The sequence below is a fragment of the Bifidobacterium sp. SO1 genome (genome assembly GCF_018555335.1).
Taxonomy (GTDB): Bacteria; Actinomycetota; Actinomycetes; order Actinomycetales; family Bifidobacteriaceae; genus Bifidobacterium; species Bifidobacterium simiiventris.
Map to the genome: position 1 here is coordinate 1 of NZ_JAFEJR010000018.1, position 57671 is coordinate 57671.

Sequence of the window (57671 nt, forward strand, 5' to 3'; positions counted from 1 at the left end):
CCGAGGAAGACCCTCGGATTCAGGAAACCATCCGAAGCCATCCTCGACCTGATCAACGAGGCATGATACGATCACACAACCAAATTAACCAGCAACACGGGTGTTGCAACCACCACTAGAATCCGCCATTAACCATCACCCCCCCCCCGCGTATGCCGGGACTAATGGAACAGGGTGCATAACCACGTCCGTCCATGCCACTGAAGATCCCGCAGTCAGTATTTACACCGGAGGCAACCTCACCATACAAGGTTTCGTAGAGTCGGAAGGTTCAATGGTGGTCGAGGGGAACGTGACCGGAGCCAGAAGCGCAATGGCGGGCAAAGTCATGTGGGGGATGGATTACAATCCACCGGCCAACGCGACCATGATGGCCGTCGGAGGAAACATCGCCACTCAGGATTCCGCATGGACAAGCGGAAACATTCGGGCGGGCGGCACCGTATCGAACAAAATGTTCATCGCCACCGAGGGGACGCTTAAAGCTCATCTTCAAAGCCGAGGAATCGATCCAAACGCCAAATCGGGCAACATGACGTATCTGGAATCCTATATGCGATACGCGTATCCGGAACAGAAAAACGCAAAGATTCTCCAGAAGCTCGGGAAAACCAATGCGTTGAAAGTAGACATGGACGGGGACGGAACATTGGAATCCGACTTCAACAACCATGTCATCAAAAGCCTTATCCCCTTGTCCGACAGATTGAACTCCATGTCCTCGACCGGATCAATCACCTTCGAGAAAGCATCCGACGTTCTGAACTACGGGTTCGAATCCATCAAAGACAGTCAATGGCTCACCATCACCAAAGAAGGACGCATCGTATTCACCGGCGATGGTAAAAAACACGTGCAGGTCTTCCGTTTGGATTTGAACAAGCTGGACGCGGCTCAAGCCAAATTGAAGAACCTGCAATGGTCGTTGGATTTCCGGAACATTCCCGACGGTCAGGCGATCGTAGTGAACGTCGAAGGGGAAACGGACTACAAGTGGAATCCCGGTTGGCGTGTCTGGGTGAACAAGGTGGATCACACGTCGAAGGTGAATGACAATGGTGTGGCCCTCAGCCGGTTCAAGGACATCGCCAGTCGGCTCATGTGGAATTTCCCGCACCTGACCAGACTGAATCTCGCGGCGGCTCACCTCGATGCCGTGAAAGGTGCCACTACAGGAGTGTATATGAACGGTAATTCAAAAATCAGCAATGCGGTTCTTTTCCCCGGCAGTATTCTCATTCCTCGAGGAGACCTTTATGATGTGGCGGACACCAACGGTCGTCTCCTCATCGGCAAGAACCTGACGTTGAACGTTTGGGAGCATCACAACATCGCTTGGACCGGATTCGACGAACCGCAATGCTTCGCCTTGCAAGGCAACACCAAAGCGTCACTACTCTGATTTACCGGTCGATGCTCCTCATTCGGAAACAGGTTCGTATCCTAAAAGAGTACGAGCATTATCCCAAATGAGGAGCCGACCTATGATCACAGCATCAACCAAAAGAAAACTGGCCGCATTGGCCGCTATAACCGCGTTAACCATCACCCCCCCCCAGCGCGTTAGCTGACACCGGAAACGGGTGCATCATCAACCGGGTCAACTCCGTCGAAGACCCGGCGGTCAGCGTCTATGTGGGCGGTAATCTCACCTATGAACGATTCTACGAGTCGGAAGGCTCATTCGTCATAGCAGGGAATGTGATCGACGCGGCTCACAGCATCGCCGGAAAAGTACTATGGGGATTAGGATACCTGCCACCAGCCAATGCGACCATGATGGCTGTAGGCGGCAATCTGCAAGTGCATTCGGGCAGTCCCACGTCGGCGGACAGTTACGCGTTTGTCGGAGGTAACACGCGTATCGGCGGATCGGATACGAGCGTCAACAAACTGTTCATCGCATCCGAGAAGAACTTCCGCAGCTATTTCAACAAAATCGGCCAAGGTTCCAACGAAGCATCAATCCAAAAGTACACGCAAGGATACGTGTACCCGGATCAGAAAAACGCGAAAATCCTCACCAACCTAGGCAAAACAAACGCGTTGAAAGTCGACGCGGACGGCGACGGGGTTCTCGAATCCGATTTCAACGATCACGTCAACAAAACATTGAAACCATTATCCACACGCCTCCGCAACCTCGCGAAAACCGGAACCATCACCTACGAGAAAGCGCCCGACGATCCCAGCTTCGAATCCATTACCGGAGTGCAAAAAGTCAGCATCGCCAACGAGGGACGTATCGTGTTCACCGGTGACGGACAGAACCATCGTCAAGTGTTCAACCTTGACCTCAACCAGTTGGATACGGCCAAAACCAGATTGAAAGTCAACGGCTGGTCATTGGACTTCCGTAACATTCCTGACAGTCAAGCCATCATCGTCAACGCCACTGGGAAAACCGACTACACGTGGAACACCGGTTGGCGGGTTTGGGTGAATGGGAAGGACTATTCCACCGGAGTCGGTACCAGTCCGAAAAACGCCGCGTTCAAAGACATCGCCAGTCGTCTCCTCTGGAATTATCCGGACGCCACTCAGTTAACACTGGATCTCGCATATTTCGACTCATACACCGGGTCTTGGCGTGATTTCACCGACGCGCATCATTCCATGGCGGTCATGTTCCCCGGCAGTATTCTCCTACCAAACGGCAGCATGTACGATCTAGCCGACACCAACGGCAGGCTACTCATCGGCAAGAATCTGAGATTCAACATTTGGGAACACCATAACGCTCCATGGATCGGCCTGCCGGACACGCCGCAATGCTTCTCTGTCAAGGGGACGACGACCGCGACTCTCAGCTAGTTTGTTGATTCGCGGCATCCAGTGATCTCCGATCGGCTTATGCTCAGATCAAAGCATAAAAAACGTCGATCGGAGATTCGCATGTTCGCCAACAAGAAGCCACTGATCAGCATGAGCATCTGCGCTCTGCTCATCGCCACAACGATCACCCCCCCCCCGTGGCGTTAGCGGATAATGGGAACGGGTGCATCGTCAAAGGATTCCAACAGATCGAAGACCCAGCGATCAGTATCTACGTGGGACGGAATTTCACCATCACCGGAAACTCGTTCGAATCCGAAGGATCCGTCATCGTAGACGGAAACCTCTACGACCAACGCATCACCGACCGACATGAGAACGGGTCGATCGCAGGAAAAGTCATGTGGGGTATGGGCTTCTATCCACCGGCTAACGCCACTATGCTGGCCGTAGGCGGCACCGCATACAATTCCACCAACTTCCCCACCTATGTTGGTGGTAACAGTCGCATCGGGGGTAAAGCCAAACGACTGCGCATCACCACCGTGCAGAATCTTAAAGAAGACGGGCGTGGAGCCAACTACACGGGCTACTATCCGTATCCGGATCAGAAGAACGCTAAAATATTGGATCAGCTCGGCAAAGCCAACGCGTTGAAAACCGATTCGGATGGTGACGGTACGCTCGACATGGATTACAACGATTATCTGACGAAAACGTTGAAACCATTATCGTCCAGTCTGAATGCAATGGCCGCCACCGGAACAACATCCTTCGAAAAAGCCCCGGACGCTTTAAACCTAGGACATCGAGTCGAAGCGAACATCAACGATGGCACTCGAGTCAGCATCAAAGACGAAGGTCGAATCATCTTCACGGGAGACGGGCAGCAACACCGGCAAATCTTCCAGTTGAACGCCAATGATCTCACCACTCAAGCCAGCAAACTCGCCACGAACAAAGCCTGGAGCTTGGATTTCCGTAACATTCCAGACGGTCAAGCAATAGTCGTTAACGTCACCGGGAAAAACAGTATCGACTGGATCCCCGGATGGCGCGTCTGGGTCAACGGCTTTAACTATTCCACATGGGTTAACGCGACCGGGGATTCTCTCTCAAACTACCGGTCGATCGCCAGCCGAATCCTCTGGAATTTCCCCACCGTCACCGACCTGAAACTCTCCGGCGCACCAGCCTACGAATACCGCGACTACAAACCGAACGCTCAAATCCAGAAAAACGTGAACAGCAACGGCGTACTTTTCCCAGGTACGATCCTGCTGCCGAACGGAAGTCTCACTGATATTGCAGATACGAACGGAAGACTGTTGATCGGCAAGGATCTGATATTCGACATTTGGGAACATCACAACGCGCCTTGGATCGGTTTCGACGAACCACAGTGTTTCACTGTTTCCGGGAAGACAAGCGCGACGCTTGTTTAATCGGATTCGGTTTTCTCAAATCAGCCGGTCTGATCCCGTTGCTCGCGTTTAGATTAATGCTTGTAGCGGGATCATTCCTTTCCGGATCGGAGTAAAACCATGATAAACAGTAGAAGAAAAACCCTAAGCATGCTGACAGCTCTAGTGGTCAGTTTAGGCGCATTAACGCTCACCCCCCCCCGAAGCATTAGCTGAAACAAGCAACGGGTGCATCGTCCAAGGCATAAACGACATACCCGATCCCAGCACCAGCGTTTACGTTGGCGGCAACCTACACTGGCAACAGCTTTGGGAAAACGAGGGAAGCGTCGTTGTCGACGGCAACATGGAAGTCGCCACTTTCAACCATTGGACATTCCTCGCTGGAAAAGTCATGTGGGGCATGGGTTTCCAACCACCAGCCAACGCGGATATGGTCAACGTTGGAGGCGACGTATACGACAACAATACGAACATCACCGGAGTTGGTGGCAACACTCGAATCGGAGGCGCGTATCATGCGCCCGCCAACAACGGCAGTCAAATGTTCATCACTACTCAAGAGAATTTGCAAAAAACCGGTGCCTCCGACCGACTCGTCAACACCTACCCGTATCCGGATCAGCAGAACGCGACCATCAAAACCAATCTCGGAAAAACCGCAGCGTTGAAGGTCGATACGACAGGCAACAACGACATCATCGACTTCAACGATTACACGAGAAAAACACTCATTCCCCTCAGCGACAAACTGGCAGCATTAAAGAACACGGGAACCGTCTCCTATACGAAAGCGCCCGACGTGACCGACTATTCCCATCGGGACATCGGTATCAACCCATATACGAATTACCAGCCGGACGGAAACGGTGGACTCAACATCGAAAACGAAGGGAAAATCGTCTTCACCGGCGACGGACAACAAAACAAACAAGTGTTCACCGTTGACCTGACCAAAGCCGAATCCGCTGCAGCCTCCTTGAAAACAAACGGCTCTTGGAGTCTCGATTTCGAGAACATTCCAGACGGGCAACCGATCATCATCAACGTGACAGGCAAATCGGATGTCACGTGGATTCCCGGTTGGAGAATCTGGGTCAATGGAGTCAACTATTCCACGTACATCAACGATTTCGGCCAGTCGTGGAGTCGATACCGTTCAATAGCCAGCCGAATCATGTGGAATTATGCGAACGTTTCGAAGCTCATGATCACAGGCGCGTCTGATGCAGGGAAAATGGATCTGGATACGGGGACTAAGCTTCGTGGAGCTGGAAGCAATAATGGTCTGGTCCAGTTTCCCGGTAGCATTCTGATTCCTCGAGGCGAGCTGGGTACTCAGGCTACGACCAATGGTCGTTTGCTGATCGGCAAGGATCTGACTTTGAATACGTTGGAGCATCATAATGCGCCGTGGATTGGTTTTGATGAGCCACAGTGTTTTGCCGTGTCTGGAAGGACTGAGGCGACGTTGGGTTAAATTTTGAGGCGGTCGGGATTTCCTGGACTCCAACATGTGTGTTATAGTGTGAGCGTCCACATAAAAGATTGGTGTCACCCCCAAACACTCCAACAGGCGAACAACAACGCCAACAAAAACAAAACGGGGGAATATAATGCCAACAACACACAAGGAGAAAAGGAAAACATGAACAAGAAGACCACTCTGAGCATCGTCGCGACGACTGCGACGATCGCCACTCTTGCGGCCCCGCAGGCTGCGATGGCTGATGAGACCGTGACCACTCCGGTCGATGATGCGAATCAGGCCGTCGCTCAGGCCGGTGAGGCTGTCGCTCAGGCGAAGACGACGGTCGAGCAGGCCAAGCCGACCGGTGTGCCGGAAGCGCAGGCGAAGGCTGATGCGGCGGCGGCCGCATTGGATGCGGCGCAGGAGAAGCTGACCGAAGCGGCCAATGGGAAGAATGCGGCGGATGCTGCAGCCCAGTCGGCACAAAACGCGTACGATCAGGCGGACGCGGAGCATTTGCAGGCCGTTGAGGATGCGGCCAGCGCGCAGGAGAACATCGAGAAGGCTCAGGCGAATATCAGCCAGTCGCAGCAGGCGATCCAGCAGGCGGCTCAGGCCGTCGTGGACGCGAACCAGCAGACGGCTCAGGCCGAACAGGCGAAGCAGCAGGCGCAGGCTCAGGCCGATCAGGCAGGCCAGCAGGCGGCTCAGGCGCAGTCGCAGGCTGACGCGGCTCAGGCTCAGGCCGATCACGCGCAGACACAGGTTGACACGACCAGCCAGCAGGCTCAGCAGGCTCAGGCTCAGGCCGACAAGGCTCAGTCGGACGCGGACACCGCGCAGGCGCAGGTTGATCAGGCGGATACGGCCGCTCAGACCGCCCAGTCGAATATTGATAAGGCGGAACAGGCCAAGCAGCAGGCTCAGACCGACGTGGACAAGGCCCAGGAGACGATCGAACAGAACCAGCAGGATCAGCAGACGGCCGGTCAGAAGGTCGACGACGCCAAGCAGGCTCAGGCTCAGACCGAACAGGCCAAGCAGCAGGCTGACCGGCAGGTCGATCAGGCCCAGCAGACCCTCGCCGGGGCGCAGCAGGCGGAAGCCACGGCGAAAACGGAGAAGGAACAGGCCGACAAGAAAGTCAACGACCTGTCCAAGGATGACGGCGGTCTAGCCGATCTCGCCAACCAGTTGGAAGCGGCGAAGCAGGCCATGAGCGACGCGCAGGCGGCGCAGGATCAGGCCGACAAGGCCAAGCAGCAGGCCGAACAGGCCGAACAGGCCGCTTCGGACGACAAGACCGCGAAGGAGCAGACGGCACAGCAGGCCCAGACAGATGCGGACGCGAAAAAGGCAGCGGCGGACGAATCGCAGAAGAAACTCGATCAGGGAGCCGTCGCCTACTTCACCGATCGTGGCGCGGTCGACGCGGCCAAGATCCTCACCGACCCCACGTACACGAAATACTTGGATGCGATCCACAACGGGGTCAAGGGAGACGCGACCACGATCGACAACATGATCCTCGCGTTGAAGCACATTCAGGAGTTCAACTACATTCGTACCAGTCTCGGACTGCCTACCTTGAAGGTGTCGGACACGTTGATGGCGCAGGCCATGGCCGACGTGGACTATGCGAACGGTTACGAAGGACACGCCGACCAGTTCGAGTCCGGAGAGAACCTTGCATGGGGTTGGGGCGACGAGGAATACAAGATCGGCGCAAAATCAGATAGCCCGTTCACCGGCTGGTATGACAATGAGAAGAAATGCTACGACGCGGACATGAGCGACGGCATCCTCGGCAACGGCCAGTCCTCCAACGGACAGAAGGTGTGCGCCTACGGGCACTACAAGAACATCATCAACAACGACGGGTTGTACGACACGACCGGTTTCGCGGTGAGCCAGAACCAGATCCTCGGATACGGAGACGGAACCGCGCACGGTCAGATATTCAACTCGATTGAACCGGGCGAATATGGCGGATCCGAAGGCCAGTCCTACCTACCCGGTCGTGTGCTTGATGCGGATGAGTATTTGAAGGATCTGGAATCCTACAAGAACTCCCTGTCCGCCGCCCCGACCGTCTATCAGCAGGCGTTGGCGAAACTGCAATCTGCGGCTCAGGCCGTGACCGATGCTTCCAGGACGTTGGAGACGGCGCATCAGGCGGCCGTGAAGGCCGCCGAGACGGCTCGTCTGAAGGCCGAGGAGGCTGAGGCGAAGCGGCAGGCGTTGACGGAGGCTCAGGCCGCGTATGATCAGGCCGTGAAGGCCCAGCAGGACAAGGCGCACGCGTTGGAAGCGGCGAAGCAGGAGCAGTCGGCGAAGGCGCAGGCGTACGCGCAGGCGCAGTCGGCGACCAAGACCGCCCAGACGCAGGTGGAGCAGGCGAAGAGCGCGCAGGCTCAGGCCGAACAGTCGGTGACCGACGCCAAATCCAAGGTGGCGGAAGCGCAGGCCAATCTGGATGCGGTGAAAGCCCGGGGCGAGCAGGCGAAGCAGTCGAAGACCGACGCGGAAGCGAAGGTCGCGCAGGCGGAAGCCGACAAGGCTACGGCGCGGAAGGATCTGGAAGCCGCGCAGACCATGAAGGCTCAGGCCGAGCAGACGAAGCAGGAGGCGGAAGCGCGGAAGACTGCGGCCGAAACCGTGAAGGCGCAGGCGGTTCAGGCCATGCAGTCGGCTCAAGCGTCGAAGAGCGTATACGAACAGCAGGTGAAGACCGCGTTGCAGGCCAAGGCTGAAGCGGAAGCGAAGGTTGACGCGGCGAACGCGGCGATCCGTCAGGCCGAAGCCCAGCAGGCTCAGGCTCAGGCGAAGATCGATCAGGCCGACCAGTCGAAGCGTGACGCCGAACAGCAGATCCAGCAGGCGCAGGCTGAGATCACCCGTTTGGAATCCGCCGGTCAGACGTTGAAGCAGGCTGAAGCCAAGCTCGCGGACGCGAAGGCCAGGCTCGACGAGGCCGATCAGGCCAAGCAGGATGCGGACGCCAAGTATGCGCAGGCGAAGCAGGAGTATGACACGGCGTTGGCCGACAAGCAGGCATCCGACAAGGAGCTGGACGCGGCGAAGAAGGCCGAAGCCGAAGCCAAGAAGCAGGCCGAAGAGGAAGCCAGGAAGAAGGCTGAAGCCGAAGCCGCTAAGAAGAAGGCCGAGGAGGAAAAGAAGAAGGCGGAAGAGGAGGCCCGCAAGAAGGCCGAGGAAGCCGCGAAGAAGGCTCAGGCCGAAAAGGAGAAGGCCGAAGCCGAGGCCAAGAAGCAGGCCGAAGAAGCCAAGAAGAAGGCTGAAGCGGAAGCGAAGGCCAAGGCCGAAGCCGCCCGCAAGCAGGCCGAGGAAGCAGCCAAGAAGGCTGCAGCCGAACAGGCCAAGGCCGAGGCGGAAGCCAAACGCAAGGCCGAAGAAGCCGCCAGGAAGGCGGAAGCCGAACAGCTGGCGAAGACCGAAGCCGAAAAGAAGGCCGCCGCCGAAGCCGCCCGCAAGGCGGAAGCCGAAAAGGTGAAGGCGGAACAGGAGGCCAAGGTCAAGGCGGAAGACGCCCGGAAGGCCGAGGAGGCCCGCAAGCAGGCCGAAGCAGAAGCCAAGAAGCAGACTGGTATCACCGGCCAGCAGGCTGGTACGGGCGCCAACGTCACCACCGGCAGCAACACCACGACCGGCTCCAGCCAGTCGGCCGCAAACAGCGGCAAGACCGGCACGACCAATGCGAACGGCTCCAAGGCCAACGGTGCGGCTTCGAACGCCTACCTGTCCAACACGGGCGCGGACGCGAGCATGATCCTCACCCTGACCGGCATCCTCGCCGTCGCCGGCGCCGGCTGCGTGTTGACCAAGGTCAAGACCGCAAAGCACGCGAACGGCTGGACCATCAGCAGCAAGTGACAGGCAGCTGATCCGATAGGGGAATCCCCACTTCGGTGGGATTCCCCTATTTCGTTTGGAGCGATCGAGCCAAACAGATCAGTTTCCAAATCTTCCTTCCTCCTGCAACAACAATCAACAGGATCAGACCTCCGACCATCGCTAAACCGTATTCGCCGGTTTCAGGGAGATTCACATCTGTTTGGATCAACGCTTCCTCCGGTGGCAGCGTCTTCTCATATTCGGTCAGATCAGTCAGATATTCGTCCGCGTCCATGATTCGACCGGTGGTGTACTGCACCGTGTAATTGATGTCCGTATACGAGTCTCCGTCATCGTTGAACACTTGGCATTGGGTTGACCCATTGCCATACTGCAACGTCTGGTTTTGACTGATCCCGTAACCGGTAGTCGTATTCCATTCCTCGTAGATGAGCGTCCGATAATGACCCCATTTGCCGGACGGATTCCCGTTCGCATCCTTGCCGTCGAGTTTGCCGTCTTCCATATCCCGATCATAGTTTTTCTTTTCATCGTCATACCAGCCGGTGTACGGATTGTCTGCGCCACTGCCGATCGAATAAGGTTCCAAACCCCAACCCCAAGCTACGTTTTCGCTTGAATTGTATTGGCCTGATTGGTCTTCCACATTATTGGAGTAATCGGTGTCGGCGATTGCCTGAGCCATCAACGTGTCGGTGATCTTATATGGTTCCAAGCCTCGAGCTTGACGGATTCCGTTGCCGATTTTGATTTGTTTGACGGAATCGATCATGTTTTTAATGGTTGCCGCATCGCCTTTGAAACCGTCGTGGATTGAATCCAAGTACATGGTGTAGGTCGAGTCGGTGAGGATTTTTACCGCATCATCGGCTCCTTTTGCTGTGAAGTAGGCGATTGCGCCTCTAATGGCTGGCGTGGTGTCGTCGGATTGGGGGGCGAGGCTACGGGTTTTCTGTTTGACGGCTTGTTTCCGTGTGGGGATGGGTGTGGGGGTGATGGTGATGTTTTGGCTTGTGGGGGAGAGGGTTTGATTGTTGAGTTGTGTTTGTTGGTTGAAGGTGAGGGTGGTGGGGTTGCTGAGGGTTTTGTCGGTTTTGATGGTCAGGCTCAATGTGGGGAATGTGATGGTTCCGGTTAGGTTGATTTGGGTTGTGTTGGGGTTTTTGAGGGTGAAACTGATCGTGTCATTCTGAACGCCGGTAGTCCAGTCGTCGGTCGACTTGTTGTCGAGTGTCATGTGTTCCGGATGGTTGACGGTGATCGTCGGATTGATCGAAGTCAAATGTTGAACGTTTCTTAGGCTCATGTTTGCCGTGACTGAGATTTGACCTCCGGAGGTGACTGTTGTGGTGTCGGTTTGAACGTGGAAAGACTGTTCGACTGGTTTGACGGTGAGCAGGTTCACGTATTCGGGAATGGTTTTGTCTTTCGCGGTCAACGTGAACGTGGCTTTCTGATCGGCGGTTAGATCAGTGCTGACTTTCATGGGTATCGTCAATGGCGGTTTGGCGTCGGTTTTCGGCCGAATGAACTGGATGGCGTTCGATTCCGTATCAGAGGGTGTGCCATCAGCCCATGTTTTCCCGTCCACACTCCATTCGATATCGTTAGAATACTCCGTTAAAGCCACTAATCCGACTGGAAGTTTCAACGTCGGCTGATTGGCTGGGGAAGCGTTGAATTCCACCGTGAACGGGGTGCCTGCCGCCAGTTGATCGTCACCGTTCACATGGGTGATCGTATTCATCTTATCCATTGCCGGATCGGTCAGATCGAAATAGGTGGCGTTCTGCCGGATGGTTGGCCGGCTGATCGTCAATGTGGATTCGACTTGCGGCTCCTCCGACTCCTCTTGGAGTGTGTTTTCTCCTTGACGGTGGACGATGATTCGACTCCAATCATTATTCACATACGGGTATCCGGCTTCGGAACCAAGCTGATCATCCTCCGTAGTGTCATCCCGGTCGGTATTCCAACCGGGTTCTCCTCCAACACCCATGTTCAACACGTCATGATCATTCTTGTCTTTCACACTGAACGAGGTCTTGTCAGGGATCATGCGCACATCCCATGAACGGGTCTCCTGCTCCTGCATGTCCGCGACATCATGTGCGGGGATACGATAATCCACCCGCTGTTCGCCTTGTTTCCCGGTGAGAGTGAGCATGCCTTGATCGTCAACAGTGAGCTTGTCCCCGTCGAAAGTCCACACCGTATCCTTGGGGAGATGATGCACGTCCAGTTTGACCGTCCACAAGCCTTGCGCGAGCGCCCCTATCGTATCCGTCCGATTCTCCTGCCGTAACGGTTTCGGACTGATCGTCAAATATCCGGTCAGATCATGATCCGCGTTCCAGTCAAGAACCTGTTCGACACCCTTCTGATTCCGATTATCAAGGGTCAGATCAGCGTAGGGGACACCTTCAACAGTCAACCCGCCGATAGTCGCCGACTGTACGAGCTGATTGTCTTCCGTCACGATGATCTTCGGCTGCACGTCAACTGTCAACACTCCCGTATCCTGAGCTTGAACCGGGAAAGACTGCTCCAACTCCACTGCCATGCCAGCCGGAATCGTATACGAGCATTGCATGCCGGACACTACGCCACTGATATGCTCCCCGCTCGCGCAAGTCGGCGTCTTCACCGTATATGCGGGGGAGGAGTCATCAGCCAACCCCACTATGTAACGATGCGTCTGATCGCTCATTGGGAACCGGGTCTTCACTTCTAACGAATGCGATTCACCCACTTGCAATACGCTCGGCGACTCATCCGTAACAGTCACCACCGGTCCCGGCATGTCATCCGCCAAAGCCGGAGAAGCAGTCACCGTGAACAATGGCACAATCACACTCACGGCGATCAACGTTCGGACATGAGAAGACAACATGAGAAAACGTCACCCTTTCTTATGCCGGCCATGAACCCGATGCACCATGATCCATATGATCAACGGGATCAGCGACACGACGATAAAACCTATGACGATCACGCTCACCAACAGGGGAACATCCTTCTGCGTATCCGGTTCCGGGATCGGATCGGGAATGCTTTCCCGCACTCCGGAAACCAGCAACCGTTCCGTGTTTAACAACGGCGGATCACACGTCACCAACGTCACTCGGGTCTGGTTCGGATCAGTGTCGGTCACCGCTTTGAAATCGGACGGGCTTACCTTTTCAATCCGATCCACCTTATACCCCATTTGCTTGCCGAGAACCGTAATGTAGAAGAAGGAACCTTTATGCAGTTCACGGATACGAGTGAAATCAGTACGATCCCCGCTACCCGTGTGAGCGGCCAACGCACTATGCGTACCCTTATCACCGGTAGGCAACGCGGTACCATACACGTGGCCGACACCGGATTCGAGCGCATCATCATCAGTCGTATGGTAGATCGGCTGTTTGAAGCTGATAGCCGGTATTTCCAGCACGCCGATCACCCCATCCCCATCGTTCAATGCTTTCATATACTGTGAATCCAATCGTCCGCCTTTAGACCCGTCGCCGCCGAAAGACAATTCGTTCTGGTTGCGGGTCCGCTGATTGTACTGTTCGGCCAACGCCAACTGGCTTTTCTGCTCTCGTCGAGGCCAAGCGCCTTGAGCTTGCATCGTCTGATCAGCCAACGATCGGACAGCCAGTTCAGTACTGGTGATATTCCAAACAAGCCAAGCAGTCAGAATAACAGCGGTCAGATAACACAGGTATCCAAAACCAGTGGACAGGATTGACACGACATGAATCCAAGAGAATCCACGCGCATGACGTTTCCTGTCCACTATGAGCAGACGATTGGTCACTTAAGGTTACGGGTCTTACGTCCGATCGCGGTCGCAGTACCACCCAACACGAACAGGATGATGATACCGCCGATCACCGCAGCACCCGTCAAACCTGTGACAGGAAGTTTCGTAATGGTTTTACCGTTACGGACGATGATCGTCTTACCCGTCGTATCCGACGTATCAGCTTCCACATACTTAGCGAACCTGCCCGCATCCGGCGTCAACGTGACGGTCTGACGGTCATGCGTGGACGCGTCCGCCGCAACGGTCACACGGAACTGCAACTGCTGGTCGCCTTGACCGAGCGTATACGTGTCCGGCGCTTGAGTTTCCTTCACCGTATAGTCACCACGATCCAAACCTTCAACGGCGATCAGACTGAGATCATCCCCTCCGATCGTATCCTCGGTACCGTTCTGATTGACGATGAACGTGGTCAACCCGTCAACATCCTGCTTGTTGAACTTCAACACGATCCCATTGCTGTCGGTGATCTGGAATCGAGCACCGGTCAAATCCTGATCGTCATGACCCAACGCGACCTTGTGAATGGTCATGCCTGCGATCGGAGCTTCCACCGTGTCGGACGGCTTGCCTGTGGTCGTTCCGGCTGGATCATTGGAATATTCCAGCGTGCTGGTGCTCGCATACGTGTCATCCTTACCGGAATCATTGTTTTCGTTCAACGCGTTCGCGTTCACCGTACTCGTATACGTGACGATGATGGTCTTACCATCCAAATCCGTTGGATTCGCGAATGTGAGATTGAACGAGTTCGCATCCTTATTGTCGGTACGATCATTAATATTCCCGGACTGCAAATCCAACGTCCAATTGCCGGCCGCCGGATAATCCTGACCGTCCACGGTGACGGTCACATCACCGGCGGTCGGCTGATCCAACCCTTCACTCGGATTCGTCCACAGTTTAAGCACCGGATTAGTGATATTGCTAAAATCCGGGCCAGTGAACGTACTGGTGAACGTCACCCGATCGCCAACCGTCGGTAGTTTGTCTTCTCGACTCTGAGACACGTTGACGATCTGATTCTTGATGTTCACCCGACCCAACGTTTGCGAACCGAACGTGGTTGCCACACTCCCGTCGGCCCTCTGAATGGGGGAGGATACGATCATCGCGTTCGACTTACGCGCCGTATCCGTCTCCGTCTGATCAACAATCAGATACAAGCCACCATAATTATCATCATCCGCAGTCCCATAATCAACCGGAACGGTCGCCGTATCCCCTGAACCCGTAATATCAGGCGTCATATCGTTGATCAGATAATAAGGACTCGTACTATCACCCAACTGGGCCGCCAATTCAGCCAGTTTCGTCTCATCAGCCAACTGGTTACCATACTTGTCATCATTCTGACCCTGCCAGTTCAACACGATCCACTGTTCCGGCGTGTACTGGTTTTGCGCGCTCACATCATACGCGGAATCCACGTTGGCGACCGCGTTCTTCAACCGGGTTTCATCATCCCCAGCCAATGCGGCGGTCATGTCCAAACCGGTTGGATTCCCATCCGCATCATAAGCGACATCCTTGTAGGAGACGATCTTCAAATAGTGGAATGTATGCCCGTCGAGACTGCCTTTGCTACCAGCACTGATGGTGATGTCACCATCCTGCACTTGATCGGCGTACGCGGTCGACCCGGCCAATGGCATGATGGTTAATGCGGCCACTCCGAAGATAGCGGCGAGTCGTTTTGTGGTGATGCTTCTCTTTCCCATAAGGGGTTTCCTTCCTAAAAAGAATCTTCCCGACCTGATGTGGCGGCGGATTCGCTGTCGTATAAGACCGTAAGGTTGCGGACCCTGGGGTTTGTTATCGAATTGGGAAAGTTCTCAACCGAAAGATGTTCCATTATCGGCAACAGGATAATGGGGGAGTAGCAGTAATCCGTCAAGGAGTTCAATCATGCATAACGCAAGGCTCTGTTAAACCAGCTTTGACATAGTAGTTTCATGTCCAATACTGTAGCTACACTGAGATTACAGTATTGGAGGTGATGGCGATGAGGCTCGCCGACGAAGTACGCAGGCAGCTCAGGGGCATGAACCCCGTCGAGCGTGAGAACGCGGTGCGCGAACTGCGTGAGGTCGTCTACGAGGACGCCTACGAGACCATCACCGACCACGACGACGCTCTGGCTTGTCCGCGGTGCGGTTCCATCGGCATCGTGAAGAAGGGCCGCAATCCGAACGGCTCCCAACGATGGCAGTGCCGGGATTGCAAACGTACGTTCTCCCAGATGCGGGATACGTTGATCGGCCGGTCGAAGCTGCCGGTCGCCAAGTGGATGATGTATGTGGAGTGCTTCGTGGACTGTCTCGCGCTGCGTGAGTGCGCCGCTCGTTGTGGGGTGTCGTTGCGCACCGCATGGCTCATGCGCCGCCGTCTGCTGAAATGTCTCGAACGGTATCTGCCGAAGTTCGCGGCCGGCGCGGGCGTGTCCGTCCAGTTGGACGAGACATATCTGCGCGAGAGCTTCAAAGGCAACCACAGGAAGGGGAAGTTCGTGTTGCCGCGTCCCGCCCGCCATCGTGGCGACTCCCTGCATAAGCGCGGACTATCCAGAGAACAGATATGCGTGATGACGGGCGTCGCCGACTCAGGCACGGCGTTCGCCGTGTTGAGCGGTCGAGGCGTCATCTCCAAGCGGCGCGCCATCGAATCGCTTGCCGGGCGTATCGGCCGTGGCGCTCATGTCATGGCGGACGAGGCCGCCGCCTACCCCGGAGCGATGGAGATGCTGGGTGCCGTGTTCGAGCGGGTGGATGCGAGGTCGCATCGCGTCAACCGGATCAACACGCTCCACTCGAACCTCGCCGGATTCCTCGCCGGGTTCAGGGGTGTATCCACGAAGCATCTGCAAAGCTATCTGACGTGGTTCCTGTGGCGGCGCTCGTTCCGCGACGACAGGAACGACAGCATCATCCGTCAGGTCGACGCGCAGCCATGTCCGGGCGTGACCCGCGACTGGAACGGCGTCACGCCGCCATATATGGAGTATTGGGGTATGGCCGCGTAGATTGCAAGTACACTGTACATATCCGATATTTGCAAGGAAAGGAGGAGCGGCATGGCGAACACACCGACCACGACCATGCGCCTCGACCCCGAACTCAAGGATAAGGCCATGAAGGTACTGGAGCCCTTGGGATTGAACATGACCGGAGCCGTCACCATCTTTTTGAAAGCCGTAGTCAGGGAGAACGGACTGCCGTTCGAACTTAAGACTCAACCAAACGAAGCCGACTGATCGCACACCACTAGGCAGATGACGTCTTTTTAGTGATATAATGACGTCCAGACGTCATCAGGGAGGTAAATGTGCAGAAGCCCGGTCAGGTTCGAGATGCTATTGTGGGCGTGTTGGCGCAATCGGAAACTCCTCTAACGGTTGCCGAAATAGAGCGCCAGATCACGGTTTCCCTCGGTGAAACGTTTGAATCATCCAGCATTCGTTCGTCGCTGCGTTTGCAAGCCAAGAAGCCTGACAGTGGCATCGTTCGCGTGTCACGTGGCTTATATGCCATGAGCCGTCAGTCGACGTCCAGATTTGAATACGGCAAGGCGACTCTCGTGCAGGGCGATGCGTTCGCGGTGATGGCTTCGCTTGAGGAATCGTCCATACATGCCATCGTGACGGACCCTCCATATGGGTTGGTTGAGTACAAAAAGAGCCAAGTTTCAAAACTGCGCAAAGGGCGGGGAGGCGTCTGGCGAATCCCTCCTTCCTTCGACGGGGCGAAAAGAAGCCCTCTGCCTCGATTCACGACTTTGACGAACGCCGACCGCGAGAAGATAGTTGAGTTCTTCGGCAGATTTGGAGAGCAGGCTTTGCGCGTGCTTGTTCCCGGCGCGAACATTGTTGTGGCAACGAATCCACTTGTAAGTCATCTTGTGGCGAGTGCCTTGGAATCTGCGGGACTGGAACCGCGAGGACAGCTTGTGCGATTGGTTCAGACCATGAGAGGAGGCGACCGTCCGAAAGGGTTCGAGTCCGAATATCCGGAGGTAAGCGTGATGCCTCGTTCCCAGTTTGAACCTTGGGTAATCATGCGCAAGCCGATGGATGAAACCACTGGTCGCAATCTTGCTGAATATGGCACTGGTGGCTGGCGACGCATAGACGACGACCACCCGTTTGGAGATGTCATCAAGTCGGCTCCGACCCGCAAGGAAGAGCGGGCCATAGCCAACCACCCGTCTTTGAAACCGCAGAAGCTGATGAGGCAAATAGTCAGAGGAGCGTTGCCCCTAGGAAAAGGCGTGGTTCTTGATCCTTTTGCCGGTTCGGGATCCACGTTGGCCGCTGCTGAATCATTGGGGTATTCAAGCCTTGGAATTGAACGAGACTCCGAATACTACGACCTTGCCTGCAAGGCGATTCCTAAACTTACAGCATTGGAAGATTGAGACTGCGCCTTGCCCATGTCGTTCCACGTAGCTCGTTGGTGAGATAAACCCAACTACGCCTATAGGAAGATAATCCATCCTTGGAGAGCGTGGCCGTTCGTGTACCACGCTCTCCCCGCTCATTATGCCTGTAGTCGTCTTCGGTTACATGTCCGAGGAAGATTCCAGTGAAGGTAAGGGGCTGTCTTTCAGTGATTGGCACACCAGGATCATCTCGTCGTTCGTCAACTTGATATACAAACGTACAAAGATCCTGTTCCCTTGCGCTATGCATATCAACGGCCGCCCCGGTGTTTCTGGTGGCTTTCATTTCAACGCCATCTTCGGCTTCCGCCGCTAGATTATTCGGATAGATACCGGTCCGAATAAGATCCGGATGCCCGTTTGGAAGGGTGTTGACAACAAGTTCCCGCGAATGCTTCGCCATGGTGCTGTTAAGCAAGTTTGAAAGGACATTAGACAGTGCCTGAAGCTGAAGCATGTCTTCGAATCGTCCCCACCCACGTTCGACACTCATCGCGTTCAAGTCGCCCATGAACTCATAGATGTCAATCATTGTGTTAGCAAAATCTGCTTTTCTGAGATTGTACCTGCTTACACATGGGTTGTCAGCAAGGCATGGATTGAAGAATGCGTCATTGACTTCCGCAACTTGGACATTGATGTTGGACATGGGCACCTCTGGCTTCGGCTTATCACGATAACCATCTAATGATAACGGCCAAAGGACGAAAACCTGAACAGCTGACTGAAATAAGAACCCTTCAGGCATATGTCAAATTTGGTTTAACAGAGCCAATTCTATTCCATCAAACAAGGCACCGAATATCAGACCCTCAAAATCTCGGATGAAGGCTTGATCACCTTCACCGGCGACGGAACACAGCAACGTCAAGTGTTCAACATCAACATGAACACGTTGGAAGTGGAGAAAAGCAAACTCGGCATCCGTCAATGGAGTCTCGCCTTCAACAACATTCCCGACGGCCAGCCGATCATCATCAACCTGTACGGCAAAAACGGGATGGACTGGTATCCGGGATGGCGAATCTGGGTCAACGGTCAAGACTATTCCACTCCAGTCGGCGACCGTGGCGCGGCTCGCGACAGGTTCCGTAGCATCGCCAGCCGGATCATCTGGAACCTGCCGAACGCAACCGGATTGACCATGCATTACGCATGGTTCAAAGAAGTCGATCGAAACAAATCAGACGGCCTGCTATCCAACAATACGAGCAACGGCGTCATGTTCCCCGGCAGTATCCTGATCCCGCGAGGCGGCATGGAAGTCAACGCGGATACGAACGGAAGACTCTACGTCGGCAAGAATCTTACTTTGAACATTTGGGAGCATCACAACATCGCGTGGATCGGTTTCAACGAACCCCAATGCTTCGCGGTAAACGGCTCCACGAAAGCTTCTCTAAGTTAATTCTCGGATTTTTTACCCAGTCAACGAAAATCAACCCGCCGACACCCATAGGTTGAATGGTGGAACGACTTCAACGTCCAAGTCTGCTCGTTGAGAGGTTTTGATGGGGGAGAAGTCCAAAACATTGTCAACGAAACCAAACATGGTTTCAGAAGGAAGTCAACTGATGCAGATTTCACTCGATCACAAGCGTTTCATCGCATCTCTCGTCGCCGCCGGCACACTGCTCGCCGGTGGCGCGATGCTCCCAGCAGCCGCGATGGCTGACACGACCACTCCGGCAACCCAGACCACGGTCACCGCTCCAGCCGCCGACAAGACCGACACGACTGCCGCGAAGACGATCACCATCAGCCAGAAGGATCTGAAGGGCACGTCCGGCTGGTTTGCGACCGACGCGACCCATTCGGTTCCAAAGCCGGACAAGAACACCGTGCCCGGCGGTCTCACCGGATTCCCGGCCGGCAAGTACACGCTGTCCTACAAGGTGACCGACGCGAAGACCCAAGCCAATCAGGGCAATTATTCGATTCTCAAGGGTGCCACCGCCGACAAGGATGGCGTCATCGACTACGATTCAACGAAGACCGTTCGCGGCACGCTGGATGACGGCAAGAGCACGGAGATCACGTTCGCAGCCGGCGACGTTCTCGTCGTACCGAAGGCGGACGGTGCTCAGCTTGGCGATTTCACGCTCACCCCGGTCAAGGACACTGCGACCACGACGCCGACTCCGGACAAGAACGATAACCAGACTACGGTCAAATATGATTTCGACCTGTCCAAGGTTCCCACGCAAGCCGGCACCACGATCGGCGCTTCGCTGGGCATCGTCGCAGTCAACAGTGACAAGGATGTTCCGACCGCAATGAACCCGACGGATCGTAAGAACAACCCGTACACGGTGCAGACCCAGTACGTCGGCGTCAAGCCCGGCACGTACAAGATCACGTACACGGCCGACCAGTCGAAGAAGCAGTTGGGTGCCGCGAACGGCGGCTGGTACACCGGTTCCACGGTTGACAAGAACGGCGTGTTCGGCCCATCGAATTCAGCCAAGTATGAGTCGTTCGAGATCAACACCGACTGGTGGAAGCCGTCCAACGGGTCCAAGCCGATTACGGAGAAGACCATCACCCTGCCGGCCGGCGCGTACATCACCATGGTCGGCGATACAGATCTCGGCATCCTCCACTTGGAACAGGTGAAGGACACGACCGGCGGTACGAATACGAACAAGCCGGACGACAACACCACGAAGCCGGAACAGACCACACAGGTAACGCTGACCGTCACCGACAGCACGTCCAAGACCGCGAAGGATCTGAACCTACCGGCAGGCGATTGGACCGCCTCTTGGAAAGCGACCGACGCGAAGAAGCCGGAAGGTAAGATCGTCATCGCATCCAAGGCCGACGAGAATGGCGCAATCGCCGACACTGACATCCTCTACTCCGCGACCATCACGAAGGACGGTAAGATCGCGTTCGCTGATAAGGATGGCAAGAGCGTCGACCATGTGGCCGTCGCCGACACGAACATCATTCACGTGGAGGGTGCCGGTACTGTCACGTTCGACAAGTACACCGCTCCGACCGACAACAATGGTGGCGCGACGACCGATAAGGACAACACCGGCAAGGACAACAACACTCCAACGGACACGGACAAGGACAACGATTTCGCCAACTGCGACGCCGCCAAGGCAGCCGGCTTCACGAACATGAAGCGCGGTGAGACCGGCTACTCCGAGAAGCTGGACAAGGATGGCGATGGCGTCGCCTGCGAAACCGACGATCAGGCTTCGGACGACAAGACCAAGGATGACGCCAAGTCCGACGATCAGAACAACACGGCCGACAACCTCGCTTCCACGGGTTCGACCGTGAGCATCGCCGCCGGAATCACCGCGATTCTCGCGTCGATCGGCGGCGCTCTTGCCGCCACCCGGAAGTTCTGGATGAAGTAGTTTTCGGCTTAGCTACTGTTTAGGGGTGCCGATGGTTTCAAAACCGTCGACACCCTTTTTTGATGCAAAGCTTTCGTTGTGTGGGGGAAAGGTCAGGGTTGTTGAAAACATCATTTTATGTTAATCTGCTTGAGTCCACACAACAAAGAGGAATTAATAATGTACCAATGCCGGATCAAATACCATATTCAGCCCGAACATCTCAGCGAAGGCGTCCTCCGATACCATTTCAACATAGAACAGCTCGAGAACCCTAAAGCACCTGAAGAAGATTCGTCATGGTCCAATCTTATTAGCGGAACCGTGCTCGCGTCCGATCGAGCGGACAGCAATCACCCTTCCGCTTTCCGTCAGGCGGAGCAGGACATCTGCCGGCAACTGGGGTTGAAACGAGACCTGATGAGCGTCGTTTTCGTCGATTGACAAAAGTCAGGAACGTTGAAACATCAATCATTTGACATAGCGGCACGACATGTCGCGGAGGATCTGGTCGACTTGCTGATCCGATCCGACGCCCGTTCCGAGTATGTGCTGTGGGAGTGCGACGACCATGTTGCGCGTGAAGACGGGCGTCAATCGGTTCGGTTGCGCCGGTACCCGTCCGGTCGGTCGGTTGAGCTTGTTTTCGTCCGTGGAGAGTTGAATTCCGTCAGGTTTTCCGCTGTGGTCGAAGAAAACGTTTCGGGCTTGCCGTTGCCGATGATCGCGTCTTTGATCCTGAACGATCTGGGGATTGAGACCGCCCGCAAATAATGTTATATTGAGTCTGTCCACATAAAATTTTGGAAAAGGCAACTCAATGACCAAATACATTTGCGACTACAAGCAAACCATGCAAACCCGCTTCGAACTGGACGATGCGCCCGACAACCTCAGCTCGGCTGAAGTGCTCGCCTATCTCGAACAGCGGGAGGAAGACGGCGAAAACGCAACCCGTATCGATATGCTCGAAACCGTTGACGCGGAATATATTCCGGTCGGCAAAATCGAAGACTATCGTTTCCTCTACCGTCAGACCAAACCGCAAAGCTATCTGTTGGAGTTGCAGCAGTATGAGCGCATGTGGAACGGGGAACAATCCTCGTGGAAGACGATCATCCTCCAGCCGACGCTTCTCACCCCGGATCGGATGTTGGAACAGCAGCTTCTCAGATATGTTAATCTGCCCTCGTCCGCAGTTAACTATCCGACCGTCGTTATTTCGGATAGGACGATCTGATGTCGAACACGCTTTGGATCAGACCGGTCACGAACTTCAAACCATCCAAGAAAACACTCGCTCTCATCAACGATCAGCGCAACTACAATCCGGAAATCTGGACGACCGTACCATTGGACGGACGAGTGCCGATCCCACGCAAAACCGCCGGATGGAAAACTGGCTGGCAGTCATATCTCGGTTTGCAGCATCAGGTGCGATCCGACTGGCAGGTGGAAGAGCTTCGCTTGGAATACAGGAAGTTCTACGACGAGCAGATCGAATACACGGGCGCGAATCCACGTCGAGCGTTCCTCAACGCCGACCACGAGGTCGACAACGGTGTCCTCGAATATACGGTCGAAGGACAAGTCGTGGACTATCGCAGCAACGGTTTGGAAAACGATCGGATCGCCCGAATCTGTCTCATGTTCCCGCACGTCATCAACAAGGATGGGTCGCGTACACCGATCGACTCGCATATTTGGCTCGGTTGCTACAGGAAAAACGTGCGAGTCGAACCGGGATTGATAGAACCACACAATCAGCGTGGACGCAGACTGCTCACCATTGGCATCGGAGATACGCTTCGCATCCGCGCCCAGCTCGTCGCTTACACGGACAAGCGGGGCATCAAACGGTTCGGGTTGAACGATTGGATGCCGTTGGACAGTCGTCTCCACTATTACCAGCGTCAGGCGGATGGGACGATGGTTCACCGTGTGGTCGAATCCCGATTGGACAGGGGACTGATGCTCGGGGGAGTGGATGACAGAGGCGTGTTCTTCACCCGGATCACCCATAATCTTGATCAGGAGATGACCGATGCGGCGAACCGGCATTTGGATATGGTAGATCACGCGTTCCTCACGGATGACACGAACAACGGGTGGCCGACCGTTTGCCGTACCCAGTATCGGGTGATCAGTCAGAGGACTGGCATCTGCCGGACAGTCGTACGATAGGAGCGGCAGAAACCCCGCTGGATCAAGGTCGATCTAGTGGGGTTTCGTCGCTTTCCTCGTCAATCAGTCTGTTTCGCCGTAGTCGTCGAACAGGTCATCCTCCTCGATCTTCCTACGAGCCTTGTCGTTCTTCGCCGCCTCCTTATCCGTACCGCTGATCTTCGTCCGATCCGATACAAAACGAAGACACTGCAACACGGTCAACAGGATCACGAAGATCAAGCCGATCAACGTGAGCACGCCGAAAACACCACCCAGAGAACCGGTGACACCGGTCAGCCAGCTCAACGGGTCCACGATCGGCTCCGAGTTCGCCAACTCGGGGTTATCGGTCATGAGTTCCCGACGAGTATTGAACATTCGAAAGAAATAAGTTCCATACCCACCCAACGGGATGCCAAGCATGGAGATAATGCCGATCAGCCACATAATGCGCCGGTACGTGTAGTAGAGGCCGACGAGTTTGTTGACGAGTTTCAAATGATGCCTCTTTCCGTTTGAACTGGACTGTTTCCAGTTAAACGGACTGTTTTCGGCAAGTTGGGATCGGCTATGAAAACTCTATAAAGGTATATCACTATAAGGGGAGAGGGTTTGCCCTTACGCCAGTAAGGTTTTGACCATCCGATCCGCGACGATACCCCACGTCGACGGCGACGATACCCCATTTTCAACGCGACGATACCCCAAAACGAACGCGACGATACCCCATTAGGCGTGGATGGCAGATCACGGTAAAGCGATGATACCCCACCATGCATGGCGATGATACCCCACTAATCGCAGGATGAGAAGCTGAGAATCGTTGGAATATCAACGTTTTCAACGATTCCGGACAGTAAAAGACCGAATAGTCCGGACATGCGAGGGTAAGCGTCGTTATCCCATGTTCGACGGGAAAATAGTGGGGTATCGCCGCCTAAAGAGCATAAGACAAGTCCGCTTCCCGGCCTACACGTGGGGTATCGTCGCTTTCAATCCTCCAATAGTGGGGTATCGTCTCTTTCCGCTAACCCCCTAGTGGGGTTTCATCGCCAACCGGCAGACGAATAGTGGACTATCGTCGCCGATAACGGTTCACCACCCATCAGAGACGTGGGGTATCGTCGCCGACTTGATTCGGTAATTCGCCCGGCTTGCGGCGAGGGGCCACCGAGGTCGGAGACGGATGCAGGATGATCCCCGATCCGCGAGCTGGAATCTCCACGTTCACGGTCGGATACACTTCCCTCACCCGGTCGATGGCCTGACGGAACTTCTGCTTGAAATCCTTCATGCTGCTGATACCGTCGCCGAACCGGTCGAACAGCCAATCCCAAGCGATCGGCGTATCATGATTCAAACGGTGCATGGAACCTGTCAACCACACGTACACGTCGTACGGCAGGACGCTACGCCCGTTCAACAGGAGGCTTGCGGCTCGAGTGTCGAACGGGGCTGACTCGTTCTTCAAACGTTCATACACTTCATCCGTCAGTACGAACATTGCCCCGGAGTAATCGGAGTTCTTCGTATCATGCACGCTACGAACGGCTTTGACTATCGGCAGGTACACGGTGTCGTCAATACGACGACCGGAAAAACCAGTGGTGCGGCGCACGCTGATCCGGCAAGCCAACAGGAGGCGTAATTGTTCTCGCAATGCTTCACTGGTTCGTCCTCCGCGCGGAATGCCCATGTCCTCGCACAGTTGGTAGAGCGTAGGAATGGTGATCGTCTTCGTTTCCGGATCAACGGTTTCGGTTTTCTTCTTGCCGGCGGCGCGAATCTGCTTCGCCATCCAAGCCATGATCAGACGCGGATATTTGCCGAACGGGAATCGACGCGACCGGGTTTCCGAGTCGATGCCCGCTTCGAGGAAGTATTCGACGGTGCCGTTGTCCTTGCTGACGAAATCCACATCGGGTTTCGGCTGGGTCGCAGGAAACAGGGTGCTGGTGAGGATGCTATGACCGTACCAGATTTCCTTGCTGTCCGGTTCGCGGGCTTCGATGTCGGCGAGTGTTTCCACCTTGTCGAAGAGAACCAGTTGGCCTTTTGCTTCCTCATTGTTTTTGGGCATGGGGCTAGTGTACGCGGAATGCCGGGATGATTCCAATCATCCGATCGACTTGTCTGCTCTTCGCAATGCTGATTTTGCTTGTATCTTTTCGTGCGACACGCTCTAAAAACGTTGGTATTCCAATAGATTTGACAAAATCCACCTATGAGTTATACTGAATGCGTCCACATAAAACAAGAGGTTGAGAAAACCAATACGACAACACCTGCAACACAGCCTTGAGAAGCAGCAAAGGCTTCCACCTGACCCACGATCAGGCAAGGCACCATGTGATCCCCCGCGCGGCATCACCCCTAACAAGGTGAGCGCCCTCCACTGGGAAGCATCGCAAACGTTTGACAACAGAAGAGTGACAACAAAATTTTCCAAGCGCCGCCAGTAGGTGAGAGCTGCCGGCGACGCGCATGGGGCTGACAGGTTTTCGATAGGAAACCGGAAAATCATGCTACGTGTCGGAGAGATGACGCGTCAGACAACCGTAATCAACACGCGTCAACCAATAAGCGCCAAGACCAATTCTCAGCGCGCCTTCCAGCTCGCCGCCTAATCGGCGTTAGCGAAGGCTACCTGTTCCATATCGTCTGCTGATCCGCATGCTAGGCGGGAACGGGCATCAAAATACAGCAAGGATCACACCGGTCGGGTTCGTCGGACACCCGGATCGGTGATCATGAAAGATTTCGACTGGATTCGTCTCCTTCCCGAGCAGTCGGGTGGCGAATCGACAATACAAGCTCGGGTGACGCACGTGATAGGAAGCATGATCGACAGTTGTCCTAGACGGCGGTTCGATTCCGCCCAGCTCCACTATGCCGGAACATGACTCTGGCAGAAACCTCCTTGAGTAGCACGGCGCGCATCCGGCCGGCGTCATGGCGAACAGGATGCATGGTTGAGTGGCCCAGCGGCGACGGCAGGTGACTGTAAATCACCGACAGTTAACGGCACAACACAGGTTCGAGTCCTGTCTCAACCACTTTCGGATTGTGGCGCAGTTTGGTAGCGCACGTGCTTTGGGAGCATGGGGTCGCAGGTTCAAATCCTGTCAATCCGACGAATGTCGGCCAGCATTCCGAATGGACTGGCCGACATGGATTTATGCCGGTAGTTCAATGGTAGAACAGTGGTCTCCAAAACCACAGGCGCAGGTTCGACTCCTGCTCGGCGTGCGAAGATGATCACCAAACCATCAGACGGTCACGTCAACCATGGGGAGGATGAGCATCCTCAACCAGTGAATTGGAAGATAAGCTTTTGATTCTCCACTTCCTCTGAGAACACCGGTTTCCCATCCAGTTCACACGCCTTTCCTCACTGGGTACAAACGTGAGGGCAATTGTTATCGGACTATCCCAAACTCATTCCAAATATATTTAGGCTGTTTGGGATGGTGCCCGTCACGGTGCGACGGTCGGGTTCGATTCCCGACACGGGTACGAAGCAGTATGACAGGTTCTATTCTCTCTTCCTATCGTATTGCCGTCACATCGGAAAGACCATCTTTTCGAGTATGTGGAATATGCGGGGTTGACGATCGGATACTCCGAACCCATCCGACTGTCAGCCTTCGCCTTCGTAGCCCAACCGGTAGAGGCACGGCACTCAAAATGCCGCAAGTGAGGGTTCGAATCCCTCCGAAGGCACCACCCTCAAGAATATTGGATTCGCGAGGGTATTTTGAGTAGGATCTCCTGCTCTTTTATGGGACACAAACTGGCCGGCCAGCACAACAATCACACTCTGGCCGGCTCACGCTCTCGTAGCCCAACTGGTAGAGGCAATAGATTAAGGATCTATCAAGTACTGGTTCGAATCCAGTCGAGAGCACAAGGAAGCATGGGTAACTACGAGACTAATGTCGTCCTGTTAAGTTTTAGGCCCCCGTGCTTCCACTCGCCGTTGTAGCTCAGCTGGTAGAGCAATCGCCTCGTAAGCGATAGGTCACCGGATCATACCCGATCAGCGGCTCCAAGGGAATTCCGGTTTTTCTCCTTCTCAGCTTCCATCGGATTCCCTTATCGCCTTTGTAGCTCAGTGGATAGAGCGTCCGCCTCCGGAGCGGAAGGTCACGAGTTCGAACCTCGTTGAAGGCACTAGGGTTGATCGCAAACGTTTGCCATCAACCCTAACTTGAGTAGGATCTCCTGCTCTTTTATTGGACACACGACCGGACAGTCACAATAATCACACTACTGTCCGGTCAACGCTCTCGTAGCCCAACTGGTAGAGGCGATCGCCTCAAAAGCGATCCAGTGCGGGTTCGAATCCCGCCGAGAGTACGAAGACCGAGATAGCGGAATCTGACAACTCAATGTTCCATTTCGACTCCTTATCAGAACATTGAGCGGGGGTCGTTCCGCCTTTTCGATGGCACACGTGATGATCTCCACGTGCTTCAAAAAGAGATCAACGCGAACATGGTGTAACGGCAGCACGCGACCTTCCCAAGGTTGAGGCGCGGGATCGTCCCCCGTTGTTCGCTCCACGCCTTTGTAGCTCAGTTGGTAGAGCAACGGTTTGAAGCACCGTGAGCCGTGGTTCGATTCCACGCGAAGGCACTTGCCCCTCTAGCTCAGCGGTCAGAGTACCGGACTTTTAATCCGTTTGTGGTCGTGGGTCCGAATCCCACGGGGGGCACTTAACCAAGAACAATCTGTTCATTTCATAGTTTAAGACAAGAGGTCGATATGGGAATATGCTCATATCCCGGTTGCAATAAGAAAACCCTTGCTAGAGGATATTGCACCGGTCACTATCAGCAGTGGTATTACGGCAAGCCTATTCATCGGCTTTGCCATCATCGAACATTCGACATGGAAGATTTTCATTCAATGACCATTCCTAATTTGGATGGATGTCTTATCGTGCCGAACAATACATGCAGTTTCTTTGCTGTAACTATCGATGGGAAGCAAATACCGCTTAAACGTGTCGCCTATCGTCTGGCATATGGTAATGAAGGTGATTGTGCTTGGCTGGATAACATATGTGGCAATCCATTATGCTTCAACCCGGAGCATTTAATCCCGCATGTCTCGGTTAAGGACGGGGGTGGCAGACACGATCTTAACGAGCCAATTTCTGCTGCTGATTCGATACGTTTCTGGTCTAAGACATGTTGGGATGATCGGCATAGATGTAGAGAATGGTCCGGCTCATTGCGAGTTGGATACGGCGTATTCGGATTGGGAGGACAGACGTACGGTGCCCACCGAGTCGCCTATCGCATTGCCAATGGATATATTCCGGAGGACTTATGGATTGATCACATTTGTCGTAATCCTAAATGCGTGAATCCGAATCATCTCAGGCTTTGCACTCCAGAGCTGAACCGGCAGAACATCGCTGAGGCCACCAATAGTAGAAGTGGTCATCTGAATGTAAGTTGGTCGACATCTGATAAACGATGGTCTGTTGATGTAGTTCGAAAAGGAATCAGCTATCATGGCGGAGAATACATCAACTTAGAGGATGCGGTGAGAGCCGCAAGGAAGCTTCGGAATTCGATTTCGACTTTCAACGAGATGGATCGTATGACTCCGATCATTTAATGAATCCTCGATTGTTCTTTGCTACGCGAAACATTCGAAGTGGTTCAAGCTGGATTAGTCCAACAATAAAGTAGGGACTTTGATTCTTTCATTATCGGGGCGGTACCGATATCCAGCACGAGTCGATTCGTCTGATCAACGATTCGACTATAGGAAGTGAGAACGTACGACTCCCTCCTTTACCACCCGTTCTCGCCGTTGGAATCATGACGGTGGAGACTGACGCGTGATCATGCCGGATGATCGTGGAAAATCCGGTGGTGTGTCCTTCGTTTACAGGGAGAAGACATAGCGGCTTTACTTCCCGGTGGGGCCGTGAAAGCGTGGTTCGAATCCACGAGGACGTGCGAGATGATGATGCACTATCAAGTCGAACATTCCGTGTTTGCACCGTCCTTGCATCATTATCTTTTGCCTTCGTAGCTCAATGGATAGAGCACCGGTCTACGGAACCGGGTTGTTGTGGGTTCGAGTCCCACCGAAGGCACGCATTCGAAGCCAGTGCTTAGAGCTTTTGCCTCCTTTCACACACGGCGCTGGTCTGGTTAATCCATGTCGGCTGGAACTCGAATGCGGCCGACATCCCGCACTCGTAGCAGGGAGAGTTTTTGGGTTGATTTTCCTCACCGCTAGGAGTGGTACCAAAAGCCGGCCGCCGGTCCGGTAGGGAACAAAAACCGGCGTCGCCTTTGTAGCTCAGTTGGATAGAGCGGAAGATTTCTAATCTTCGTGTCGCTGGTCCGAATCCAGTCAAAGGCACTCGAAGATAGCCATAGGCTGACTGTTTTGGAATGTTTTTCGGACATTGAACGAATACCGTAAACGAGCAATAGTCCCTTGACCAAACGAGCATAAACCAACGTTCCAAAAACCGTTAGCCGGATGGGATCTTCCCTATTGGCATTCCCGTTTCCCGGTTCATGGTCACCTCGAATTTTATCCACAATAAGATTCGGACAGACTCTAACCTATTGACCGTGAACATGAAAACGGGAATGCCAAAACGGTTTGTTGGTCGAGCGGTCGAAGACAATCGTCTTGAAAGCGATACCCCGTCAGGGGCGCAGGTTCGAATCCTGCACAAACCGCACATGGATGGTAGGCTGAGCGGCTAAAGCGCCTCACTGCTAATGAGGTTCGGGTAACACCGTGGCGGGTTCGACTCCCGCACCATCCGCTTTTGCGACGTTAACGCCGCCCCTGTTCTCGCAGCTACCGATAGGGGAACGATGGGATGCGCTGCCACATGGACTCTATTCTTCTCTGTTAATAGAGGCATCCCAGCGTCGCAAAACATTTTGGAGAGTTCGCATAGTGGTCGAGTGCGGCTGTTTCGAAAGCAGCAGAACCATCTGGTTCCACAGGTTCGAATCCTGTACTCTCCGCAACCAATTATTCTCAGCCCACATAGGCTGGTGCATGAAAGGACAAACACATGGCAAGCATCAACCGCAAGCCAACAACCCACACGTATGAAGGCGGTAAAGCCGTCCAACGCACACCACAACAGGAACTGTTCGTATTGTGCGCCTCGTTTTTGAACGAAGACAATTTCTACGAGACCGCATCCGACACGCGGCAACGACTCGAAGAACTCGCCGCCAAAGTCTGCGACGACTCGGACTGGTGCCTGAACCTCATCACATGGCTACGCGGCGACGGCGGCTTGCGAACCGTCGCACAACTCACCGCCATCGCACTGGTTCACGCCCGACTCGCCAAGGGACTGAACGGCGGGAATCGACAGTTCATCAGCGCGTCGATCCGTCGCCCAGACGAAGGCCCAGCCCTGTTGAACGCCTACAAAACCACCTACAACACTTTGCCGAAACCGGTCAAACGAGGCGTCGCAGACGCGCTCGCCAGCTTGTCGGAGAATGGTTGGTTGAAGTGGAATGGGAAAACCGAAAAAGGGCCAGTTTCGTTGACGGATGCGATCCGGTTGACTCACCCCACTCCGAAAGACGAGCATCAGGACAAGCTGTTCGATCTGATCGTCAACAAGCATACGGACGAGGAACGTGAACAGTTGCTCACCGGATTGCCGGCGATCGCCGCCCGTGAACGATTCAACAAGCTGACCGCCAGCGACAAGCTGGCCGCGTTGACCGGGGATAACGCCACGGAGATGATCCGTTCGGCACGGTTGACGCATGAGACGATCTTCAGCCAGTTGGGTGCGCTCAACCCGGAAGACGCCTCTAAAATCTGGCTTCACTTGATCCCCGACATGGGATATCAGGCGCTGCTCATGAACCTGCGTCGCATCATCACCGCCTGTGGTGAAGACAGTGAGCCGGTCCGGCTTGCCGTGGAACGGATCAGCCACCCGGAGGAAGCCGGATATGCTCCACTGCCGATCAGTTTCCTCAGCGCCTACCGTAACGTACCGGACATCGCCCACCCCTATTTGGCGAAGGCAAGCCGATACTCGTTGCGGCACGTGCCGGAACTGGCCGGACGAACCCTCATCATGGTCGACCGGTCGGGCAGCATGGACTGGCCGCTCAGCCAACGGAGTACACTCACCCGGTATGATGCGGCCAGCATGTTCGCATGCGCATTGGGGTTGAAGAATCCGAACAGTGTGGTAGTCCCGTTCGAAGATCACGCTTATGAGCCGATCCTGTTGGAAGGTGACGATCCGCTCGCCATGCTTGACCGATTCGGCCAACCGGTCGGTGGCACGCACGTCGGCTCCAGCACGAGACAAGCGTATGAATCATACGGGCCGTTCGACCGGGTGATCGTTATCACCGATGAGCAAACCTCATGGGGTGACACCGTTCAGGTCAAGGATGCGGTTCCGCATGATATCCCCTTGTACGTGTGGAATCTCGCCGGCTATCACGGTGCCCTCTCCCTCGGGGATAGGAATCGTGTGAACCTTGGCGGCTTGTCCGACACAGCGTTCACCCTGTTGTCTTTCGATGCGGTGAACAGGTGGCCGTGGGATACGTTAGACTAACGCTGTAGCCCATTGGTTTGGGGTGGTGCGCAGACTCCGGTTACTTCTCGCATAATGGTTACGAGCCTTCGCCATCCGGCAACGGATGGATACACGGAGGCATTTTACCGGAATCGACTTTCTCTCACCCCAAACCAATTTTTCTTTGCAATATGAGCGGTGCGATGATGTCAGTTACTTCTGGAATCAATGTGCACTCACTCTTCTACCGATTGTTTGGTTGAAAGGCCGGATGATCGGTGAGAAGAAACACTGGCATCAACCTTCCCTCGCTCATACTGTGATTCCCGCCAGCCGGAACATAGGGCGCGTGCCGTGCCTGAACCCAGTCAGCAGATTCTCCGGTTGGCAACGTTCGGATGCAAGGGCGATCATCATTAGTATGATCGCTCCCAAATCCACGTCTATTCCCCTTTGGTGTAACTGGCAACACACGGGTCTTTGGAACCCTCGTTCTAGGTTCGAACCCTAGAAGGGGAACGTATTGCTCTGTAGGATAGTTGGCAATCCGCCTCACTCTGGATGAGGAGACCGCTGGTTCGAATCCAGCCAGAGCAGCTAGGTCGGATCGGGAAAGTCCGACCATGTGACATTCAAACATTCGGGGTTGATGTTGATCTTTTTAGCATCGCCTTTCTGCAACATCAACCCTGTGTTTGAACGCCAAACGAGTCCACGCCCGACTCGCGTCACACAAACGGGCGTACGGCGATCACACTAACCGGCTGTTGGAAACGGTCTGCAAAACCGTTCATGATGGGTTCGACTCCCATGTTCGCCTCTAGGATTCTCCACGTTTGGTCTTGCTCAACTCTTTCAAACGGGGCGAATCCGTTCACATTCACACCACCCTTTGAGTACACGGTTGAATGCGACACGGTTTGACGGCTGACGTGAACCAAACCAACCGTAACTCTTCCGTAGCTTAACTGGCAGAGCATCGGCCCCATAAACCGAAAGATGCTGGTTCGACTCCAGCCGGAAGGACGCGACCATACCAACATCTTCCAATCACATTGCAACGCACACGGTTGGTATGATCAACAACAAAGCAGAGCGGAGAAGCTTTCTTCTCTCACCTCATCTCCTCTCCGCTCTGCTTTTCTTCTGCTTCCGTAGCCCAAGCGGATAGAGCAATGCTTTCCTAAAGCAATGGTTGCTGGTTCGAATCCAGTCGGAAGCACGTGTCGTCCTGTTAGCTCAGTCGGTTAGAGCGATGGCCTCATAAGCCGTTGGTCGCCGGTTCAATCCCGGCACGGGACACGTTTGCGAATGTAGGACAATGGTCAGTCCCTCTGTCTTCCAAACAGAATATGCGGGTTCGATTCCCGTCGTTCGCTCCATTAAAAAAGAAGGGAGAAGGATGATTTGGTCTGATATTGATGCCGGCAACTATTTGTTGGTACTCATTGCTGTGATTTTGGTGGTTTTCGTATTCGGCTTGGTAGTTCGGATTAACGAAACCGCCAAACGGAACGCGAAGCTGAAGAGTCTCCGAAAAATCGTGGATGAATCATCGTTCGTCAGTATCGAAGATTTTCTGGCATTGAAGGATTCTTTCCCCCAAATCAAAGATTGGAAGAAGAAAACCTCATTCGTCGGTTGTTACATCATTCACAACATTACGAAAGACATATGCTATGTCGGTGAATCCAAGCATGTGCCGCAACGAATCTATGATCATTTCCACGGAAGCGGGAACGGCGATGTTTACGCCGATTATAAGAACGGGGATCAGTTTGAGATCAAGATGATCGACTTGGTGGACTCCGGCTACCACAACCTGTATAACCTTGAAGCTGATTTGATCGAATCCAACAAGGCATACAAGAACGGGTATAATCGGCTTCCCCGCAGCTACTGATTCTCCTAGCTTGCCGTCGTAGCTCAGTTGGCAGAGCAGCCGCCTTGTAAGCGGCCGGTCACCGGTTCGAATCCGGTCGACGGCTCTTGATTCCTTATTCAAAGCCTCTTTCTGGGTCTTGGTTCTTAAACTCGAATCAGGACTTGGAAAGGGGCTTTTCTATTATGACGAATCAGCAGCTTGCGGAGATCGCACGTCAACGGCATCGTGACCAGTATGGTCGGTTTATGGATGAGAATGGTGCGTTGATCGTCAGCGGTCAACAGTTGGCCCAATATGTGAACCGTGATGATAGTGAACGGTCGGAAGGGATGCTGTCCGGTAAAGAGAAGGAATCATACGTCCGCCAGCTTGCCGCTGAACGCGGTCGCAAGTGGGGGATGAACGAGCAGGAAAGCCAACAGTTCGCCGACATCATGGCATCCTGCAACAATTACGTCCGCCTATCCGACGGGCGAACCGTGGAACTGTTATTCCAGCCGCCGGTAGTCTACTACCAGTCTGATTCGGATACAAGCCGGGAAGCTCACGACCGGTTCATGCGGGAGAACCTGAAGCATCGTCGGAACCTGAACGTGGACGCTTGGGAGAATCTTGGAAATGATGCCGGACGACCATACCTGACCAAGTTCAACCAGACGGCGGCAGATGATGACCCCGCCCGAATCCTCAACTATGGGAGCCGGGATGAAAACGAGCCGGATCGTCGGTATTTGACGGATGAGGATATGCTTCGTCTCAGCGATGCCGAACAGTTAAGCCGCCAACAATACGTCACGTTCTTGGAAACCCAATGGGCTGAACATACGACAGGAAAGCATCACGAGATCACGGATGACCGACCGCAATTGGAAGAAAATCCTGCTCCGCAAGAACATCCGCTCTCGGAACGGCAAACAGTGGACGAGAGCCGTCCTTCAGCCGATAAAGAGGTTGACGATTCCATCTATCTCGCCAGCGAAGCATTGCAAAACAGCGAGGATACCGACCAACCCGATGCCCCTGACGATCATAGTGAAACCGTTCCCGATGAGGGGAGTCAGGAGGATCAGCCGGATGTTTACACGACAATGGGCTACGATCCGGAACATTTGCCATCCGTAAAGAGAAACGGAACCGCTCGCAAGCATTCCAATGACCGGTTCGCTACAACGAATGGCAATGATTGGAAGCCTTCGCTATCCTTTGATAATCGCAGTCATCGCTCAGGCAGAATCATGGTCAAAGCACTCTCCTGCTTTATCAAATTCGTTTGGAGAATCTGACAGTTCGAGTACCATGCAGCCTACCGTTTCTGTCTTGTCTGAAATCTGCCGCATTATCGTGACGCAAGCATTCGCCGGTAGAAATCCTGCGGTTTGTGCCTCGCGCCGAACCCTTTGACTGCGATTCCGTCGATGGTGATCCGATAGACGATTCGCATGTCCGCTTTCTCACGTTGTCCTTTGCGATGCTGGAAGTGATAGGAGTCCCAACCTTTTAGCCGGTACAGCAATGGAGTCCCACTGACTTGCTTGTTGATCAACTGTTCCAACGCTTTGCTGACCGCAAGCACCGCCGATTGAAAATCCTCTTCGTCTGGCCATGCTTGGGCGAGGAGGACGACATCATCAACCAGATCGTCAGCATTCATCGCTAACCCATCGATTTGGCTGATGATGCGGATCGCGTCGATGATCTGCTGTTCGGAGATCACTGCTGACTCTCACCGTCCTTGAGAATACCGAGCAGTTGTTTCTTACGATTCTCGAAACTTGCGATCGCAGTATTTTCCAACGCCTGACCGGATTGGAGTGTAGTCCGGTTCTTTCTTGCATCGAACAATTCCTGGGCGGAAAGAGTCTCCAGTTCCGCTTCAGATCGGTCGAGTTCATCCAACAGTTCTTTCATCGCGTCAGCGGACAGGATAAACGCCATCGTGTCTGAACGGTCGACGAGTTCCAGAATGCCTTTGTCGGAGAGTTCCTGACGCCACTTGTTGCCGCGACTGAGATCGGTGAGAGTGATCCGGGAGCCCTTTTGAGCGGCGACTTGGAGCGCGTCGGCTCTTTCTTTGACTGTGAGTGCCATCGGTGCCTCCTTGTTGGACTTCTTACATTTTACTACACAAAACAATCTGAACTTAGTGTGTATTTTTTGCAAAACTCTAAAAAAACTCTAAAACCTGCTATCAAACGATCGATAGAAAAATGGGTCGGTTCACAGAGAAAAATGCGAACCGACCCATTCATTCAGGATTGCCGTCTAACAGCGTTTCAGCACGAACACAGCAACGGCAAGACTGGTCAAGGCAATGGCGCTGAAAGCGGCGAGAGTGATTGCCGAGCCGGTTTCAACGAGTTTTCTGCTGACTGTTTCTTCTTTTCGAGAGTCGGAGTCAGTCGGCTTGTTTGACTTGTGGTTTTCGTTCGGACTTGCCGGCTCCTGATTTGGATCATTCGTTTCGGTCTTGGAATCATCCGGCGTGGGTTTATTGTCTGGTTTATTCTCCGGCTGGTTTTCTTCCGGAGTAGTTGGCTGCTGATCATCATCCGGTTCGATTGGAGTTTTCTCCCATTGGGCGTCCAGTTCGATGATCGTGTCAGCGGTCGCGGTGAGGTTTCGTACGGTTGTCTCGTTCTTGTACAGGGTGCTGTTTGTGGTCTTCCAGCCGGTGAACGTGTAACCATCCCGCGTGAAGACATTGGCCGGGAGTTGAAGCTCCTTGTCGTAGGTGGCGGTGAGATCATCCATGCTGCCGGTCGCATTATCTGCGTTCTTGTTGAACCGGATCATGTAGCTGATCGGCGTCCATTGGGCGGTGAGCGTCAGATCGTCGGTGACGGTGATCTCGGCACCGGACTGGAGCATGGTGTTGTCACTGGTCTTCCAGCCGGTGAACGTGTAGCCGACGCGCTGGAACGCGTTGGACGGGATCATCAGTTTCCCACCATAGGTGCCGGTGATCGGCGTCATACTGCCGGTCGTATCCTTCACACCGGGATCGAAGCTCACCTTGTACTGGTTTGCCTCCCATATGGCGGTGAAGGTGAGCGAACCGGTGACGGTGACCTGTTCGCCCGGCTTGTGGATGTTGCCGGTCATATCCTTCCACCCGGTGAACGTGTGCCCGGTGAGCGTATACCCGTTGTCGGGCAGAGTGATGGTCTTCCCGTAGGTTGTGGTGATGCTGGCGGTGTCTCCGGTCGCCTTATCCGAACCGTTCTCGAACTTGACCGTGTACTCGTCGGCCTTCCACTGGGCGGTGAACGTCATGCCGGTGGTGACGGTGATCTTGTCGCCCGGTTGACGAATGGTTCCGGCCGTATCCTTCCATCCAGTGAACGAGTATCCGGTTCGTGCATACTTGTTGTCCGGCAGGGTGACGGTTTGACCGTGTTCGACATTGACCGGGGTGACGGTGCCGGTGGTCTTGTCCGCTCCCGGCTCGAACTTGACCGTATACTCGTTGATCTTCCACACGGCGGTCAACGTCAGATCATTGGTGACCTTGATCCTGCTGTCCGGCAGATGGGTTTTTCCAGTCTGATCCTTCCATCCGGCGAACGTGTACCCTTCGAGCCGATACTGGTTGGCGGGGATGGTGATCGTGGTCCCATAATCCACGGTCTGATCAGTCATACTGCCGGTCGCGTTTCCATTGCCCTTGTCGAAGCGAATGGTGTGCCGGTTCGCCTTCCACACGGCGGTGAGCGTGACCGTATCGTCCGCCTTGTCGGTGAGCGCATCATGCTCGCCCGGCTGGATGATCCGACCATCCGCCAGCCTCCACCCGGCGAACGAATAGCCGGTACGGGTGAACGAAGCGTCCGGAATGGTGGATTTTCCGTCCAGGTTCGCGGTGACATCACTCATGCTGCCGGTGCCGCCATTGCTGTCGAACCGGATGATGTACGTGTTTTTCGCCCATTGGGCGGTGAGCATGATGTTCTTACCGGTCGGACTAATCACGTCACCGGGCTGATATCCATTGGTGGGTTGGCTGTTCCATCCGTCGATGCTCCAGCCGACCGGCTTCTTTCCCGAAAGCGTGTACTTGATGTCGGGGATGGTGACGGTCACGTCTTGGTACATTTGGGTGATCGGCATGCTGCCCATAACGTTGCCCGCACCCGGGTCGAAGGAAAGCAGGCCAGCTTCGGTGGCCGTCGGAGCTTTCACGGTTTCGACCTTCAGCGACTTGATCGGGAACGACCCGTATCCGTTGACCCAGTTCACCTTCGACGTGTACACGTGACTCGTGCCGGTCAGATTCTCACCCTCATACAGGGTGATCTTCAACCCGGCCGGCACGTTGAGACTGCTGACCTTCTCGTAGATTTTGCCGAGCTGTCCGGCTCCGTTGTAGGTACCGACGTTGAACATGACCTTGTTGCCGACCCCGTAGTCGGGACCGTAAATCTGATCATGAACAGCAACCTGACGACTGTCCGTGAACGTGGCCGAACCGATCCGACTGGGGAGCCTGCCGGCCTTGTAGGCGATCGCCCTGACCGTGAGCGGACTCGACGTAATCGGAATACTGCCGCCCGTGTAACGGATGCCATTGTCGACCGATGGCTCGCTCCCGTCCAACGTATAGTAAATGTCCGAATTGATGTTCTGATCAGTGATCGCAAACGCCAAACTCCCATCATCAGCCTTCACCCCATGAACGATCGGACGCAGCGCGGCGCTCGCGGACTTGCCGTCCGTGGGGGAGAGGGTGAATTGGAGGCTGCCGCCCGTCCAGTCCAACGTGTCCACGTGAACGGTTTTCGGAGTCGTCGTATACCCGTCGAGCAGGATCGTGATCGTGGATGGCGGAAGGTTCTTCAACGTGGCCTTCCCGTAAGAGAGTTTCACATCATACGGTTGCTTGCGCGTATCATCCGGCGTGACCCGTACGGTCGTCTTGTCCACATTGCTCTTGTCGGTGGCGGCGACCTGAATGTTCACGTCCGCCGTGGTCTTCACCGTAGCGGCGGGGGATGGGTTGATTCGACTGTCGTATGCGACGACCGTATACTCGGGCAGTTGCTTCGGCGTATCGACGGTAAACGTGCCATCGATCGACCATGCGATCTCCTTGCCGTCCTTCAGCAGCATGTATCCGGAAACGGTGGCTGCTTCCTTGGAACCGGACGGATAGGCGGCTTTGACGGTAAGATTGCCGTCTGTGTTTCGGCTGGTGGTGAGTGACGGCGCTGAGGTCTTCTTGTCGAACAGACTGGCTCCGTTGATTTCCTTCACGTCGGCGTCGATCGAATACAGTTCGACCCGGTTCGAAAGCTTCGGATATTTGGAGGTGTACTCCTTGGTTGCGTCGGTGACGGTCATTCCGTACCTGCCCATGACCTCGCTCATGTCGAAGCCCAATGCGTCCGAGTAGGCGCGTGCGGCCGCGTCATACACGCCGCCGATGTTGTTGTATTTGCCGGGGTTGCGGCGCACTTGCCGGTAGACGGCTCCCAATCCACCGTATTTGTTGACCTGCTGGGCGAGTTCCCGCGTATAGCCGGAACCGTTGCCGTAATCGTAGTTCGAGTAGTCGTATTGGTCGAACCAGTGGAGCGTGTTGAATCGGGCGGTCACGTCATACCAAATGTCACCCCACTTGGATTCGACGTTCGGGTTCGAGAGCCGGTCGTTCACGTACTGGGTGAGCTGCTTCTGCGCCGTCAGGACGCCTGTATGGTAGACGCCGGTCGCAAACTTCGACCCGTCGACCATCTTCACGAGGCCAGCATTCCGCCGACCCCACATGCTGATGAGATTGTTCGTCTCCTCGGCACGGGTCAACGGCGCAATATCCAGCATGTGCCCGAACTCGTGATCATTACCCCAACCGTGCGTACCATCCACGCTCGTGGCGACGCCGGGGAACACGCTCTCCGGCAGATGGTACATCGTGAACCATGCGAACATGGTCGACGGATTCGTGAGATTCTGCGTCAACTCCAATACGATCTTCATCCGGGTCGGCTGCTGTTTTACGTCCGTATCATCCGCGTCGAAGCCGAGAACCTGATCGAAGTAAGCAAGACGATCCGTCGACACCTTGTAGACATTGTTGATCCAATCGACCGCCTGCTGCTCGGTGGTGATGTCCTTCAACACGTCCACAAGTTTCGCCGCACGCAGCTCATACACCATGCGACCCACTGTGATGGCCGTCGCGTCCATGCCCAAAGCCGGGTTCGTGTTCAACTCTCCGGCCTTCGTGTCGACGCCTTTGGTCACATAGTCGCGCAACTCTTGCAAGTACTGCCAGAATGCGGCCGGATCGGCTGGATCGTACTCGTATATCGGATATCGGCCGAGCGATGGCTTGCCGTCGGAACCGTTCTCGTTTTCGACGGTGACCGTGGCCTTGTCGCCGCCGTCGTTGCGAATGTAAAGCACCTGACCGACCAGACGGTTGCTCGTATCGTATTCGATCTCGTTCACGCCCGCTTTGAGGATGCCACCGTCGACGGCGCGAACCTGCGCGTAATTGTTCTCATCCACGCGCCCCACCTGACGATGCACCCACGTGACATTCGGCCGCGCCGCATCCGTGGTCAACGTCAGTTTGAACTTGGCTTTGATGCCGGGACGAATGTAGTAGCCGGTCCAGTCCGCGTTCTCGAACTGGAAGCTCTGCTGAGTGCGGTTCTTGTCGGTGTCTTTGCTGCCGATCGTGGACAAGTTGATGGTCGTACTGGTTGTCTGCCTAGTGGAATCTGTGACGCTCGTGGTCTGCCCGGTGTCCGGTGCGGCGTTCGCCGTCGCGGCTAATCCCAGTGGCATGGCGGCTATGAGTGGAATGGTGATGAGCGTTGCTGCCGTTCGGCGCATTACGTTCCCTTCTTCTGGCTTGGATGGACTGGTTTTTAGGTTATCGAATGGTAGTGGGTGGAATGTCGCTTGGTTGGGAATCTGTATTTATACCAACATTGTGTTATAATGTGAATGTCCACATAAAAGAGCGTTGCCACCCAGGCAACACCAAAGAACAGGGAGATTCATCCCTTTTGTTGGCGCGGATACCCCGTCCGTGAGGGCGGGGAGGAAGCGCCCTACCCCTCCCCATATTTTCAATAATATGCTATAATGATACATGTTATTGAAGTCTACTGTTTGTCGGGAAGGAGCAACCATATGGCTGAGATCACGCTCACCTACAAGCTGCTCCTCCAACCCGATGCCCGACAATCCGTTCTCCTATCCCGTACGTGCGACGCGTATTTGCAGGCGTGTGATCTGGTCAGCCGGACGGCTCGCGAGCATCGGACCTTGAAACAGAAGGAACTCAACAAGCTCACCTATCGGGAAACCCGCTCCAAATACGGGTTGGGCGCTCAAATGGCCCAGTCGGCCATCATTCGCGTGATCGGCAACTATCGGACCATCAAGGAAAACCACGGGTCCCCGTGGAAAACCAAAGAGGCTCCACGCTACACGTCCGCCGGCTACGATCTCGTGTGGAACCGCGACTATTCGATCCTGTCGGACGGCCGGTTCAGCGTGAACACGTTGGACGGTCGGATCAAATTACGGGTCGACTGGTCGCATGTGCCGGAAGACCGGCGGCGTGGACGCTATGGGACGGCGCGGCTCCTGTCGCGCAACGGAAAATGGCTGTTGAACGTTCCCGTCACGTTCACCATCCCCGACGCCCAAATTCCACGCAACATCATGGGCGTAGACTTGGGCATGAGGTTCCTCGCCGTATCCTACGACTCCTATGGCGTCACATCCTTCTTCAACGGGAAGGAGGTGACACAGAAACGCGCGCAATACAAGGCGTTGCGCACCCAGTTGCAGAAACGTCAGACCCGAAGCGCGAGAAGACGGCTGCATAGCATCGGCCGGCGAGAAAACCGTTGGATGAGCGACCTGAACCATCAGGTCGCGAAGGCACTCGTCAACCAGTGCAAGCAGCCCACGCTCCTCGTATTGGAGGATCTGAAAGGCATCCGCAACACCACCGAACAGGTGAAGAGAAGCCGACGCTACGTACAGGTGTCGTGGGCGTTCTACCAGTTGCGCCAGCTGATCGAATACAAGGCCAAGCTCAACGGGCATACGGTCGTCTATATCGACCCCGCCTACACGAGCCAAGCCTGTCCGATCTGCGGGCAAGTCAGGAAGGCGAACAGGAGGAAGACCCGACACGAATACGTGTGCGCGAACTGCGGCTACCGGTCGAACGACGACCGGATCGCCGCGATGAACATACGCCAATGCGGCTACATGACCGTGTTGGATTCCATAACCGGCACGCCGATTATGGAGGGGCGCAGTCAATCGTCCCCTGATGTTCCGCCAGCATCCCCAGTAATAAGGGAGGGCAATAAAGGCAGGAGGCAACTCTCCGACAGGAGAATGCCAACCATGGTTACTGCCGGGCAGGGACAAGCCTCGACCGTAAGGTCGAGGTAGTTGACCATGAGCACTCGCAGCGGAATCGCAATCAAAAACCAGAACGGCACCTACAGTTGGATTTACTGCCACTACGACGGTTATCTGGAAGGCGTCGGCCAAACACTCCTCGACCACTACCAGAATCGGCAGCAGATCGAATCGCTCATGAGCCTCGGCGATATCTCTTGGCTGGGAGAGGTTCCCGAAGATCCCGGATTCATTTGGGACGCAAAGCGAAACCTGTTCCCGCGCAAGAATGAGACGCCGAGAGGATATCATGAGCGTTACGATAAGGAGTTCGGGAAGTGGGAGCATTGGACGCTATCGTATAGGTCTCGCGGCGAGTTTCTTCCGGCGCAGACCGTCAACTCCTATGCTGAGCTTTCGTATGTTCAAGCGTTCGGATCAGGCGTTCCTGTATGTTTGGGATGAGAAGAACGGTTGGCGCGTCAAGGATCATGATCGTCGTATCACGAAGGTTGCCGATCGTCTCGCCTAAGCGGCTGTAGTTTTTGTCACGGTTGATGGGTTGTCCGCCAGTCCACCCACCGTGTTATATTGAAAAAGTCCACATAAAAAAGATCGTGACAGTCCCCAAACCCCACAAAACAGGAACCAGACTGTCACAAAGGAGGCAAAACATCATGACCACCGAACTCATCACCCACGCCAAAACCCGCGTCATCCAAATGGGCTTCCCCAAACTCTACGAAGCCTTAGCATTCAAGGAAAACAAGGACGAGGCCAAGACCGACAACAAGGACAATAAGGTCAACGACAAGGACAATAAGACCGAAAAGACCAGTGGCGGCAGCGGCCGATCCTACGGTTTTCCCGTTCTACTCGACAAAGACAATCCCGAGCATATGCAGACCGTTGAAATCCTCAAAAAGCTCAGCAAAAACGCGCAGAAAAAGGCCATCAACTCTAGGCTATGGGGCAAGAAGGATCGACTTGCGGCGCACGACGGACTCAAGGACGTTGACGAAGACGAAATCCTCGACGGCGACAAGACCGTACTCATGGTCGACAAGTATCCGAACCGAGCCAACCATTATTACGTTAACTTCAACCGTAGCGAGAAGAAAGGTCGCCCTGGCATTCGTTATATCGATGAAACCGGTCAGCTACGAGAACTTCCCAAGCCAAGGCTTGATGCTGCTGAAGTACTGAAAGCCGCGGAAGATGAGCTGGAAGATGCACGTATTGAAGCCGATGAGGCAGACGAAACAGAGCGGGAAGATGCGGAGAATCGTGTTCTCGCCGCCGAAAAGAATCTCGAGGAAGCCAAGGCATACAATGCCGAAGCTAAGAAAATCAAGGCTTTTTGGGATGAACTCGTATACCCCGGACAGAATGTGCAGGCGTCCGTCACGGTTAGCGCTTGGAAAAGCCCGAACGGCGGCAGCGGAATCAGCTATCGACTGGATAATCTCACCATTGTCGGCGGTGGCACTCGCAGCGGCGGTTTCACCTACGATGAGGACTTCACCGACGATGATATCTCGGCTCTGATCGCTTGGCGCGACAATCATCTGAATGCGAAATCGTCCCCGTCTGACGCTGAAGCTGCATTGCTGGCCGAAGATGATGATGAGGATATTGATATCGATGTGGATGAGGCTACTGGTGAAGTGGCCTCCAAGCCGCGTCGCAAGGCTAAGCCTGTCGTTATGGACGAGGATGAAGACGAGGAAGAGGAACCGCGTCCGCGTAAGCGTGCGATTACTCGTCGTCGTAAGCCCGTCGAGGATGTTGACGACACTGATGACGAGGATGAAGAGGCTCGCCCGGTCAAGCGTTCTACCACCCGTCGTCGTAAGCAGGTGGAGGTCGAAGACGATTACGACGATGATGAGGATGTGGACGAGGAGTTCCAGCCGCGTCGCCGTCGCAAGGCGAGTGAGGATGATCTGTTCTGATCTTCTGATCAGTTAACAGTTTGGGGGATACGGTTTTGATTGACGTATCCCCCATTTTTGTTTCCCGGAGCCGTTGATCGCCTCGCTTGGTTAACGGTTTTTCTTGGACAGAAAATACTCCTTGCACATGATCTGATACAACGCTTGCTCCTGTTTCGCGTCAGCTAACGCGCGATGCTCTTCGACTTCGCCCACATGGTAGCGTTTGATCAGATCGGCAACCCGGTGGTGTCGGATTTCCGGGTGGATGCTGCGACTCATTTCCAACGTGTCAAGGAACGGGTGATCGAACTGCGGCCGGTTGGGCCATGTTTCCGTGGTGGCATAGTCGAGGAATTTAAGGTCGAAGGTCGCGTTGTGTGCGAGGATCGGGGTATCGAAGCCTAGCCATTTCTCGAAGTCTTTCATGGTTGGGCCAACGGTTGGCTGGTCGAGTATGTCGGCGGTGGTGATGCCGGTGAGTTGCGTGATGTGCGCTGGTACCGGCATGAGTGGGTTGATGAGTTGGCTGTAGGTGTCGATGATCCGGCCTTTTTGGACTTTGACTGCGCCGATTTCGATGAGTCGTGCGCCTTTATATGGGTCGATGCCGGTGGTTTCGGTGTCGAGCACGACGTAGTCGATGAGCGGTGCGTCGAGTGGTGGGATTCGGCGTGGGTCGGTGCTTTGGTATTTGTCCCAGTAGTTCATGTTGGTGCTCGGTTTCCTAATGTTTATGTGGATAGTTTCAGTTTAACACATAGGATAGTGTTCGGACGGTTTCGCTGTTTTCCGCTTTTTGGGGATTGTTTGGGTTGGGTCTGTGCTTTGAGATGTCCTCTCTCGTGTTATACTGAATACGTCCACATAAAAGAGTGGTGTTACACAACAACACCCAAACAAGGAGAACCATAATGACCACCAACACGCTCCCCAAGCTCACCCAAGCCCAGTGGAAAACCCTCATCGAATACGCCGACATCAACCAAACCATCCCGTTCCCCACACGAAACACGCTCAACGCGTTCATTCGACAGGGACTCGTGGAAGCTGGCGGTTGGATCAACGGCAAGTTCACCGACAAAGCCCGTCAGATCCTCGAACAGGTCGAAACTACCGCCCGTAACAAGGGCAAGCTGCCCAAAGCGGTGCGCATGACCCTTGCTGTGGAAAAACCGCTCCTCGTCATCGATGACAGCGATGGAGAAGTGCAGTTGACGGCCATCAGCCATATTCTCCGAGTTGATGATGATCTTATGAGCCGTTTCGCCGTTGACCCACGTGAAAACGTGCGTATACGTATGGCGAAGATCGCCACCAACGAACAGACGCGATTTTTCGACAACGAGCACTCAGTAGACGTGCTGTACGCATTAGGCAGCGCGCACTATCCGTGGCTCCAGAAACAGGCGGAAAGATTCATCGAGTCCAATGATTCCCGACTGCATCGACTCCTCATCAACAATGATGTACTGACTCGGGAACAGTTGAACCGAGTTATCGACAAGCATCTTGTCGACCTTCTGATCGTAGGCAAATTCTACGACTTCAACGAGGAACGATACCCGGAACGACTAAAGCTCACCGATCAAGAACTCACGAAGATCCTTCATGATGGCACCGGAGACGCGCAATCCTTCCTTCTCAGCCGTAGCTTCGCCAGTCAACGGTTGCAAAATCTTATCGACGATAAAATGGTCGACCATTGGTGCGAGAACGGTGATTCGCAGATTCTGGAAGCGTTGATTCGTCGTACCAGTTCAAATGAGAAGCTGACTCCGGAACGTATCAGCATGATCGTCAACCGTCATATCGTGGACGGGATTCTGATCCAGTACCTGTGGCTTGAACTGTCCAACAAGCAGATTGAGTCGATGATCCGTCACGCGATCGAAACCAACGATACGGACACTCTGGAACAGGCCGGAAACATGCGCCGCCCATTCACGCACACGATGATCCGCCTTCTGTCCGGTAAGTCTCGAATCTTCGACAATCGAATGCAACAGTTCGCAGACAATGTGAACGAACTGTTCGCAACCCCGGTCGCTGACATGGCATCGATCATCAACTCGTACGTCAAGGAGAACTGACGATTTGGTTCTGATGTCATTCCCTCACTTAAACGTTTTTACTGCCTGAAGTGGGGGGGTGGCATCAGAACCAACTGTTTTCCCAAGTCCGAGTAACCTCTTTTATTAGTTAATCTGGATTTAAACACATATTGGAGAATCTATGACAATCGAAGCAATCCAACTCGAAAGCACCAAGCATTATCGGATAATGCGGAAGCTCAACGCAAACAACGCTCTCGTCACCTATCTCGTCGTCGGATACCGTCAGGCGAACGATCCGATCGTCTGGCCTCCAGATGTAACGGTTCATGTGGTCGACCGTCCGTCGGGTCGAGTCAACATTGCGATACGTGAGATCGGTCGACCTGTCGGATTGCTGAGTGTCGACCGGTATGCTGCGATTGTTGACTATGAGTTGCGAATCCGTGTCGAATTGCAGCAGATCGTTGCAATCATTGGGCGTGATCTGCGTTCACTGTCGACCGGACAAACGGAGCCGGTCAATGCCCATAATTCCGTGAACAGTGAGCAAGGCTGATAATGGCCGGTAATCCATTAGCTTTCGGCCCGAACCGTCTAATCGCTCTCGCATCCACTCCAGCCGCCGAACCGGACATTGCTCTTGTGGATCATGCCGCACACAAGTATCGGTACGGTCTCGACTATCGGGAAGTACTGGAAGGCGAACAAGACAGTCTCATGGCAACGCCGTTAATGTCGTTCCGGCATCGCTTGACAACCGAAGAGGATGTAATCGGACTCCAACTCGCCTACCATACAGTGCAGCAACGGTTCTCCCGACGTACACCGTCCAGTCGGAGACTGGAAATGATCAACCAGCACACACACAAGGACAAAACCGGTGCGATCTGCGCGTATATCAATGGTCTCGTCACCGATTACGCGCTCACACCTGACGGGAAACTGGGGCGTATCTGCCTGACTTCACCCGGCATCACGGATAATCCGTTCTATCCGAACGTGAAGCATCCGTTCGACTCGCACTTATGGCTTCGTGCCGACCTGCTGGATGTGATGGGCGATTACGCGGACCCCGCCGATCCGAATCCAGAAATCCACAATCAGACTGACGATCATTCCGGTTGCCTGTACATTGGTGACCTGTTGGTGATCGCCGCCCGTATCAACTCCTACCGGTCGCACGGGCGACGCAAGCTCGGCGTAGGAGAGTGGACCCCATTGGGCCGATCCTTGCAATACGGTTTCACCGGTGTAGACAACCGCACGAAAGTCAAAGCGGTGCCGATGCATTTGATCAAGCACATGCGCGTGCTCAAACTCACGAAGGATGGTACGCCATTGTGGGCTGACGCGCACATGTTGGAACGTGAGATTGCTCGATGGAAGAAACAGTTTCCGGATTCGGCGGATGAGATGCGCGTGACCGTGACGATCCACTAGTTTTTCTCTTGGTTTTCCAGTTCAAGTCAGGTTGCCTGTGATCGTTTGGATAGTTTGGAAAAAACAGAATTTTCGTTTGGAATTTTCCAAACCTCGATCACAAAGGAACCATCATGGACGAGGAACAACCTTGGGTACAAGTCAAAAAAGACGACACACCCATCGAACAAATGACCATCATGCCCGGCCTAGAACCAACCACACGAGAAAAAACACGCAACCGGAAACTCAGCGCATGGTTCCCAACCGTGGAAAGCATCAGCCGTGTCACCGTCGAACAGTTCCGCGTCCTCACCGGTTGGAGTAAGGATCGCGCGTACGCATTGCAGGAGGAAACGTTAAAGTCCTACGGTGTGACGTTCACTCCACTGTCAAAATGCGAGTTCATGCGCTTAGGTATCATCCGCCCATCATTGCGCGTGAACCTGTACCGGTTGAACCTGTACACGGTTCGACAGTTGGAAGCGTTATCGTTGAACGAACTGTTGGATATGATCGGCAATAATCCGAAAGTGCGGATCAGTGCCGTTGGTATTGCGGCGATCGAAAACGCCATGTACTCGAAGCGGAAGCATTGGCGTGAGGAACCGTTGGACGGATACAATCTTTGGCTGTTGCGTAATCGTAAGGATGGTACGGCGATTCCCAGTGCGGGTGTGAACTCGCATGATTTGGAGACGGGCTTGCCGTTGTTGGATGACGAGCAGTGTCGAGAAGTGCGGAAACGGTTGTTGTTGGATCGTCGTGGGCAATTGTTGGAGAAGCTTGATTTGATTGACGAGGAGTTGGTGAGGTTGGCTCCGGGTATTGAATTGGAGTTTCGGCATTGCCGCAAGGACGCGGAAGCGGAAGACAAGTAGCAACAAAAATGGGGAACGTCAACAAGTGGCGTTCCCCATTTGGTTCAGCGCGTTAGCTCATCTTGATGAGCTGGAACACGCTCCAGACGAGCATGTTCTCACGCATGAGGTCGATCGTCTTACGCACCCACCAGTTTTCGATCAGATCAACCTGCGGAGTCTGCGGGTTAACGCAAGCGTGTGCGATCTGCGAGGTGATCAACTCCGGCAGATTCTTGAGCGGCTTGTACAAGAGTCGAGTCTGGATACGTGCCGCAAACTTCGGGTAGGCGACCATCGGAGTGTTGAGCGGCGTTTCTTCGATCAGAATCGTACCGGGAACATAGGCACGTTCGTCGTTGCTCAACGGGCACGCGATCACACTGTCGTCGTCGTACACGTGAAGGATCAGAACGTACTCGTTGTAGTCGTCAGTCACATCACTGTCCGGCTGGGAGGCAAGCCAGATATCGCCGCGCTGTGGGCCGTTGATCTTCTGGCGTGCGATGCGCTCGGGGGAGTCGAGGTCGTCACCGGTCGGCTGGATGAGGATGAGGTTGTTGTTCATCGGATTGCTCCTTTGGTCGTGGGATATCAGTTGGTTGATATCCGCTTTATGTGGACATTTGGAATAACCGGACAGTTTTGTTCGACTGTCATGTTCGGCGTGTCGTGCAGATTGGGGTGCTCGGCAATAAATATGTTATACTGAATATGTCCACATAAAAGAGTGTTGCGGTACTACAACACAACAAACAAGGAGAACCAACATGAACATCATCGTCCCCGAATACATTGACTGCGAGCGCAAGAGTTGCAACGACAATCCCGGTACCATGTACTACCTCAAAGACAAGCTCGATGAATCACTTGCGCGTAAGTATCGGCATCATGCGATCGTGCATACCGGGATCACAACGTATAAGTATGCGCCGGAGCAGAAGTTCGACTTCATTTGGGTGTCCGATAAAGCGAAGAAGAGTGTTCGGTATGCGTGAGGTTTGATTGGGTGAGTGATTCTTTTCGATCGTCTTATCTTCGTTTGGTTTTTGTTTCGATTGATCATCAAAGGAAAGGAAAATAATCATGAGTGATTATCGTCAGCGTGCGGAAGCGCTTCTTCGGCAGGTGGAAGCATATTTGCAGGGGATACCGGATCAGTCTCTTCGTGTTCAGGTTGCGCAAGTGTATGCGACGTTGGAGTTGGCTGAGCAGACTCGTTTGCAGACGTTGTTGTTCTGTCGTCAGTTCGGTGATATCAGTGATTCGGCAATGAGCATCAGACATGCGGTTGATGAGTCGCAGAATCTTGGCGTTGATTGCATGGAAGCGCTCACCGATGATGATCTGAAGACGCTCGGCATCAACAAGGATACGGAACACTTCGGATGACGAACAGTCACCTGCTGTCACAGTTGGCTGAGTCAATTACCGTTGCTCAGCTTGTGAATCTGCTACGGGATGGGGATGGCGTGGTAGATGATTTTGTCTGCTGCGCCAACCCGACCCGTGAGCAGATCGATTTGATCATTCCCCTGCTGTCGGAGAATCCGAAAGCCTTTCGCTCTGATCCGGCGACCGTCGCCTATCATCTGATCGCATCCAAACAATGCACGGTCAGCCAGTTGAAACAGTTGATCGGCTGGTGCGATCATATCGGCACGTGGCAACTGTTGGTCGAACAGTATCCCGGTGGTGAGCCGGAGGTTTGTCGTATCGCCGGCGAATGGTTGAGCGTTCGATATGCGAAAGAGATTCCGGAATCTCTCATGATCGAATGGGCGAACCGGACCGTCAGAGATGATGACAGGTTCGCCGCTCGTCAGATGATGTACCGTCATGATGTGCCAGAACAGGCGGTCAACATGTTCGCGCGGAAAGGATGGAAGCGCCATGAGTGGTGAACGACAGGTTGAAGTGTTGTTGGAAACGTTGCTTGCTGATATCGACGCGGACAATAGGCCAACCGTTGAGCAGGTTGCTCTTGCTGCTCGGATCATCGACCGGAATACTGACGGTCGTGTGACCGTGCCGGAATGGTTCGACGTGTCCGCGAACGCGATTCGCGTACCGGTGTCGAAGCTGATCGAACATGTCGCGCAAACTCGCATGGACTCCACCATGATAGGGAACAATGCTGGTTCGTCTCATAGGCGTGACCATTGGTTTGCGTTACGATTCTGGACCGACTGGCAGAACATCGAACACCGGTTGACGTCGATCATTCATGCGGTGGACGGTACGACGAGTTGCGTGGTTGATAAGGCTCGTTTCCTCATGAACACTCGTTACAATGAACTCACCGGACACTCGTTCACCGGGTTCGATCGGACGGAAGAATCGTATTGGATTCCCGTGCATGGTGAGTGGGGTGAGTGGCGGCGGATCGTTGACCAGTGCGTGATCGACAAGTGGGATATGACGGTTGCGATGATCATTCTTCGTCTCACCGCTGATGCCATGAGTGATCGACAGGATGTTGAATCATGCGATTGATCGTCAACAGTGGGGGACAGGCCGGCGTGGATCGCGGCGCATTATTGGCGGCGTTGGATGCGCACGTCGAGTATTCGGGTTGGGTGCCGAAAGGCGGCAGGTGCGAGGATCGTGTCATGCTGCTCGCTGGGTTCCCCGAGTTGAAAGAGACGGAAAGTAGTGAGTATCCGAAGCGTACCGAGTTGAACGTACGTGACACGGATGCGACGATCATCGTCACGCCGAACGGTCGTTTGGATTCGCCCGGCAGTAGGTTGACCGGCCGATGGTGTGAACGATTGGGCAAACCGTATCGGGTTTGTATCCCGTCCCGGTTGGCGGATTGTCTGCTTGTCTTGTTGCGTAACTGGCATCAGCCGGTGTTGCGTGTGAACATTGCGGGAACTCGTGAGAGTCGCTGTCCGGGATTGCAGATGACTGTGTATCACGCGGTGTTGGATACGTTGACTCAGGCTCGACGGCTTGGATTATTGGAATGGCATGCCGAGTCCGTTGAACAGTCGCCTGTTCCGAAGGTAGGCGAGGGGAATGTGGTTGACAGCGACCCTACTAACGGGGGTACTGTGGATCAGCCGACGTTGTTCTGACCGCCCATATTCCGGGATATCGTTTCGGAAAGTACCCTATTTCACGTTTCAAGACTGGAATAGAGTATGAGTGATTGTGCTTGTGATTTTGTCTGATTGATTAGCTGAGTTTAAGAGTGTCTGGTTAGTCCTGTTTGAGGACGGTTAGATGAATGATGCTGCGCCGATAGCGGCTCGCCTCATATGACTATTAGGTTCAGACAGTACATCATATGGGATGACTGCCTGAAGGACTATTAGCACTAGTGGTAAGTGCTGCTTGTGTTCGATGTTGCTGTTGCTGTCGTGTGGGTGGTTGAGTGAGTTGACTATTAGGTCCTGCTGTTCCAGCGTTGTTAGGTTGGTTGGTGATGTTGCGTTGCGTGGGTGGTTGCGTTGGGCTGACTGTTAGGTGTGCGTGGTTGCGTGTGCTGAGACTGTTACGAAAGATGGTTTGTATTGTTGCGTGAGTGCGTGTTGGGATTGTGTTGTAGCTTGCTGATGTGGTTAACTGCTAGTTCTTGTTAGATGAAGAGTGCCGATGTTTCTGGGTTGACGAGTTGAGTTGATCAGAGAGATTAGATTCAGTTTATTGTTTGTTCGGGTTGGTTTTCTTTGGTCCTTTCTTTTCGCTGATGAGCTTGTTGTCATGTTCTTCTCTTTTTGGCTTTCTGGTTTTTCTTGCTTCTTCTTTTTGATTGAGCTTACCGTTGACTGATCTTCGAGAATTGATTTTAGAGATTGAGATTTGCTTTCTTCACTGTTGAATTGGGGGAACGCTTTCCCATGAGACCAACCGCGCCGGGCCGGCCGCACGAGTGAACAACAGTGGCGGTCAGACATACGCGGTCATGAAAACCGGCGTAGGATCATCCACATCACGTTCACGGGGAGGAACATTATGACTGGTAAAACCGTCAAGATCATCGACGAACAACTCACCGTCCCGCAATACCATTTGCTTCGCCAGTTGGTCGGCGGTACCACTATGATTCGCCCGCGTGAACAGCGAACCGCGCAAGTGCTGGAACGGAAACGACTCGCCTACAAGATCACCGACACCGAGTACGAGCCGACCTATAGTGCGGAAATGTGGCTTGCGGTTCACCTGATCAAAGACAATGAGGTCGTCTCCTGTTCTAAGCGTGAGCGGATCAGCATGACCACGGTCAAACATGACTACGGTTTCACCGACAAGATGATCCGGGAACTGTTGCCCGGTCCGATGCTCGCCACGAACCCGCATTACCGGTCGTCCGCGCCGATGAAACTCTGGTTCCGTGACGAAGTGGAAGAGATCAGCCGACTGCCGCAGGTGCGTGAACAGGTCGACAAAAACCAGTCGCGTCGTGACAAGAGAGCCGCCACGCAACTACGCAAACAGCAGGAAGCGTTGGCTGCTTTCAACCGGATGATCGACGAGCATATCCAGCAGGTGCATGTCGACAACAGTGAACCGTATGAGCGGATCAGCGAACAGGTTCTCGCATGGAAGCAGGAAACGTATAAGCTGCGCGGCCAGTGGGATCATGATGCGGCACACGAATCCACGTACAACCAGCAGCGGTGGATCATCACCTACATTCGCCGACACCTGACCGAGTACGATCACCAGCTCTGGAACAATGACGACAGCGAACCCCGATCCAGTTACAACCGATACCGGAACGGCGTACTCGACATGATCGCAGCAGCATACCCGCAGCTCACGGACAGCGTGCACCGCCTCCAGCACGGCGACAGCGGGATCACGGACACTGATCCGCAGTCGGAAAACCAGCAAGCAAAACAACAATGGCAAAACCAAGTCGACCAGTTGCGTGAACAAATCACCCAATTGGAGCAGCCAGTCGAAATGCAACGATCGAAACCACATCCGATGACGGTAGGGGAGTTGTGCTCCCGTCTCGGCGTGCATGACGGTTGGGTGAAACTGCATGAGCAGGAGATTCGCGCGGTCAACAAGCAAGGTCATCCGGTCAAGCGGAAGAAGAAACCACTGTACGATCTGGATGCCGCCGCACAGGTATTGAAGTCGGAGAACGAACGCTTGTATGACCGGTTCCAAGCGCGTGAGGATCAGGCGTTCGAACTACGCAAACAGGCGAAGCAGGAGAAACGCGATCGTAAACTGGCGGGAAAACGTGCTCAATTATCACGGTTCCTGTCGTTGGATGATCGTCGTCGTATGGCGAAGGAACTGGTGCCGGCGAGTCTGGCGGCAACCGATCCGGTCCGCTATTATGCGGGCACCCGGTGCGCGGATCGTCGGTTCATACTGCATGTTGGTCCGACGAACTCGGGCAAGACGCATGACGCGCTGGAAGCGTTGACCGCGATGCAGGGCGGCGTGTACTTGGCTCCGTTGCGTCTGCTCGCATTGGAGGTCGGAGAACAATTACGCTCCAATGGACTACCGTGTTCGATCGTCACCGGTGAGGAGCAATCCCTCGCGGACAACGCACAGTACTTCAGTGAAACGGTTGAAATGCTGGACGTGCATCGCACGTATCCGCTCGCAGTCGTGGACGAATGTCAGATGATCACGGACGTGGATCGTGGCGGCGCATGGAGTCGTGCGATCATGGCGTTGAACGCGCCCATCATCCACCTGTGCATGAGCGAGGACGCGTTGGACATCATCTGCAAGCTGATCGAACAATGCGGTGACACGTATACGATCATCCGTCATGAACGGCAGACACCGTTGACGGTTAGTGAGCCGATCGTGGAAAGCAAAGTCCATTCGGGCGACGCGTTGATCGTATTCTCCCGTCGTAAAGTGTTGGAGACGGCGATGCGACTCGAAACCCGTGGTATCAAAACGAGCGTGATCTATGGTGCGCTCCCGTGGACTGCACGTCGTGAGGAGGCGCGACGGTTCGCCGAGCATGAGAGTCAGGTGTTGGTGGCGACCGATGCGATCGGCATGGGTTTGAACCTGCCGATCCGTCGCATCGTGTTCAACGAAATCAACAAGTATGACGGTCACGAAACAAGGCCGTTAAAGTACAGTGAGATCAAACAGATCGCCGGACGCGCCGGCCGTAAGAACATGTTCGACCAAGGACTTGTCACGTCCACATTGGGTGACGGCGTGAACAAGATGCTCGCGAACGCGTTGAAAGCCCAACCGATCCCACTGTCTTTTATTCGGTTGTCGTTCCCGCGTGAACTCGGGTTGGACGAGCGCACCGATCTGAGCATGATCCTGCGGGTCTGGGCTAACGTGCAAGCCGACGATCAGTCGATGATCCGCGAAACCGTGGACGGTCCGATCAAACTCACCACTTGGATGGAAAAGAATATCGGCTATATCAGTTACCCGTTGACTCGTGAACAGTTGATTCGTCTCGCGTTCCTGCCGATCGACGCCGAGGACGAGGATCAGTTCACATTGTTCACGACCATGTTCCTCGGTTTGGATGATTACGCGCGGCACAACGATCATCCGAACCTTCCGCCATCCGGTAGGAAGAACGAATGGAATTACACGTACGATACGCTGCCTACGAGCCTGTGGGATTTGGAGAAGGCGGTCAAAACCATTGGCATCCGGTTCGCGTTCGCCAAAGCCATCGGCCTACTCAACCCGAGTATGGAGACCGTGTTCGCGCAAACCCGCACCCGGTATGAGAACGCGATCATCAAGAAGATCAGCGGCTCCAAGTCCGGGTTGATCGAACGCCGGTTCCGCTACGACTATTACGACGACGATGACGACTATGACTTCGCGTATGAAGTCAACAACTACCGCTACTAAAAAAGAAGGATGATCATGGCCGACAGTGAGAAGAAACCGAATCCGAAAGCCGTCCCCGCGCCCGATCTCGGCTACGGTCGGTGGATACTCGTCGACCAAACTACCGGCGAAATACTCGACGACGCGCAAGGATACGGATACAAGAGCGCCGCCGGCGCACACCGCGCCTATGTGTATAAGACGATGCCGAAAAAGAAGAAACAACAGCGTGAGAACATTCGCCGTCAGGTCGAACAATTCTGGGAACAGCATCATGATGCCAACGATGATCTTGATTGGGGCATGTTCGACGCGCTCAAACATCCGATTGGAGGTGACTCCGTCCTTTAGGGCGGGGTTTGTTAACTCGTTCGTTTTCCAACACGTTAGTTGGCGTATAAAGAAATCATATTCGTTCGGATCAGGAAGGCCACTGTTTTGGGTTGGAAGTTGAAGATCACCAAGGTTGAGCTTACGGGTGCGCCCGTATGGCTCGATCGTGGCGAGTGTGGGTTTCCGGAGTATTCGACTGATCCGGATCGTGTGATGCGATGGTTGTGCGGCGCATACCGGTATCGGTTCAACCAGTGCCGGTCGTTGCGCAACCGTTGGTGTTGGGATGACAAGACCTTGTTGGAACCTATCGGCCGTCAGGTGGATGATCGTGACATCACGTCCACGCGGGCCGGTGAGGCTTGGCTGGCGGGCGTACCGCAACGATTGTTGGAGACCGCCGACCGTTTGGAACAGCAGGAGTGGTTCGCGGCCGCGAAACGACGCAAGACGTTGACCGGTCAGGGCGTTGACGCTTCGATGCCTAGATTCCGCAAGAAGAAAAGCGACCTGCGTTTCAGCCTGTTCTACAACAATGGTCGGGGATTCGACTATACGTCGTTCTCCCGCAAGCATATGATCATCGTCATCGGCGGGCAGAACCCTCCACGGCATCGTGCCCTCGGCGTCAAATGGCGGTTGATCATCCATGTTCGACGGACGAAAACCATGCCCGACACGTTCACGAGCATCCACGTCAACTGGAATCACCGGACGGTAAGCCTGACCTGCCCTGTTACGAAACGAGAGCATACGAAGACCGGTAGGAGCATCGGACTCGACGCCGGGGTCACCCACACGCAGACCGACAGCGACGGCAACTTCTACGATCTGCCGACCAGTGAACTGACCCGGATCGACGAGCTGATCAAGGATGTTCAACGGCAAAGCGCACGATGCGTCACCGCATCCAAATACAAGACCGTACAGTCCTATCGGCAGCATGGCGCGTCCAAAAAATACATTCGCCTCATGAACCAGCTGCGCGGATTGTACGCGCGACGCAAACGGATCATCGAGGATTGGGAGCATAAATTGTCCCGATGTCTGGTCGACGGGAACGATCTCATCATCGTCGAAGACCTCGCCGTCAAGAACATGACGCGCAAACCCAAACCGAAACCCGATCCGGAGCATCCCGGCCAATACCTGCCTAACGGGGCGAAAGCCAAAGCCGGGTTGAACAAGGGTATTCTGACCGCATCATGGGGACGATTCCATTCCATGCTCGCCTACAAGGCGGAACATGCGGGAGTCACGTTCATGAAAGTCCCCGCCGCCTACACCAGTCAACGCTGCCACGTCTGCGGATACGTGTGCAAGGAGAACCGCGAAAGCCAAGCGGTTTTCTCTTGCAAACACTGCAAATGGTCTGGCAACGCCGACGTGAACGCGGCATTGAACATTCTCCACGACGGCAAGGAGACGTTATTAAACACTGCCGTCTCGGGCGGGACACGTCCGAAAAGGGAAACGATCCCACCCAAAGTTGACCTGACACCCCAAGGGAGTCCTGTCAACGGGATCGCAACCCTTAGAGCCTGAACCCATGAGAAACACTCATGGCAAAAGGAATCCCCGCCCTTCAAGACGGGGAGAATGTCAAGGTGAGGAATTCACCAACAAGGATGCGGAAGAAGTTCTCAAAGAACACGGCATCACGCATGATGGTCTGACCATCAGCCAACTCATGCGATACCGGTGAGTCCGCGTGCCGTGCCGTACACTTGAGAACAGCATTGACGGCAACGAAAGGCGGATCATCATGTCCACGGCCACCATCAACAAGGATGTTCAGGAGTTCATCGACAAATGGCGTGGGCATGGTGCGGAGAAACAGGAAACCCAGAAATTCTGGCTCGACCTTCTACAGGACGTGCTGCACCGTGACCATGTGACGGACGAAGTGGAGTTCGAACATCCGACCGCCGGCGGTGGTTACGTGGACGTGTTGTTTCCGGACGCACGGTTTTTGATCGAACAGAAAAGCATTGGTGTTGACTTGGATGAGCCGGAAATCCGACAAGGCATCCCCGTCACGCCGGTCGAACAGGCATTACGATACGCGCAGCAATTACCGTATTCGTTGAAACCGGCGGTGATCGGCACCTGCAATTTCGAACGGTT

The 57671-nt window shown here is 54.3% G+C and carries 44 protein-coding genes, 23 tRNA genes and 1 other RNA gene (1 of these 68 running past the window's edge); 57 read left to right on the forward strand and 11 right to left on the reverse strand.

What is annotated here, in order from left to right; all coding sequences use genetic code 11:
- The first annotated feature begins 100 nt into the window (after nucleotides 1-100).
- The 5 genes from JS541_RS11955 (at nucleotide 101) to JS541_RS11975 (ending at nucleotide 9561) form a co-directional block, all read left to right on the forward strand.
- Nucleotides 101-1402 (forward strand): choice-of-anchor A family protein, encoded by a 1302-nt coding sequence (locus JS541_RS11955; protein ID WP_214374734.1) that lies wholly within the window; start codon nucleotides 101-103, stop codon nucleotides 1400-1402.
- Nucleotides 1403-1635: 233 nt separating this feature from the next.
- Nucleotides 1636-2814 carry a choice-of-anchor A family protein gene (locus JS541_RS11960; protein WP_214374735.1) on the forward strand — a complete coding sequence of 393 codons (1179 nt, stop codon included), beginning with the start codon at nucleotides 1636-1638 and terminating at the stop codon, nucleotides 2812-2814.
- A 158-nt stretch (nucleotides 2815-2972) separates the two neighbouring features.
- Nucleotides 2973-4220 (forward strand): choice-of-anchor A family protein, encoded by a 1248-nt coding sequence (locus JS541_RS11965; protein WP_214374736.1) that lies wholly within the window; start codon nucleotides 2973-2975, stop codon nucleotides 4218-4220.
- Nucleotides 4221-4452: 232 nt separating this feature from the next.
- On the forward strand, nucleotides 4453-5679 hold the full coding sequence (locus JS541_RS11970) for a choice-of-anchor A family protein (protein ID WP_346428313.1): 1227 nt from the start codon (nucleotides 4453-4455) through the stop codon (nucleotides 5677-5679).
- Nucleotides 5680-5847: 168 nt separating this feature from the next.
- Complete coding sequence (locus tag JS541_RS11975) at nucleotides 5848-9561, forward strand: CAP domain-containing protein (protein ID WP_214374738.1); 3714 nt, start codon at nucleotides 5848-5850, stop codon at nucleotides 9559-9561.
- Between the two features lie 46 nt (nucleotides 9562-9607).
- Here the strand turns inward: JS541_RS11975 and JS541_RS11980 are convergent, their stop codons facing one another.
- From JS541_RS11980 to JS541_RS11990, 3 genes are read right to left on the reverse strand one after another with little or no spacing between them, the layout of a single operon-like run.
- Nucleotides 9608-12403 (reverse strand): hypothetical protein, encoded by a 2796-nt coding sequence (locus tag JS541_RS11980; protein ID WP_214374739.1) that lies wholly within the window; start codon nucleotides 12401-12403, stop codon nucleotides 9608-9610.
- Between the two features lie 42 nt (nucleotides 12404-12445).
- Entirely contained in the window at nucleotides 12446-13351 is a 906-nt protein-coding gene (locus JS541_RS11985) for a class C sortase (RefSeq protein ID WP_214374740.1), read from the reverse strand.
- On the reverse strand, nucleotides 13348-15081 hold the full coding sequence (locus JS541_RS11990) for a SpaA isopeptide-forming pilin-related protein (RefSeq protein WP_214374741.1): 1734 nt from the start codon (nucleotides 15079-15081) through the stop codon (nucleotides 13348-13350). The genes JS541_RS11985 and JS541_RS11990 overlap by 4 nt, the downstream gene beginning before the upstream one ends.
- A 278-nt stretch (nucleotides 15082-15359) precedes the next feature.
- Between JS541_RS11990 and JS541_RS11995 the strand changes: the two genes are divergently transcribed.
- From JS541_RS11995 to JS541_RS12005, 3 genes are all read left to right on the forward strand, one after another.
- Complete coding sequence (locus tag JS541_RS11995) at nucleotides 15360-16382, forward strand: IS1595 family transposase (RefSeq protein WP_240539353.1); 1023 nt, start codon at nucleotides 15360-15362, stop codon at nucleotides 16380-16382.
- Nucleotides 16383-16433: 51 nt separating this feature from the next.
- On the forward strand, nucleotides 16434-16613 hold the full coding sequence (locus JS541_RS12000) for a type II toxin-antitoxin system RelB/DinJ family antitoxin (RefSeq protein WP_214374742.1): 180 nt from the start codon (nucleotides 16434-16436) through the stop codon (nucleotides 16611-16613).
- Nucleotides 16614-16684: 71 nt separating this feature from the next.
- The gene (locus JS541_RS12005; RefSeq protein ID WP_214374743.1) at nucleotides 16685-17773 is read left to right on the forward strand and encodes a DNA methyltransferase; all 1089 of its coding nucleotides are present in this window, start codon (nucleotides 16685-16687) and stop codon (nucleotides 17771-17773) included.
- Here the strand turns inward: JS541_RS12005 and JS541_RS12010 are convergent.
- Nucleotides 17754-18446, reverse strand: a complete 693-nt coding sequence (locus tag JS541_RS12010) for a hypothetical protein (protein WP_214374744.1) — start codon at nucleotides 18444-18446, stop codon at nucleotides 17754-17756. The genes JS541_RS12005 and JS541_RS12010 overlap by 20 nt on opposite strands.
- A 168-nt stretch (nucleotides 18447-18614) precedes the next feature.
- Between JS541_RS12010 and JS541_RS12015 the strand changes: the two genes are divergently transcribed.
- The 5 genes from JS541_RS12015 to JS541_RS12035 all read left to right on the forward strand — a co-directional run bounded on the left by JS541_RS12015 (nucleotide 18615) and on the right by JS541_RS12035 (nucleotide 23337).
- Complete coding sequence (locus tag JS541_RS12015; RefSeq protein WP_346428314.1) at nucleotides 18615-19205, forward strand: choice-of-anchor A family protein; 591 nt, start codon at nucleotides 18615-18617, stop codon at nucleotides 19203-19205.
- A gap of 166 nt (nucleotides 19206-19371) precedes the next feature.
- On the forward strand, nucleotides 19372-21174 hold the full coding sequence (locus JS541_RS14900) for an excalibur calcium-binding domain-containing protein (RefSeq protein ID WP_240539354.1): 1803 nt from the start codon (nucleotides 19372-19374) through the stop codon (nucleotides 21172-21174).
- 438 nt (nucleotides 21175-21612) lie between these two features.
- Nucleotides 21613-21927 (forward strand): hypothetical protein, encoded by a 315-nt coding sequence (locus JS541_RS12025; protein WP_214374746.1) that lies wholly within the window; start codon nucleotides 21613-21615, stop codon nucleotides 21925-21927.
- Nucleotides 21928-21973: 46 nt separating this feature from the next.
- Nucleotides 21974-22393, forward strand: a complete 420-nt coding sequence (locus JS541_RS12030) for a hypothetical protein (RefSeq protein WP_214374747.1) — start codon at nucleotides 21974-21976, stop codon at nucleotides 22391-22393.
- Entirely contained in the window at nucleotides 22393-23337 is a 945-nt protein-coding gene (locus JS541_RS12035; RefSeq protein WP_214374748.1) for a hypothetical protein, read from the forward strand. Before JS541_RS12030 ends, JS541_RS12035 begins: the two co-directional genes overlap by 1 nt.
- Before the next feature lie 63 nt (nucleotides 23338-23400).
- Here the strand turns inward: JS541_RS12035 and JS541_RS12040 are convergent, their stop codons facing one another.
- Both JS541_RS12040 and JS541_RS12045 read right to left on the reverse strand, forming a co-directional pair.
- Nucleotides 23401-23673: a hypothetical protein gene (locus JS541_RS12040; protein ID WP_214374749.1), complete on the reverse strand. Its 273-nt coding sequence runs from the start codon at nucleotides 23671-23673 to the stop codon at nucleotides 23401-23403.
- A 751-nt stretch (nucleotides 23674-24424) separates the two neighbouring features.
- Nucleotides 24425-25399 (reverse strand): replication protein RepA, encoded by a 975-nt coding sequence (locus JS541_RS12045; protein ID WP_214374750.1) that lies wholly within the window; start codon nucleotides 25397-25399, stop codon nucleotides 24425-24427.
- Between the two features lie 406 nt (nucleotides 25400-25805).
- On the opposite strand from JS541_RS12045, the gene ssrA reads away from it, so the two are divergent.
- The 28 genes from ssrA (at nucleotide 25806) to JS541_RS12185 (ending at nucleotide 35047) form a co-directional block, all read left to right on the forward strand.
- Nucleotides 25806-26209: a transfer-messenger RNA gene (gene ssrA, locus JS541_RS12050) on the forward strand.
- Nucleotides 26210-26289: 80 nt separating this feature from the next.
- Nucleotides 26290-26375: transfer RNA gene (locus JS541_RS12055), tRNA-Tyr, on the forward strand.
- Nucleotides 26376-26379: 4 nt separating this feature from the next.
- A tRNA-Pro gene (locus tag JS541_RS12060) sits at nucleotides 26380-26453 on the forward strand.
- Between the two features lie 44 nt (nucleotides 26454-26497).
- A tRNA-Trp gene (locus tag JS541_RS12065) sits at nucleotides 26498-26568 on the forward strand.
- 400 nt (nucleotides 26569-26968) lie between these two features.
- Nucleotides 26969-27045: transfer RNA gene (locus JS541_RS12070), tRNA-Leu, on the forward strand.
- Nucleotides 27046-27152: 107 nt separating this feature from the next.
- A tRNA-Leu gene (locus JS541_RS12075) sits at nucleotides 27153-27226 on the forward strand.
- Nucleotides 27227-27294: 68 nt separating this feature from the next.
- Nucleotides 27295-27370: transfer RNA gene (locus tag JS541_RS12080), tRNA-Thr, on the forward strand.
- Nucleotides 27371-27419: 49 nt separating this feature from the next.
- A tRNA-Arg gene (locus JS541_RS12085) sits at nucleotides 27420-27492 on the forward strand.
- 112 nt (nucleotides 27493-27604) lie between these two features.
- A tRNA-Leu gene (locus JS541_RS12090) sits at nucleotides 27605-27678 on the forward strand.
- A 132-nt stretch (nucleotides 27679-27810) separates the two neighbouring features.
- Nucleotides 27811-27884: transfer RNA gene (locus tag JS541_RS12095), tRNA-Gly, on the forward strand.
- A 1-nt stretch (nucleotide 27885) separates the two neighbouring features.
- Nucleotides 27886-27957, forward strand: a tRNA-Phe gene (locus JS541_RS12100).
- Nucleotides 27958-27960: 3 nt separating this feature from the next.
- Nucleotides 27961-28036, forward strand: a tRNA-Lys gene (locus tag JS541_RS12105).
- Nucleotides 28037-28212: 176 nt separating this feature from the next.
- Nucleotides 28213-28950: an HNH endonuclease signature motif containing protein gene (locus JS541_RS12110; RefSeq protein WP_214374751.1), complete on the forward strand. Its 738-nt coding sequence runs from the start codon at nucleotides 28213-28215 to the stop codon at nucleotides 28948-28950.
- Between the two features lie 413 nt (nucleotides 28951-29363).
- A tRNA-Arg gene (locus JS541_RS12115) sits at nucleotides 29364-29437 on the forward strand.
- Between the two features lie 198 nt (nucleotides 29438-29635).
- Nucleotides 29636-29709 (forward strand) — tRNA-Arg (locus JS541_RS12120).
- Nucleotides 29710-29955: 246 nt separating this feature from the next.
- Nucleotides 29956-30038: transfer RNA gene (locus JS541_RS12125), tRNA-Ser, on the forward strand.
- A 5-nt stretch (nucleotides 30039-30043) separates the two neighbouring features.
- A tRNA-Ser gene (locus tag JS541_RS12130) sits at nucleotides 30044-30127 on the forward strand.
- A gap of 123 nt (nucleotides 30128-30250) precedes the next feature.
- Nucleotides 30251-30335 (forward strand) — tRNA-Ser (locus tag JS541_RS12135).
- 50 nt (nucleotides 30336-30385) lie between these two features.
- Complete coding sequence (locus tag JS541_RS12140) at nucleotides 30386-31918, forward strand: VWA domain-containing protein (protein ID WP_214374752.1); 1533 nt, start codon at nucleotides 30386-30388, stop codon at nucleotides 31916-31918.
- Between the two features lie 408 nt (nucleotides 31919-32326).
- Nucleotides 32327-32398, forward strand: a tRNA-Gln gene (locus JS541_RS12145).
- A gap of 5 nt (nucleotides 32399-32403) precedes the next feature.
- Nucleotides 32404-32476 (forward strand) — tRNA-Gln (locus tag JS541_RS12150).
- A gap of 356 nt (nucleotides 32477-32832) precedes the next feature.
- Nucleotides 32833-32905 (forward strand) — tRNA-Met (locus JS541_RS12155).
- 122 nt (nucleotides 32906-33027) lie between these two features.
- A tRNA-Arg gene (locus JS541_RS12160) sits at nucleotides 33028-33101 on the forward strand.
- Between the two features lie 6 nt (nucleotides 33102-33107).
- Nucleotides 33108-33181 (forward strand) — tRNA-Met (locus JS541_RS12165).
- Nucleotides 33182-33186: 5 nt separating this feature from the next.
- Nucleotides 33187-33261, forward strand: a tRNA-Gly gene (locus JS541_RS12170).
- Nucleotides 33262-33281: 20 nt separating this feature from the next.
- Complete coding sequence (locus tag JS541_RS12175; RefSeq protein ID WP_214374753.1) at nucleotides 33282-33782, forward strand: GIY-YIG nuclease family protein; 501 nt, start codon at nucleotides 33282-33284, stop codon at nucleotides 33780-33782.
- A 12-nt stretch (nucleotides 33783-33794) separates the two neighbouring features.
- Nucleotides 33795-33867 (forward strand) — tRNA-Thr (locus tag JS541_RS12180).
- A gap of 79 nt (nucleotides 33868-33946) precedes the next feature.
- Nucleotides 33947-35047, forward strand: coding sequence for a hypothetical protein (locus tag JS541_RS12185; protein ID WP_214374754.1), 1101 nt, complete (start codon nucleotides 33947-33949; stop codon nucleotides 35045-35047).
- 53 nt (nucleotides 35048-35100) lie between these two features.
- On the opposite strand, the gene JS541_RS12190 is transcribed toward JS541_RS12185, so the two are convergent.
- From JS541_RS12190 to JS541_RS12200, 3 genes are all read right to left on the reverse strand, one after another.
- Complete coding sequence (locus JS541_RS12190) at nucleotides 35101-35478, reverse strand: hypothetical protein (protein WP_214374755.1); 378 nt, start codon at nucleotides 35476-35478, stop codon at nucleotides 35101-35103.
- On the reverse strand, nucleotides 35475-35852 hold the full coding sequence (locus JS541_RS12195; protein ID WP_214374756.1) for a hypothetical protein: 378 nt from the start codon (nucleotides 35850-35852) through the stop codon (nucleotides 35475-35477). The genes JS541_RS12190 and JS541_RS12195 overlap by 4 nt, the downstream gene beginning before the upstream one ends.
- Before the next feature lie 174 nt (nucleotides 35853-36026).
- Nucleotides 36027-40601 (reverse strand): InlB B-repeat-containing protein, encoded by a 4575-nt coding sequence (locus tag JS541_RS12200; protein WP_214374757.1) that lies wholly within the window; start codon nucleotides 40599-40601, stop codon nucleotides 36027-36029.
- A 303-nt stretch (nucleotides 40602-40904) separates the two neighbouring features.
- Between JS541_RS12200 and JS541_RS12205 the strand changes: the two genes are divergently transcribed.
- From JS541_RS12205 to JS541_RS12215, 3 genes are all read left to right on the forward strand, one after another.
- Nucleotides 40905-42188, forward strand: a complete 1284-nt coding sequence (locus JS541_RS12205; RefSeq protein WP_214374758.1) for an RNA-guided endonuclease TnpB family protein — start codon at nucleotides 40905-40907, stop codon at nucleotides 42186-42188.
- 6 nt (nucleotides 42189-42194) lie between these two features.
- Nucleotides 42195-42602, forward strand: a complete 408-nt coding sequence (locus JS541_RS12210; protein WP_214374759.1) for a hypothetical protein — start codon at nucleotides 42195-42197, stop codon at nucleotides 42600-42602.
- A 212-nt stretch (nucleotides 42603-42814) separates the two neighbouring features.
- On the forward strand, nucleotides 42815-44092 hold the full coding sequence (locus tag JS541_RS12215; protein WP_214374760.1) for a DUF2815 domain-containing protein: 1278 nt from the start codon (nucleotides 42815-42817) through the stop codon (nucleotides 44090-44092).
- 90 nt (nucleotides 44093-44182) lie between these two features.
- Here the strand turns inward: JS541_RS12215 and JS541_RS12220 are convergent, their stop codons facing one another.
- The gene (locus tag JS541_RS12220) at nucleotides 44183-44782 is read right to left on the reverse strand and encodes a 3'-5' exonuclease (protein WP_214374761.1); all 600 of its coding nucleotides are present in this window, start codon (nucleotides 44780-44782) and stop codon (nucleotides 44183-44185) included.
- A gap of 203 nt (nucleotides 44783-44985) precedes the next feature.
- Between JS541_RS12220 and JS541_RS12225 the strand changes: the two genes are divergently transcribed.
- The 4 genes from JS541_RS12225 (at nucleotide 44986) to JS541_RS12240 (ending at nucleotide 48428) form a co-directional block, all read left to right on the forward strand.
- On the forward strand, nucleotides 44986-46164 hold the full coding sequence (locus JS541_RS12225; protein ID WP_214374762.1) for a hypothetical protein: 1179 nt from the start codon (nucleotides 44986-44988) through the stop codon (nucleotides 46162-46164).
- Nucleotides 46165-46306: 142 nt separating this feature from the next.
- Entirely contained in the window at nucleotides 46307-46684 is a 378-nt protein-coding gene (locus JS541_RS12230) for a hypothetical protein (protein ID WP_214374763.1), read from the forward strand.
- Nucleotides 46685-46974: 290 nt separating this feature from the next.
- Nucleotides 46975-47568: a hypothetical protein gene (locus tag JS541_RS12235; protein ID WP_214374764.1), complete on the forward strand. Its 594-nt coding sequence runs from the start codon at nucleotides 46975-46977 to the stop codon at nucleotides 47566-47568.
- Nucleotides 47569-47681: 113 nt separating this feature from the next.
- Entirely contained in the window at nucleotides 47682-48428 is a 747-nt protein-coding gene (locus JS541_RS12240; protein WP_214374765.1) for a hypothetical protein, read from the forward strand.
- Between the two features lie 52 nt (nucleotides 48429-48480).
- Here the strand turns inward: JS541_RS12240 and JS541_RS12245 are convergent, their stop codons facing one another.
- Nucleotides 48481-48975 (reverse strand): hypothetical protein, encoded by a 495-nt coding sequence (locus tag JS541_RS12245; RefSeq protein ID WP_214374766.1) that lies wholly within the window; start codon nucleotides 48973-48975, stop codon nucleotides 48481-48483.
- A 202-nt stretch (nucleotides 48976-49177) separates the two neighbouring features.
- Here JS541_RS12245 and JS541_RS12250 point away from each other — a divergent pair, with 202 nt between their 5' ends.
- The 9 genes from JS541_RS12250 to JS541_RS12290 all read left to right on the forward strand — a co-directional run.
- The gene (locus JS541_RS12250; protein ID WP_214374767.1) at nucleotides 49178-49405 is read left to right on the forward strand and encodes a hypothetical protein; all 228 of its coding nucleotides are present in this window, start codon (nucleotides 49178-49180) and stop codon (nucleotides 49403-49405) included.
- 88 nt (nucleotides 49406-49493) lie between these two features.
- On the forward strand, nucleotides 49494-49799 hold the full coding sequence (locus JS541_RS12255; RefSeq protein ID WP_214374768.1) for a hypothetical protein: 306 nt from the start codon (nucleotides 49494-49496) through the stop codon (nucleotides 49797-49799).
- Nucleotides 49796-50311, forward strand: a complete 516-nt coding sequence (locus JS541_RS12260) for a hypothetical protein (RefSeq protein WP_214374769.1) — start codon at nucleotides 49796-49798, stop codon at nucleotides 50309-50311. The genes JS541_RS12255 and JS541_RS12260 overlap by 4 nt, the downstream gene beginning before the upstream one ends.
- On the forward strand, nucleotides 50247-50903 hold the full coding sequence (locus JS541_RS12265) for a hypothetical protein (protein WP_214374770.1): 657 nt from the start codon (nucleotides 50247-50249) through the stop codon (nucleotides 50901-50903). Before JS541_RS12260 ends, JS541_RS12265 begins: the two co-directional genes overlap by 65 nt.
- The gene (locus JS541_RS12270; RefSeq protein ID WP_214374771.1) at nucleotides 50894-51490 is read left to right on the forward strand and encodes a putative molybdenum carrier protein; all 597 of its coding nucleotides are present in this window, start codon (nucleotides 50894-50896) and stop codon (nucleotides 51488-51490) included. Before JS541_RS12265 ends, JS541_RS12270 begins: the two co-directional genes overlap by 10 nt.
- 880 nt (nucleotides 51491-52370) lie before the next feature.
- The gene (locus JS541_RS12275; protein ID WP_214374772.1) at nucleotides 52371-55232 is read left to right on the forward strand and encodes a helicase-related protein; all 2862 of its coding nucleotides are present in this window, start codon (nucleotides 52371-52373) and stop codon (nucleotides 55230-55232) included.
- Between the two features lie 15 nt (nucleotides 55233-55247).
- On the forward strand, nucleotides 55248-55562 hold the full coding sequence (locus JS541_RS12280; protein ID WP_214374773.1) for a hypothetical protein: 315 nt from the start codon (nucleotides 55248-55250) through the stop codon (nucleotides 55560-55562).
- Between the two features lie 87 nt (nucleotides 55563-55649).
- Nucleotides 55650-57089 (forward strand): RNA-guided endonuclease TnpB family protein, encoded by a 1440-nt coding sequence (locus JS541_RS12285; RefSeq protein WP_214374774.1) that lies wholly within the window; start codon nucleotides 55650-55652, stop codon nucleotides 57087-57089.
- Nucleotides 57090-57309: 220 nt separating this feature from the next.
- Nucleotides 57310-57671 carry the 5' end (the start) of a DNA methyltransferase gene (locus tag JS541_RS12290; protein WP_214374775.1) on the forward strand. It continues 2440 nt past the right edge of the window, so only the first 362 of its 2802 coding nucleotides appear in the window; it begins with the start codon at nucleotides 57310-57312; its stop codon lies off the right edge, out of view.

Excerpts from the sequence above, each read along its gene's own strand:
- JS541_RS11975 (WP_214374738.1), top strand. The coding sequence starts at position 5,848 with ATGAACAAGAAGACCACTCTGAGCATCGTCGCGACGACTGCGACGATC.
- JS541_RS11990 (WP_214374741.1), bottom strand. The coding sequence starts at position 15,081 with ATGGGAAAGAGAAGCATCACCACAAAACGACTCGCCGCTATCTTCGGA.
- JS541_RS11995 (WP_240539353.1), top strand. The coding sequence starts at position 15,360 with ATGGCGATGAGGCTCGCCGACGAAGTACGCAGGCAGCTCAGGGGCATG.
- JS541_RS12000 (WP_214374742.1), top strand. The coding sequence starts at position 16,434 with ATGGCGAACACACCGACCACGACCATGCGCCTCGACCCCGAACTCAAG.
- JS541_RS12010 (WP_214374744.1), bottom strand. The coding sequence starts at position 18,446 with ATGTCCAACATCAATGTCCAAGTTGCGGAAGTCAATGACGCATTCTTC.
- JS541_RS14900 (WP_240539354.1), top strand. The coding sequence starts at position 19,372 with ATGCAGATTTCACTCGATCACAAGCGTTTCATCGCATCTCTCGTCGCC.
- JS541_RS12030 (WP_214374747.1), top strand. The coding sequence starts at position 21,974 with ATGACCAAATACATTTGCGACTACAAGCAAACCATGCAAACCCGCTTC.
- JS541_RS12035 (WP_214374748.1), top strand. The coding sequence starts at position 22,393 with ATGTCGAACACGCTTTGGATCAGACCGGTCACGAACTTCAAACCATCC.
- JS541_RS12040 (WP_214374749.1), bottom strand. The coding sequence starts at position 23,673 with ATGACCGATAACCCCGAGTTGGCGAACTCGGAGCCGATCGTGGACCCG.
- JS541_RS12045 (WP_214374750.1), bottom strand. The coding sequence starts at position 25,399 with ATGCCCAAAAACAATGAGGAAGCAAAAGGCCAACTGGTTCTCTTCGAC.
- JS541_RS12110 (WP_214374751.1), top strand. The coding sequence starts at position 28,213 with ATGGAAGATTTTCATTCAATGACCATTCCTAATTTGGATGGATGTCTT.
- JS541_RS12140 (WP_214374752.1), top strand. The coding sequence starts at position 30,386 with ATGGCAAGCATCAACCGCAAGCCAACAACCCACACGTATGAAGGCGGT.
- JS541_RS12175 (WP_214374753.1), top strand. The coding sequence starts at position 33,282 with ATGATTTGGTCTGATATTGATGCCGGCAACTATTTGTTGGTACTCATT.
- JS541_RS12185 (WP_214374754.1), top strand. The coding sequence starts at position 33,947 with ATGACGAATCAGCAGCTTGCGGAGATCGCACGTCAACGGCATCGTGAC.
- JS541_RS12195 (WP_214374756.1), bottom strand. The coding sequence starts at position 35,852 with ATGGCACTCACAGTCAAAGAAAGAGCCGACGCGCTCCAAGTCGCCGCT.
- JS541_RS12200 (WP_214374757.1), bottom strand. The coding sequence starts at position 40,601 with ATGCGCCGAACGGCAGCAACGCTCATCACCATTCCACTCATAGCCGCC.
- JS541_RS12205 (WP_214374758.1), top strand. The coding sequence starts at position 40,905 with ATGGCTGAGATCACGCTCACCTACAAGCTGCTCCTCCAACCCGATGCC.
- JS541_RS12210 (WP_214374759.1), top strand. The coding sequence starts at position 42,195 with ATGAGCACTCGCAGCGGAATCGCAATCAAAAACCAGAACGGCACCTAC.
- JS541_RS12215 (WP_214374760.1), top strand. The coding sequence starts at position 42,815 with ATGACCACCGAACTCATCACCCACGCCAAAACCCGCGTCATCCAAATG.
- JS541_RS12220 (WP_214374761.1), bottom strand. The coding sequence starts at position 44,782 with ATGAACTACTGGGACAAATACCAAAGCACCGACCCACGCCGAATCCCA.
- JS541_RS12225 (WP_214374762.1), top strand. The coding sequence starts at position 44,986 with ATGACCACCAACACGCTCCCCAAGCTCACCCAAGCCCAGTGGAAAACC.
- JS541_RS12230 (WP_214374763.1), top strand. The coding sequence starts at position 46,307 with ATGACAATCGAAGCAATCCAACTCGAAAGCACCAAGCATTATCGGATA.
- JS541_RS12235 (WP_214374764.1), top strand. The coding sequence starts at position 46,975 with ATGATCAACCAGCACACACACAAGGACAAAACCGGTGCGATCTGCGCG.
- JS541_RS12240 (WP_214374765.1), top strand. The coding sequence starts at position 47,682 with ATGGACGAGGAACAACCTTGGGTACAAGTCAAAAAAGACGACACACCC.
- JS541_RS12245 (WP_214374766.1), bottom strand. The coding sequence starts at position 48,975 with ATGAACAACAACCTCATCCTCATCCAGCCGACCGGTGACGACCTCGAC.
- JS541_RS12250 (WP_214374767.1), top strand. The coding sequence starts at position 49,178 with ATGAACATCATCGTCCCCGAATACATTGACTGCGAGCGCAAGAGTTGC.
- JS541_RS12255 (WP_214374768.1), top strand. The coding sequence starts at position 49,494 with ATGAGTGATTATCGTCAGCGTGCGGAAGCGCTTCTTCGGCAGGTGGAA.
- JS541_RS12260 (WP_214374769.1), top strand. The coding sequence starts at position 49,796 with ATGACGAACAGTCACCTGCTGTCACAGTTGGCTGAGTCAATTACCGTT.
- JS541_RS12265 (WP_214374770.1), top strand. The coding sequence starts at position 50,247 with ATGATGTGCCAGAACAGGCGGTCAACATGTTCGCGCGGAAAGGATGGA.
- JS541_RS12270 (WP_214374771.1), top strand. The coding sequence starts at position 50,894 with ATGCGATTGATCGTCAACAGTGGGGGACAGGCCGGCGTGGATCGCGGC.
- JS541_RS12275 (WP_214374772.1), top strand. The coding sequence starts at position 52,371 with ATGACTGGTAAAACCGTCAAGATCATCGACGAACAACTCACCGTCCCG.
- JS541_RS12280 (WP_214374773.1), top strand. The coding sequence starts at position 55,248 with ATGGCCGACAGTGAGAAGAAACCGAATCCGAAAGCCGTCCCCGCGCCC.